We start from the raw sequence: 57,671 nt of genomic DNA on the forward strand, positions 1-57,671 counted from the left end.
CAGGGCAAGATCGCGAACGTTTTTTAAGCAGGGCACGAGGATTTGACCGACCGAACAGGGTGTGATCTTATACTCTCTTTTACGGGAGTTTCGTCATGAACCATCAAGCGGCATTTACCCAATTCTTCTCCGAACTTGAAGACCCTCGTCAGACAACCAAAATCGCGTACCCCTTCTTCGATGTGGTTTTTCTCACCGTCTGTGCTGCTATTGGTGGAGCTCAAGGTTGGGAAGATATCGAGCTTTTCGGCGAGGCACATCTGGAATGGTTTCAGCGTAATGGATTGTTTCATAACGGATTACCTGTTCACGACACCATAGCCAGGATCATCTCCCGTATTCAACCGGAGCAATTCCAGAACGCCTTCGTCCGCTGGATGCAAGCAACATCAGAACGTACCGATGGTGAGCTGATTGCCATTGACGGCAAGACCTTACGCAGCTCTTACGACCGAGACAGTCGTCAGTCTACCATTCATATGGTCAGTGCCTTTGCCGCTGAGAATCGTCTGGTGCTCGGGCAAGTCAAAACAGATGAGAAATCTAACGAAATCACCGCCATTCCTGAATTACTGGCACTCCTCGATATAAAAGGCTGCCTGGTATCCATCGATGCCATGGGCTGCCAGACTGGAATAGCCTCAACCATAGTCAAGGGCGGTGGCGACTACTTGCTGGCGGTAAAAGGTAACCAGCCCACACTGCATAATGCAGTACGCGCAGCTCTGGCCGAGTCGACCAAGAAGCCGCTGAGTGAAGAAACGCTCAGTGTCGAGAAAGAGCACGGTCGCATCGATGGCCGCGAGTACCATGTGTTACCAGCCGGAGCACTATCAGAGCAATTTCCAGAGTGGAAATCGCTGAAGACTGTCGGTGTCGCAATATCCTATCGAATTGAAAATATGGAAAAATTTTCGATGGAGTATCGCTACTACATCAGCTCGGCTGAACTGACACCAGAGCAGTTTGCTTCAGCGGTACGAGGGCACTGGGCAATTGAAAATAGCCTGCACTGGGTTCTGGATGTCGTGATGAATGAGGATGCCTGCCAGATATATCGAGGTGATGCCCCTCAAATATTGGCCTGTGCACGACACATGGCGCAAAACATGCTGCGAGCCGAAACCAGCCGTAAGGCAAGCTTGCGGAAGAAGCAGCAATTTGCGGGCATGAGCAGCCCATATCTGGAAAAGGTATTGGATTCAGGGCTGGCTGAATTGAAGTCAATTTAACAATATGTTCACGCTCTCGCCCTGGGTTCGATTGAGATCTTTACCATCTATCAAGTCAGAGATAATTATGACTTTAAATTTTGGGCAATCTGTATACGTTCTTGAAAAGAATCGTAGTTGGATAAAGGTTGCAATACCTCAAAAACAAGGTGAGCCGTTAGAAGGCTGGGTGTTTACTGAATATACAGAGCGCTTTAATAAATAGCTCTAGCTAGTTGTGCAAAACATAGCCAATACATTGATGGTCAAGTGTTCCTTTGCCGAGGTTGCTACAGAAATATATGTTATTGATGAATGAAAATAGAATGATGTGACAGCGAGAGAGATTTAGTGAAATTGCCGCAGAACAGATACAAATATTACCAGCTCAACAGCATTTATCTATCTGCAGGCCAAAGCTTTCTTTTTATGCCAAGGCAGGTAAGCTGCGGGGCAAAACGCGTCAAGCAGGAGAAGGGATGATGACAGAACAAGATATCGCCGGGACGATCGGCATTCTGGGGGCGGGGTGGCTGGGGCTGCCGCTGGCGCGGGCCCTATTGGCGGCTGGCAAGCAGGTGACGGTGACGGTCAGCAGCGCCGAAAAAGCGGCCCGTTTGCAGGGGGAGGGGATCAACGCCCATCCGCTGACGATTTCTGCCCATATGTCGGATGCGTGGCCCATCCCCTGCGAATCGCTGGTTATCTGCGTACCGCCCAGCAAGACCGATGACTATCTGCAGGCGGTGGCAAGGGCCTGCGCGTTGGCCAAAGCGAATGGCACCCGGCGGGTGCTGTTTGTCAGCGCCACCTCGGTATGGGGCGCGGGGCAGCAGGAGGGGGAAGAACCCCAACCCCGCCATGCCCGTGGTGAGCGGATGCTGGCAGCGGAGCGGGCGGTGCTGGCGGCCGGTTTCGAGACGGTGATGATAGTGCGCCCCTCAGGCCTTTATGGCCCGGATCGCCATCCCGGCCGTTTTCTGGCGGGCAAGACTCTGGATGGCGGCGCCCAGTCGGTCAATCTGGTCCATCTGGACGATGTGGTGGCAGCGTGTATGTTGCTGCTGGAGCGGGGCAAGGATGGGGATGTTTTCAACCTGAGCGCGCCTGTGCATCCGCGCCGCGAGCAGTTTTACCCCTTTGCGGCGCGCCAGCAGGGGCTGCCCGTGCCGGTCTTTATCGAGCCTGCCGGTGAATTTCAGCCCATCGACGGTCAGCTGATTTGCCAGCAGATGGGATTCAACTATCGCTGGCCCGATCCGGCCCACTGGTTTGCCGAGCTCGCCGCCTCGGGCAATTGAGGTTTGCCAAGGGGGTGATCGCCCCCTATCATGCCGCCATCCATGAGAGAGAGGCGGTAATGATGGTAGATACAAAACGTCACCCCGATGGGGAGTTGTTGCTGAGAACCCTGGCAATGCCAGCCGATACCAACCCCAATGGCGACATCTTTGGTGGCTGGATCATGTCCCAGATGGATATAGGTGGGGGCATTATGGCCAAGGAGCTGGCAAAAGGACGTATTTGTACCGTATCCGTCGAAGGCATGACCTTTCACAGTCCGGTCAAGGTGGGCGATGTGGTCTGCTGCTACGGCCGCTGCATGAAGATCGGCCGCAGCTCCATGAAGCTCAAGCTGGAGGTGTGGGTCAAGCCGGTACTGCGGGAAAACGATGCCCAGCGTTACTGTGTGACCGAGGGGATCTTCACCTATGTCGCCATCGACGAACAGGGCAAATCCCGCCCGGTTCCGGTGAGTGCCTGATTAAATCAGCCGGGCATTGATGATGGATATTTCCTGCTCAAGCCCGGTTTTTTGCCGTATCATGCGTTCCAGCATCTCTTCCGAGCCCACATATTGCAGGGTGTCAAACAGGCAGAGATCGCATTGAGGGTCCCGTCTTATCTGATAGACGGTGGCCAGCTCCACTTGATGACAATTTCCTTGTTGATCATAAAACGTCACGTTGTACCGAAGTTCTTTCGCCATGAGACAAGGTCCTTCTGGTTGGGTGGAACAGGGACTATCAGCTTAGTCGGCGTGGATGACGTTTGTGATGGTCGCAACAAAAAGCAAAGGCGGGCGGTTGTTAGCCAATGAAAAATAGTTATCGCATTCTTGGCACCTCCCTGCTGACCCTGGGGTTGGTAGGCTGTTTTGAGGTGCCGGATCAGAACCATCTGGTCACAGCTCAAGGGATTGTGCCGGGACTCGACTGCCAGCGTCCGCCGCTGGTAGCGTTGGCGACCACGGCGCTGCCTCGTGAATTCGGGGTGACGGTGTGGAATCTCTACAAGGGCCAGCGCAAAAACTGGCGCGAAGGGATGGACAGTTATGCCAAGGGGCAGGATCTGGTGCTGCTGCAAGAGTCGGCCACCCGTCCCGATATGCTCGACTGGCTGCGCGCCGGTGATTTCCAGTGGCAACAGCTGCAAGCTTTCACCCAGGGCGGCGTCTCGTTCGGGGTAATGACGGTGGCCAAGACCCCGCAGGCGTTCGTCTGTGGCGTGCGCTCCCCCGAGCCATTGCTGCGTATCCCCAAATCCGGGCTGGTGAGCCTCTATCCGCTGCAGGGCGATCCTGATGGCGTCATGGTCATCAATATCCATGCGGTCAATTTCGAGCTTGGGATGGCCACCTTCCGCGAGCAGCTCAACGATTTGACTGCCTTGGTGCGTCGTCATCAGGGGCCGGTGATCCTGGCCGGTGATTTCAACACCTGGAGTGACAAGCGCCAGTTCTGGTTAAGCAAATTGGTGGACGAGCTGGGTCTGCAAGAGGCCGTGCCGGTGCCTGATCTGCGCCGCACCGCCTTCGGTCGCCCGCTGGATCACCTCTACTACCGCAATCTGGATTTGGTCGAGGTGAGTTCACCGGCGACCGACAGTTCGGATCACAACCCCATCATTGCGCGTTTTGCCGCCCAGTCTGTGACTCCCTGACCCCAGTCTGTGACTTCCTGACAAAGGATGGTGCGAGTTCCGCTCATAAAAAAATCCGGCGCCTGATGGCGCCGGATTTTTTTATACGCTCTGGCGGTCAACCCGCTCGGGATGACCCGCAGGCATTACTGGTAGAGACCCAGATTCGCTTTGGCGTAGGCTTCGAAATCGGTGCAGCCACCGATGTGCTGCTCATCCAGGAAGATCTGCGGCACGGTATTGACCGGCTTGCCGGCGCTCTTGGCCAGATCTTCTTTGGTGATGCCTTCGGCATGGATATCCACGTAGCGGAATTTGAAGTCATCGCGCTGTTCGGTCAGCTGCTCGGCGATCTGTACGGCACGGACACAGTAGGGGCAACCCGGGCGACCAAAAATCACTGCAAACATATTTTCTCTCCGTTTTTTAAGCCGTTTTTGTATGGCCGTTGATATGAGGCAGGCAACAGCATAGCCCTGCCTCGTGGCGACTTGAAGCCGAAATTATCGATACCCTGATTCGAGTGGGCCTATTGGCTCAGCTCTCATCGGCGATCTGGATCGGCTGCTGCTGATAGATGCTCTCCAGCACCCCCTTCTCGAATACGGTCCAGGGCCACGGCGCCTTGCTGGCACGATAGCGCTCATGGGTGGCCGGATCTTGGGACAGGCCACGCTGGAACATCACGAACGCCTTGCGCTGGCCGCCCGCCGTATCGATAAAGCCCACCAGATTGGAGGTGCCGGTGATGGTACCTGTCTTGGCATGGACCTTGTTCTTCATCATGGGGGCGGTGACGCTGCGGCGCCACGCCAGGGTGCCATCCACCTGAGAGCTTGGCAGCAGCTTGATCAGGCCAAGTTCGGCATCATTTTTCTGGATGAAGTTCAGCACCGACATCATCTGACGGGCGCTGATGAGATTGTGAGCGGAGAGACCGGAGCCGTCAGCCAGAGTGGCGTTGCCCAGATCGATCCCGTTCTTGGTCAGGATGGCGCGCACCGCCATGGTGCCACTGCGATAGCTGCCCGGCTTGTTGTAGTAGTGACGGCCCACGGTTTTGAGGAAGGTATCGGCGTAGAGGTTGTCCGATTTCTTCAGCATCTTGGCGAGCATTACCGGCAGGGAGACCGAGTAGTGGGTGCCGAGGGTCTCTGCTCCTTCAGGGGCCTTGTGGGTGACCCGCAGCAGGCCATCATGCTTGATACCGGCACGGTTCATCGCCCAGCGGATGTTGTCCCAGCCCCAAGCCTCCACGTCGTGAATGGCGAAACGAAGACCCTGCGGCTCTTTATTCGGGGTGATGCAGCCCTTGAGCTCGTAGAAGTTGCCCTTGGCCATGTCCACTTCCAGTGCGCAGAACTGGCGCGCCATATCGCCATAGCTCATCACTTCCACGTTGTCGGCACCGATGCCGATGGGGACGCCGGTAGCTACATTGCCGACCGCCGGTTTGCCAATCTGGGTGGCAGTGATGGTGCCGTAGGCGCAGTTCTTGTCGATGATGACCGAGGAGACAGGAGCGGCGAAGCAGAGGGTCTGATCCCCCCACGACCAGCCGTTGCCGCGCTCGTAGCCGTTGTAGGCGCCGGTGTTGACGTAGACATTGCCCTTGATGCTGGTGACGCCGAGCTGTTTGAACAGGGCCAGCAGATCCATGCGGGAGAGGGTGGGGTCGCCGACGAAGTTGATCCAGATATCGCCGTTGATGGTGTCACCCTGTTTGGCACCGGGCTGGGCCTGAATGTCAGTGGCGAAGCGGAAGTCGGCACCCAGCTCGAGGCGGGCCGCCAGCGCGGTGAGCACCTTCATGGTGGAGGCGGGGGCGATCATCTGATCCGCATGGCGGGCGAACTCGACGCCGTTATTGCCCTGCACCATGATGGCGTACTGGCCACCCTGAGGGGGCGTCAGCGGGGCGGCATGAGCCGCCAGAGAAGAAAAGAGAGCACAAAAACCAATCAACAACCGCTGCATAACATCCTCTAACGTGACGAAGGGCCCGGCAGTGGTGCCGACCCTGATAATTCAACCCGCCGATGCGGGATCTACGGGATAACGCAATTCATGCCATGTATGCCGGTCGCCATCATGTCATCGAGTTGGCGGTACGATAGCGACCCTCATAATCAAAAATTTTCTCTTTTATCTGCCAGAAGCGACCCGATTTGCGGGCGATGACAAAATCCGGATGACGGAACTGGCTTTGCGCGGCCAGCACGCTCGCCAGGGTGGTAAATTCGGGCTCCAGCCCCGAGGCGGGCCAATGATGACGCACAAAGTGCTGTTGAAACAAGCGCCGTGCGCCCGGGGAGTGAAATCCGAAGTATTCACTGAGGGTCAGCCCATCCTCATCGTGGTAGGTCACCTCCAGCCGCTCCCCCTGTTTGCCGCGCCCGGCTGTGAGGGTTAGCCCGGCGCAGCGGATCACCATGCAATCCTTGAGATTGAGCGCCTCTTTAAGCTTGTCGTCAGGGTCCACCAGCAGCTGATCGCAGCTCTGGCAGCGGCGGGCGGCGATGTCGTTCTCCGCACCACAGCCGGGGCAGATCTTGGCGCGAAAGCGGTAGTCACACTCCTCGCGGTTGCCCTCGTCATCTTCAAACAGCCCCTGACAGCGGCGGCCGTAGTGCTCGATCACCTTGCCATCCTCGTCGGTCTTGCCCCAGAAGGTGTTGGCAAAACCGCAGGCGGGGCAGGGCACCTGTACCGGCTCGGTACCGGCGTGGGGGCGAGGCTCCCCCACTTCGGGGGCAAACAGGTTGAAGTTGTTGCCCGCATAGTCGAGCACCAGACAATCCTCCTTGCCCGGCGAGAGGCGCAGGCCCCGCCCGACGATCTGCTGATAGAGGGAGACCGACTCGGTGGGGCGCAGCATCACGATAAGATCGACATGAGGGGCATCGAAGCCGGTGGTGAGCACCGCCACGTTGACCAGAAACTTGAGCTCGCGCGCCTTGAAGGCGCTGATGAGGGCATCGCGCTCTGGCCCCGGCGTCTCGCCGGTGATAAGAGCCGCCAGCTGGCCTCGGGCGCCAAGCAGGCCGTGAATTTCCCGTGCATGCTCGACGGTGGCGGCGAAGATCATCACCCCCTGCCGGTCGGCGGCATACTCCAGCACCTGACTCAGGATATGGGGAGTGACCCGCTGCTGGCGCTTTAGCTCGCCGTTAAGATCCGCCTCGCTGAAGAGGCCGTTCTCCCGCACCACCAACTTGCTGAAGTCGTAGTGGACTATGGGGGCATCCACCATGCGCGGTGGCGTCAGGTAGCCGTTTTTCACCATAAAACGCAAGGGCAGCTCGAACACGCAGTCGCCAAACAGCCGCTCGCCGTGGCTCTTGACCATGCCGTGGTAGTGGCGCCGGTAGATCCAGCCCAGCCCGAGCCGATAAGGGGTGGCGGTGAGACCGAGGATCTTGAGGGCCGGATTGGCGGCCTTGAGGTGGCCTAACACCTGATGGTACTGGCTGTCATCATCGAGCGAGACCCGATGGCACTCGTCGATGATGAGCAGCGAAAACGCCCCGTCGAAGGCCGCCAGATTGCGGGCGACCGACTGCACCGAGCCGAACACCACCTGGGCGCTCGCCTCCTTGCGATCCAGGCCGGCAGCGAAAATATCGGCCTTGAGCCCCCACGCCTCGTACTTGGCGTGGTTCTGCTCCACCAGCTCCTTGACGTGGGCCAGCACCAGCACCCGACCGCGTGCCTTGCGGGCCAGCTCGGCGATCACCAGACTCTTGCCGGCCCCGGTGGGCAGCACCACCACGGCGGGATCCGGGTGTTTGCGAAAGTGGCTGATCACGGCGTTGACGGCGTCGGTCTGATAGGGTCTGAGAACGAACATGAGGGCGTGGCGTTTGGGCATGGTGCGGCGCAGGGTGGCGCCATTATAGGGTGCTTGCCGCCACAAAAACAGCGGGCCGGCATGATGCCGACCCGCAGGGTGCTTGGTTGCTGATCAATGGAACGGGAAGATGTAGTTCATCCAGCTTGCCATGCGCAGCAGTATCTTGCGCATCACAGATACATGGTGGAAGTACTGGGTGTAGACCGCAGCCTGCCCGCTGGCACCTGCAATCATCTGATACTTGGCCCACTCGGGGTCGGTAATGGAGATGACTACCGGCAGGCGACCCGGACGCACCGCCGTGGTCTGATCCAGCAGACCGGCGTTGGCCTGCACGTTACCGGCGGCAATGGCCGGAACCACGGCTGTCACCTTGCCTTTGAAGATTTTGCCGGGGACGCCATCGATCACCACTTCGGCCTCATCACCCACCGCCAGTCGCTGCATGCTGTTCTGCCAGAACCAGCCGACGTAGGCGGTGTCATCCTTGTGGATGAAGGTCATCACCGGACGATACATGAAGGGAGTGGCGATCATGCCGGGGCGCAGGGCCAACTGCACTACATGACCATCGCTCGGGGCATAGACCACAGTTTGGGACTGTTGGTACTTGGCTTCCATCAGCTGGGCCTGCAGATCGTTCAGGGTAGCTTTCTGCTGGTCAATCTGGGCCACGATGTCGTCCACGTTGGCCTGGGTGACGTCGAGGTCACGCTGCTTGCCCACGCCACGGCGCATCAGGTCACTGGCGCGATCTCTGTCCAGTTTGGCTGAGCGCAGTCTCGCCTCAATGGACCTGAGGTGCTCGCGGTTGGATTCGACCCGTGCGGTGAGGCTCTCCACTTTCAGGCGGAACGGCTCATCATCAAGGCGAAACAGCACATCCCCTTTTTTCACCGGCTGGTTGGCCTGCACCGGAACCTCAACGACCCGGCCCTTGACCAGCGGCACTATGGGGGTGGAGACGTAGTAGTTGCGCGCCATCTCGGAGTAGGGGTGGTTGTAGTTCATCAGCATGATCAGGGTGCCGATGAGCAGCACGCCGCCCAGTGCTGCGGTGGGGACGGTCCACTTGTTGAGCGGGATGCGGAAGATTTTGAATATGGCGACACACAGCGCCGTGTAGGTCAGGATCAGTAGCAGGTCCATGGTTTATCCCTGTTGCTCACTCTGTTCGATAGTGTTGATACGGCTCTTCAGATCCGCCAACTCCTGCTTGAGGGCCGCCAGCTCCTCTTCATCTTTTTGTAGCCGCTGGCTAAAGCCCCAGCCGCGATCCGGGCGATAGATGGTTGCCCAGATCCAGAGGAAGGGCCACAGCACATGCAGGGTAAACAGGCTGACCCAACCTGCCACGTGAATGGCATCCTGATGAGGGTGATTCCGATGTTTGGCTATCTCGTAAGGAATATCGTGGATAACGATAACTCCATAAAAAATGACCAGCCCGACAAAGACGAGCAGACCAAGTGCAAAATAATCAAGGGCCATTTATAACCTCCACTGGCATGACGCACAGCTTAATCATTGGTTCCAACAAGCACTAAAGCAATTAAGAATCACACATTTATCGTCAGTTCGCCCGGAATCTTAAAGCTATTCGCTGTATTGAAGCTGAAGCCATTCAACAGTTGCATTATTAGTCTTTTTGTCATTAAAAAAGGCGCCATCAGGCGCCTTTTTTGTGCTGCTTTCGCTGCATTTTTTGCTGTTTTTACCCTTCGCTGGTACTGCTGACCAGCGGCTGGCGGAACTTCATCAGGAAGGCCACGGTAATGGCCGCCGTTGCAGTCAGGCCGATGATGGTGGAGGTCCCCATCTCCAGCCCGAACCCGATGGGGGCGTTGGCCAGATAGGTGATCACCACAACGGTCATGAACATGGCGGGAATGGTGCAGATCCAGTGCAGCTTGCCCTCTTTGATGAGGTAGGCAGCCGCAGCCCACAACATGATGACGGCGGTGGTCTGGTTGGCCCAGCCGAAGTAGCGCCAGATCACCCCGAATTCAGCCTTGGAAATGATGAAGCCAAGGATAAACATGGGGATGGCGATCAGCAGACGCTTGGCCAGCGGCTTCTGGGTCATCTTCAGGAAGTCCGCCACGATCAGGCGAGCACTGCGAAACGCGGTGTCACCAGAGGTGATGGGCAGGATCACCACGCCGAGGATGGCCAGAATGCCGCCCACGGTGCCGAGCAGGCTGGTGGAGACTTCGTGTACCACGGCTGCCGGGCCGCCGTTGGCCATGGTAGCGTTGAGCGCTTCGGTGCTGTCGTAGAAGGAGAGACCCAGGGTGCACCAGATCAGGGCGATGATCCCTTCACCGATCATTGCACCGTAGAAGATGAAGCGGCCGGATTTCTCGTTTTGCATGCAGCGCGCCATCAGTGGTGACTGGGTGGCGTGGAAGCCTGATACCGCGCCACAGGCGATGGTGATGAAGAGCAGCGGCCAGAGCGGCAGTTCGGTCGGGTGCAGGTTGGAGAAGTCCATCCCGGTGTTGTAGAAGCCTTTGCCGGAGGCGATCAGGCCAACGATGAGGCCGACCGACATGAAGACCAGCAGGGCGCCGAAGATGGGGTAGAAGCGGCCGATGATCTTGTCGATGGGGACTATGGTCGCGAGGATGTAGTAGGCAAAGATTGCCACAATCCAGTAGACCAGATCGGTGGAGGTGAGGTTGGCGAGCAGCCCTGCCGGGCTCAGCACGAATACCACGCCCACCAGCATCAGCAGCACCACGGCAAACAGGTTCATGAAGTGCTTGGCGGCGGTGCCCAGATGCTCACCGACCACGGTTGGCACCGAGGCCCCCTTGGCGCGCACCGACAGCATGCCGGAGAAGTAGTCATGTACCGCACCTGCGAAGATGCAGCCAAAGACGATCCAGAGCATGGCGACCGGGCCGTAGAGGGCACCCAGGATGGGGCCGAAGATGGGGCCGACACCTGCGATGTTGAGCAGTTGAACCAGGTAGACTTTCTTGTCCGACATCGGGACATAGTCCACCCCGTCAGCCATGGTGATGGCGGGGGTTTTCAGCTCGGGTTTCGGGCTGAATATCCGTTCGATGAATTTGCCGTATATGAAGTAGCCGGCCACAAGTAAGCCGACACAGAGGAAGAACCAGATCATTGCTACGCTCCTGCATTGTTATTTTTTAGTGTGCAGAGCGAGTCTAAAACGGTTGCGCCTGACTGGCAGGTGAAACTCCCCGAGCGGCGCTTTGACGCGCCGAGCGGTCGGCGGCTGTGATCAGGCGCACACTCCGCGGCTCAGTCCAGCCCCAGCTGATCTTTGAGCTCCTTGAGATAGCGACGACTGACCGGCACCCGGGCGCCACTCGGGGTGACAATCTCTGCCAGCTGGTTATCCAGCAGCCGGATCTCGAAGATGGCGTTGGGGGAGACCAGATACTGGCGGTGGCAGCGCAGCAGCAGGCTCTTTTCTTCCAAGGATTTGAGGGTGAGCTGGGTGTGGAACAGCTCGCCCTGACAGGCCACATGGACCCCGCCCAGATCGGAGAAGGCATACTCCACCTGCGCGATGGGCAGCAGCCTGACCCGATTGTGCAGATAGCCCGGAATATGTTCGATGGTGGGGGCCAGCCGCTCGATGGGCTGCGGGGAGATATCCAGCTTGAGGCGAGCGAGGGTCTTGGCGAGCCGAGCGGGCTCCACCGGTTTGAGCAGGTAGTCGAAGGCGTTCTCTTCAAAGGCCTGAATGGCATATTCGTCAAAGGCGGTGACAAAGACGATGCGGGGCAAGGGGTCGAGCATGGCGACCAGCTCCATGCCGCTCAGCTTGGGCATCTGGATATCGAGGAACACCACGTCGGGCTTGAGGCGCTGAATAAGCGGCAGCGCCTCGATGGCGTTGGCCGCTTCCCCCACGATCTCGATGGCAGGATCGCAAGCCAGCTGCTGCCTCAGCTCTTCGCGGGCGTAGTGTTCGTCATCGACTATAAGGGTGCGGATCATGGTAGCTCCTTGGGGATGGTGAACGAGACCCGGGTCCACTGCTCAGGCTCGCACGCAATAGTCACGCCATAGCGCTCGCCAAAGGCGCTTTTCAGTCGCCGATCGACAATGGTCATGCCCAGACCGTCGCCCGCGGGGTGCGCTTGCCAGGTGCCTGCATTATCTTCCACATGGATAGTGACGCTGGCGGGTTGCTCATCGGTCCAGAGGCGAATGCGCCCCTGCTCCAGCAGGGTCGAGATGCCGTGCTTGATGGCATTCTCGATCAACGGTTGCAGGGTGAAGCTGGGCAGTCGCAGTGTGGCCAGATGGGGCGGGATCTCGTTTATCACCGTCAGCCGATCGCCAAAGCGGGCCAGCTCGATCTCCAGATAGGATTGGCAGTGCTCCTGCTCCTCCTGCAGGGTCGCAAGGCCGCTCTGTCGCTTGAGGTTCTTGCGAAAGAACAGCGAAAGATGCAGCAGAAGGTCTCGCGCCTTGTCCGGATCACGCCGGGTGATGGCACTGATGGTGTTGAGGGTGTTGAACAGAAAGTGGGGGTTGATCTGGGCCTGGATAAGTTTCAACTCGGACTGCACCAGCAGCCGCTGATGCTGCTCCAGCCGACCGGCCAGCAACTGTTGTGACAGCAGGTTGGCAATCCCTTCCCCCAGGGTGTGGTTGATCTTGAGAAACAGCCGCTTCTTCGGCTCGTAGAGCTTGATGGTGCCGATCACTCCTTTATCCCCCTGCAGCGGGATCACCAGCACCGAACCCAGCTGGCATGCGGAGGAGAGGCTGCAGCGATAGGGTTGACTGTTGCCATCGGCAAACAGCACCTTGTTCTGGGCGATGGCCTGCATGGTGATGGCTGACGCAATGGGGGTGCCCGGCAGATGGTGATCTTCGCCGGTGCCGATAAAGGCGAGGATCTGCTCGGTGTCCGTGATGGCGACAGCCCCCACGCCGGTCTCCTCCTGAATGATGCGGGCAATCTTGTTGCTCGCCTCCGGGGTAAAGCCCTGACTCATGATCCCCACTGTACGGTTGGCGATATTGAGCGCCTTGGCGGAGAAGACCCGGGAGAACTTCTCATACATCCGCTGCTGGTCGCGGATCATGCTGATAAAGAGCGCCGCGCCGCAGGAGTTGGCCAGAATCATCGGGGTGGCGATGGTGCGCACCAGCAGCAGGGATTTGTCGAACGGGGTCGCCACCAGCAGGATGATCACCATCTGCATGATCTCGGCGTAGAGGGTGGTAAAGAAGGCTATACGTGGTTCAAACAGGGCATCCGTTCGCCCCGAGCGCATCAGTCGCCAGTGCACAATGCCCCCGAGCAGCCCTTCACAGGTGGTGGAGATGGCGCAGGCGAGATCGGTAAATCCCCCTAGCGTATAGCGGTGCAGGCCGCCGGTCAGCCCCACCAGAAAGCCCACCAGCGGTCCCCCCAATAATCCCCCCAAGACGGCGCCGACCGCCCGGGTGTTGGCGATGGCATCGTCGATATCGAGGCCTACATAGGTGCCGAGGATACAAAAGCTGGAAAAGATGATGTATATCAGTATCTTGTGAGGTAGTCTCACGGAATAGTTGGCAAGCGGGCGCAGCAGCGGGCTTTTCGAGAAGAGATAGGCGATCACCAGGCTGACGCTCATCTGTTGCAGCAAGGAGAGGACCAACTGCATAAAAAACGCTCCTCATAAGCCAGCTGAAAAAATGTTCAGCCCGTGAATAAGTGTGATCAGGATCTTGTTCTGTTGGCCCAACTGGGCGCAGCGGGACGCCAGTTTGCCAGAACAAGTTGATAAAACCATATTAAATCAGCATGTTAAATTGATATTTGTGTAAGCGGCAGCGGGTTGATATTGATGGATGGAGCATGAATGTATCCGCTGGATACGCCACACGGAGGTGGCATGCTCCGCCCGGCCCCTTGGCTGGGCGTTTTTTATACATGGTCAGTTGGCAACCTTCTGATGGGGGTTTGAGCAATTATTCCGGTTTGTCCAATGAGTTATCCCCAGCTTCTGGGGATAACTCAGAATGCAAAGTAGTAGCAGAAGCGGCGGGTCAGGTTGAAGAACTGCCGTTGTCCCTCATCCAGCTCTTCCTGTTTGATAAAAGCAGTGATGGTGCGTTCATCTTCTCGCAGATCGATCATGGCGACGGCTTCCGGCCGCTGGGCCTTGATATAGGGCAGGATCTTCGGCTTGAGAGGCATGGTGGGTTCGGTAGAGAGCACCAGCGCGATGCTCTCGTCGGAGAGTTTCACCAGTGAACCCGGCGGATAGACCCCCAGCACCTTGACCAGCAACTTGACCAGATTCTGGTCGAACTTTTTCTGGGATAACTTGTAGAGCTGGCTGATGGCCTGACTCGGCGCCGCCGGGTTGCCGCTGTTGCGGGGATGGAGCAGCTCGTCGTAGAAGTCGACCAGTCCGATCAATCGCGCCAGCGGCGGGATCTCCCCGCCCTTGATCCCGAGCGGATAACCGCTGCCGTCGAGCCGCTCGTGGTGCAGATGGGCGACCTGACGGATTTTCGGTTCAAAGGCGTTGAGCTGGGTCAGCATGTCAAATCCGTACTGGGGATGCATATTGAGGAAGTTCTGCTCGGCCTTGTTGAGATCCCCCCGTTTTTGGGTGATCTGGCTCGGGATTTTCAGTTCGCCGATGTCGTGGATAAGTCCCGCAAGTCCCGTCTCCTCAATCTCGATGGGGTTCATGCCGAGTTCGCGGGCCATCAGCATGGCGATAAAGGCGACGTTGAGGCTGTGCTGCAACAGGATATCGGTGTGGGGGCTGCGAATTAGGTGGAGCCCGAGAGGTCCTTCATGCTGACTGAGGGTGAAGGCGGCATTGCGGACGATCTGGGCGGTATTGGCCAGCCCCTCATCCGGTTTGAGGTTCAGCGCCCCGAGTGCATCGCGCAGCTCGCTCATGGATTGGCCAAAGGCTTTGTCAGCGGCGCGCATGGAGCGGCGAAAGGCTTTCTCGTCAAAGGGGGGCGGGCCCGAGGCAATCAGCTCTTCCAACTCGTCAAGGTCAGGCCCGGCATCCGGGATATCGCCGCGCAGCAGAGGCTCGATGGGCAGCTCGCTCTTGTCGGGGTCTACCATCAGCAGGGTGAGATCAAGATGACGGAGAATGTCGAGTTGCTGCTGATCCTTGATCTTGAAGGTATTGAACATAAACGGGTGGTTGGTCCATCCCGTGGGGAGATGGATATAGTGGCCTATTCTCAATTGCTCTATCGAGGCTTGGATCAGTGCCATCGGTTAACCTGCATTTCGTGAATGCCTACTCAACAAGCTAGCAAAATCCGATGGATAGACAACTAAAAATCCATTTCGGTGCTGCGGAGCACTCCGTGCTGTGATGGGGCGCACGAGCGCCGTGCTTCTCCTCTTAATTCGCGCTTAAGTTTTACTTCCTACGCTGGCCCTGTCCGTTTTTGTTGGCTTGGCCGGCCCGCTGCACTGCAGGCCGGTATGTAGGAGTTGTTTATGCGTGTAACTCTCGGTGTACTGCAGACCAATCTGTTGCTGGTGCTCTTTTTCGCCCTGGTACTGAACTGGCCAGTCTTTTTGCATTTCTATACGGTGCTCAGCGCCCTGACCCATGTCAAAGCCGGATTTGCCATCTCGATCCCGCTGGTGCTGATCGCGGCGCTCAATGCCGTGTTTATTCCCTTCACGTTCCGGTTTGTGCTCAAGCCCTTTTTTACCGTGCTCATTTTGACTGGCTCCATCGTCAGCTACGCCATGCTCAAATACGGCGTCATCTTTGATGCTGGCATGATCCAGAACATCGTGGAGACCAACAGTGGTGAGGCGGGGGCCTATTTGAATGGCTCGGTTGCGCTCTGGTTTCTGCTGACCGGGCTGCTGCCTGTTCTGGTGCTCTGGTCACTGCGGATCCGCTATCCGGCTCGCTGGTATCAGGGGTTGGCGTGGCGGGCAGGTGTATTGGCTATCTCTCTGCTGTTTATCGGGGGCGTCGCGGCACTTTACTATCAGGATTACGCCTCGGTCGGTCGCAACAACAAGTCGCTGGCCAAAGAGATTGTGCCTGCCAACTATGTGCACGGCCTCTACAAATATGGGCGGGATGTGCTGTTTGCCACGCCGATCCCCTACCAACACTTGGGGACCGATGCCAGGGTGGTGGCCCGGGGAAGCAAGCCGACTTTGATGTTCCTGGTGGTGGGGGAGACGGCGCGCAGCCAGAACTACTCCCTTAACGGGTATGGCAAGGCGACCAACAGCTTTACAGCCAAAGAGCAGGGGGTGGTGTCGTTCAGGAATGTGCGCTCCTGCGGTACGGCCACTGCGGTTTCGGTGCCCTGCATGTTCTCCAACCTCACGCGCCGTGGCTACGATGACCAGCTTGCCAGCTCCCGTGACGGCCTGCTCGATGTGCTGCAACATGCCGGAGTCTCGGTATTGTGGAAAGAGAACGATGGCGGCTGCAAAGGGGTGTGCCGCAATGTGCCGACCATCGAGATCCTTCCCAAATCCTATCCGGCGCTCTGTCAGGGGGAGTCTTGCTATGACGAGGTGCTGCTGGAGGGGCTGGATCAGCAGATTGCCGGCATGAAGGGCAACAAGCTGGTGGCTTTTCACCTGATGGGCAGCCATGGCCCGACCTATTTCCGTCGTTACCCTGCCAGCGAGCGCGTCTTTATGCCGGACTGCCCGCGCAGCGACATTGAAAACTGCAGCAACGAAGAGCTGGTCAACACTTATGACAACACCATCCGCTACACCGATAAGGTGATGGGACTGCTGATAGACAAGCTCAAGTCGCTGGAGAGCCAGTACGATGTGGGGCTGGTCTATCTCTCCGATCACGGTGAATCCCTTGGGGCTATGGGGCTCTATCTGCACGGCACGCCCTACAAGTTTGCGCCGGATGATCAGACCCGGGTGCCGCTGCTGACCTGGTTCTCGCCTCAGTTACAGGCTGATCGCCAGCTTGATATGGGTTGCCTGGCAGCGGAGGCGAGCAGTCAGCGCTTCTCCCATGACAACCTCTTTCACTCCATGCTGGGGATCATGGATGTGCAGACGAGTGTTTACGACAACAAGCTGGATCTGTTCAAGCCATGTCGGGCGGGGTGAGACGTTCACTGGCGTTGTTGCCCAAATCGATGCAGCTTGAAGTGAACTTACTGAGGGCTCGGTGAGCTGATCACCACCATCCCCTTTAAAGTCTGCATCATGGGCACATCCCTTCATCCCATCACCAACTGGCCTAAATACAACAAGTCTTTGATTAACCGTGGTTCACCCACCTTCTGGATTGATGCCGAGGCCATGAACAACTGGTTCAGCCACGGCCATCATGGGCGCCGGGGCCATAGCCAGCTCTACACTGACCAGACCTTCTCTACCGTCCTGATGCTCAAGGGCATTTTCAACCTCTCCCTGCGGGCGACACAGGGCCTGCTCGACTCGCTGTTTGAGCTGATGAATGTGCCGCTGTGTGCCCCCGACTACAGCTGTGTCAGCAAGCGCGCCAGTACCGTGGAGGTGGCATACCGCCAGCCACCCAAGGGTAAGGTGACCGATTTGGTTATAGATTCCACCGCCTTGAAAGTGTTTGGCGAGTGTGAATGGAAATTCAGACAACATGGCCATGACAAGTGCCGGGGCTGGCGCAAATTGGATCTGGCGAACCACGACATCGTGGCAGCTAGGGCATGTATTTCCGCCGCGCAAGAATGCCGGTTTATGGGAAGAGGGGCATCCACGTAATGAAGCGGTTCTGGTGATGCGTAAGGAGGGGCTGGCTCACTGGAAGCAGCAGTCCGGGTATCATCAGCGCTCATTGGCCGAGACGGCGATGTATAGGTTCAAACAATTGATGACGGGAAAATCAGTCTACGTAACTACAACGGACAAGTGGGAGAGATCATGGCCTACGTGTGTGCGATGAACAAACTGAATGCCCTTGGTCTGCTGGTTAGATAGCCCCAAGTGTAGCTATCACCTAGGGCTGGGGAAGTTGTTACCTAATGGTTGATTTGGGCAACAACGCCTCTGTGGTCATCGGCCCGGATGAATGCCGTTGGATGCTCGCCGTGCCCGCCAGGCCTGAATGCGCGCCTGGGTGCCGATGACGAAGACGAAGAAGACCGGTACGAAGAAGATGGCCAGCAGGGTGCCGCTGATCATGCCGCCAAACACGCCGGTGCCGATGGCGTGCTGGGTCTCCGCGCTTGCGCCACTGGCGAGCATCAAGGGCACCACCCCGAGGGTGAAGGCCAGCGACGTCATCAGAATGGGGCGCAGGCGCAGGCGGGCAGCAGTGATAGCCGCATCAAGCAGTGAGCGCCCTTCGCTGTGCAACTGGCGCGCAAACTCCACGATGAGGATGGCATTCTTGGCCGACAGACCGATGATGGTGATCATGCCTACTTTAAAGAAGACGTCGTTAGGCATACCGCGCAGCATCACGGCCGCGACAGCACCGAGCAGGCCCAGCGGCACCACCAGCATCACCGAGAGCGGGATCGACCAGCTTTCATAGAGTGCCGCCAGCACCAGGAAGACCACCAGCGCCGACAACAGCATCAGCAGGGGGGCCTGCTCGGCCGACTGGCGCTCTTGCAACGACTGTCCCGTCCAGGCCAATGCGAAGCCTGGCGGCAATTGCGCCACCAGGCGCTCCATCTCCGCCATCGCCGCTCCGCTGGAGAGGCCGGGCGCTGTCTCTCCGGCAATACGCACGGCAGGGAAGCCATCGAAGCGCATCATCTGTTGCGGCGATTCGCGCCATTCCGGTGTCACCACCTCCCGCAAGGGGACCATGCCGCCGCTGGCATTGCGTACCCGCAGGCCGAGCACGTCATCGAGCTGCATGCGCGCCGACGCGTCGGCCTGCAGAATGACCTGCTGCATGTGCCCGCCGTTGGGGAAGTCGTTGACGTAGAGCGACCCCATTGCGGCCGACAGGGTACTGCTTACGCTGGCGAACGAGAGTCCCATGGCTTCGGCCTTCTGTCGGTTGATCTCGAGGTGAATGCTCTCGCCGGGAGGCAGATTGTCGGGATACACATCACTGACTACCTGGCTTTTGGCGGCCAGTTCCAGCAGTTGGGCCTGAGCGGCCAGCAGCGCGGCATCTCCCCGGTTGGCTCTGTCTTGCAGGAACAGGGTGAAGCCGGAGGCGGTGCCCAGCTCGTCGATGGCGGGCGGCAGCAGACTCATTACCGTGCCTTCAGGAATGTTCGCCATGGCTGTTTGTGCCAGCTCTGCCTCTTCGGCTGCCGTGGCACCATGACGCTGATCCCAATCTTTGAGCATGGTGAAGGCCATGGCGGCATTGGGGCCTGCACCGGAGAAGCTGAAGCCCTGCACCACCAGGTTGGTGTCCAGCGCCTTGCGAGAGGCGACGTGAGCCTCGAAGGCCTTGACCACCTCAAGGGTACGCTCGCTGGTGGCGCCGGTCGGCAGCTGGATGGAGGTCATGAAGTAGCCCTGATCCTCGTCCGGCAGGAAAGAGGAGGGCAGCTGGGCGGCGCCGATGGCCAGCACGGCGCAGAGGGCGGCAAAGGTTGCCATCATCCGTCCGCTGCGCCCGACCAGCCGGGTTACCCGCGCACCGTAGCCTGCTGTGAACCGCTCGAAACCCCGGTTGAAGGCACCGAAGAAGCCGCGCTTCTCATGATGATCCGGACTGACCGGACGCAGCAGGGTGGCGCAGAGCGCAGGCGTCAGGGTCAGGGCGAGGAAGGCCGAAATCAGGATCGACACCGCCATCGACAGGGTGAACTGCTGGTAGATGACCCCCACCGAGCCGCTGCCAAACGCCATGGGGAGGAACACCGCCGTGAGCACCAGGGTGATGCCGATCACCGCCCCGGTGATCTCCTTCATGGCCTGCGACGTCGCCTCCCTGGGCGAGAGCCCTCGGGTGGCCATCAGGCGCTCGACGTTCTCCACCACCACGATGGCGTCGTCGACTATGATGCCGATGGCCAGCACCATGCCGAACATGGTGAGAGAGTTGATCGAAAAACCGGCCAGCAGCATCACCGCGAAGGTGCCAAGCAGGGCGATAGGGGCGACGATGGCCGGGATCAGGGTGTAGCGCAGGTTCTGCAGGAAGAGAAACATCACCAGAAACACCAGCATCATGGCTTCCAGCAGGGTGTGGATCACCTTTTCGATGGAGACCTTGACGAAGGGGGCCGAGTCAAACGGGATCGAATAGGCCATGCCCGCTGGCAGGGTGGGGGCGAGCTGGGCGAGACGGGTGCGCACCGCATCGGCGGTACGCACGGCGTTGGCGCCGGGGGAGAGCTGGATGGCGGCGCTGGTGGCGGCCACGCCGTTCTCCCGGTTGGAGAAGGCGTAGGATTGCGCCCCCAGCTCGACCCGGGCGACATCACCCAGCACCAGTTTGGCGCCATCACCACCGGCTCGCAGCACGATGGCGGCGAACGCCTCGGGGGTTGTCAGCTGCCCTTGAACCGTGAGGGGAACCGTCAGGCGTTGCCCCGGCAGGGCGGGTTCGTCGCCGAGGCGCCCCGGTGCAATCTGGATGTTCTGCTGCTCGATGGCCTGCGCCACCTCGCTGATGGTCAGCCCGTAGGCGGCGAGTTTGGTCGGATCTACCCAGATGCGCATGGCCTGTTCGGCGCCGAACAGTTGCACCCGCCCCACACCGTCGATGCGGCGCAACTCCTGCACAATATTGCGTGCCATGTAGTCGTTGAGGGCAACCTCATCGAAGCGGCCATCCGGTGAGGTCATGCCGACCATCATCAGAAAGCCGGATGAGGCGGACTCCACCTGCAGGCCGGTTTGCCGCACCGCTTGTGGCAAGCGAGGCTCGACCGCCTTGATGCGGTTTTGCACGTCCATCTGGGCCAGCTCCGGATCGGTGCCCGGCTTGAAGGTGGCAGTGATCTGCGCGCTGCCCGAGGCGTCCACCGACGACTCGAAGTAGAGCAGGTTCTTCACTCCCGACAGCTCGCGCTCGATAAGGCTCACTACCGCATCGTTCAGGGTCTGCGGCGTGGCGCCCGGATAGGCGGCATAGAGGGTCACCGACACCGGCGCCACCGAGGGATAGCGGGAGATGGGGAGCTTGGGGATGGCGATGACCCCTGCCAGCACGATGAACAGGGCGATCACCCAGGCAAACACCGGGCGATGGATAAAAAACTGCGGCATGGATAGCTCTCCGATTCAGCGAATGCCTCTGTCAGCCGGTTGGCTGACGGCGGGTGGTTGCCAGGGGGAGGCAATGACCTGAACCCCCGGGGTCAGACGGTCGATCCCTTCGATCACCACCTGTTGCCCGGCACTGAGCCCGGACGCGATGCGGTACTGGCTATTCACCAGTTCAGCGGTGTTGACCGGAACCAGCTGTGCCTGCCCCTGGTCATCCAACACCCACACGCTGGTCTGACCCGAGGTGCGAACTACCGCCTGCTGGGGCACGGTCAGGGCGTTGGCATAGCGGGCACGGGGGATGCGCGCCTGCACATAGAGGCCGGGCAACAGGCGCCGCTCAGGGTTATCCACCAGCACCCGCAGCAGCACGTCGCCGGTCCCGGCATCGACCTCGATGCCGGAGAAGAGGATGCGCCCCTGCATCCCCAGCGGCGTGCCATTGCTGCCGAGGATCTCCACCGCCAGTTCCGGTGCCGTTGAGCCAGCCTGCTGGCGCAGGGATTCCAGCACCGAGGCCGGTTGACGCACATCGACGTAGACCTGATCAATCTGCTGGATCCTGGCCATGGGGGTGGCATCGGTGGGCGACACCAGAGCCCCTTCACTCACCAGCGCCTGATCGATGCGCCCGGCGATGGGGGCCTCCACGCTGGCAAATTGCAGGTTCAGCTGGTGCCGGGCCAGGGTCGCCCTGGCCTGGGCCACATCGGCGGCCGCCTGATCCCGCTGGGAGACCGCATCGTCATAGGTCTGGCGGCTGATGGCGTCGGTGCGCAGCAGCGGCTGCAGGCGGTCAATCTGGATGCGGGCGCGGGCCAGCACGGCCTCGGCCCGTTGCAATGCGGCGGCGGCGCTGTCGACATCGGCCTTGAAGGGGGCCGGGTTTATCTGGAACAGCATTGTGCCTGCGCTGATCTCGGCGCCCTGCTCGAACAGGCGGCGCTGTACGATGCCGCTGATCTGGGCGCGAATGTCGGCGCTGCGCAGTGCCGCCACCCGGGCGGGCAGATCCTCGCTGATGACAAGCTCCCGACCAGTCAATGTCAGCACCGACACCTGAGGAGGGGCGGGAGCCTCCTGCTCTTGCGGCGCGACATCGCAACCCGCCAACCCGAATGCGGCAATGACGGCGAGCAGGGCGCCCGCATACCGCTGTTTTACAAACCTCATCCACTCACCTCGTTAAACCGTCTCTCCGGTGTGATGTGACCGAAGAGTGCATCGAGCGGCCATTATGGCGAGGGGCTATTGCGAATGATTCGAGGCTTTGTGGAGAATCCATGGAGGCGATGATAAAGTTCAACGCCACCTTTTTTCGAGTCCGACTATGTCCCATCTCAATGCTCCCGCCAGCCCGGCGGGCCAGTCACTGGTACTGATTGCAGAGGATGAAGCCGAGATCGCCGACATCCTCGCCGCTTACCTGCAACGTCATGGCTTGCGCTCCCTGCACGCCGCCGATGGCCGTGAAGCGCTGGCCATGCATCAGGCATTCAAACCCGATCTCCTGCTGCTGGATGTGCAGATGCCGCAACTGGATGGCTGGCAGGTGCTCAGCGAGATCCGGGCGCGCGGCGATACGCCGGTGATCATGCTGACCGCCCTCGATCAGGATCTCGACAAGCTGATGGGGCTGCGCATGGGGGCGGATGACTATGTGGTCAAACCCTTCAATCCGGCCGAAGTGGTGGCGCGAGTGCAGGCCGTGCTCAGGCGCACCCGGGCCGTAAAGCCTGCCACGGCGAACGTGTTGCGGGTCGGCCAGTTTCAGATCGATCTGGAGAGCCACGAGGCCAGCATTTTCCGCGATGACCAGCAGCAGGTGCTGGAGCTGACACTGACCGAGTTCAAGTTGCTCGCCTCTTTGATGCGGGCGCCGAAACGGGCGTTCAGCCGCGCCGAACTGCTGACTCACTGCTTGCCGGAGGGGGATACCCAGGAGCGTACGGTGGATAGCCACATCAGCAAGTTGCGCAAAAAACTGGAGACACACGGCATTCAGGGGGTCCCCGCCAGTGTCTGGGGCGTTGGCTATCGCTTCGGGGGCGATGCATGAAATCGGCGCCCGGCCTTCGCAGGCAGATCATCCGCTCTCTGGGCTTGATGACGCTTGGTATCATCTCCCTCGCGGTGATCGGCACCTATGTGTTTTATGGCATCGCCGTGGCGTTTGTGCCGGGCAGCATCTCCGAGACCTGGGTGCCCTCCAGAGTCGAGATGTTATGGATCGGCTCCACCATTCTCATTGCATTGGGGATGGCGCTGTACGTGGCGGTGCGCCTATCTCGCCGCATCCTGACTCCCCTCAACTCGGTGGCAACCAGCCTGCGCGAGGTGGCCGAGGGCAAACTCGATGCCCGTGTGCCGGAGGATGAGCAGGCGATCGGGGAGACGGCGCAACTGGTGCGCGACTTCAACGCCATGGCCGAGCGGCTGCAGAGCATGACCCGCGAGCGGGAGTTCTGGAATGCCGCCATCGCCCACGAGTTGCGCACTCCCGTCACCATTTTGCGCGGCCGTTTGCAGGGGCTGGCCGAAGGGGTATTTCCTCCCAGCAGCGAACTCTTCGAGGGGTTGCTGCGTCAGGTGGAGGGGCTCAATCACCTGATCGAGGATTTGCGGGTATTGAGCCTCAACGACAGCGGCCATCTGGAGTTGCAGCGGACCGAGGTCAGGCTGGCCGACGAGCTTGCCGTGGTGCTTGAGGCGTTTGCCAGCCCTCTGGCGGCGAGCGGATTTGTGTTGCAGCGGGAGCTCGATAGCGAACTTCATGTTTGCTGCGATCTGTTTCGCATCCGTCAGGCCCTGATGGCGCTGTTGGAAAATGCCCAGAAGCACGCGCTGCCGGGCCTGCTCACCGTGCGGCTGCATCGCTCGGAGAGTGTGTGTGTCCTGAGTGTGGAAGATGAGGGGCCAGGCATCAGCGAGGAGATCGCCGCCTGTATCTTCGATGCGTTTCGTCGCGGAGATCCGTCACGCTCGCGCAAGAGCGGCGGCAGCGGACTCGGACTCGCCGTGGTCAAGGCGATTGCAGAGGCCCACGGCGGCAGCGCGGTTTGCCAATCGACCGGACGGGGAGGGAGCAGATTCGTGCTCTCCTGGCCCATCTCAGCCATGTCCGGTGGCCCTGAAACCTAGCCTGCGGGCGGCGGGGTATGGTGAAGCTATACAGCTGCCCGCACAGGGGGGCGACAAGCGATGTCATAGGGTTTTCTACCGCTTGTGCCGGGTGAGCAGGAGTGGTTGGGACATGGCTCATTTGGCGCGAAACCATGGTTTTTTGCCGTCAAAAATTGAAACCGTTTTCAGAAATCCTTTTCAACTGTGATCCGCTTCAAAGCTTTTTCGGGCGCCAACCTCTAGCATTGGCTCCACGAATTAGGGGCTAGCGCTCCCGATTTTCCCGCTGTGGGAGGTAACCGGATGATCCGGCTATTTCCTTCGTTACTTTCGACGGTCATCATGGATGGCCGTTTTTTTTTGAGTTATTTCACGGTAAAGGGTCGAGCCGCTGGCGCTTTACCGTTAAAATTCCGCTTTTGCACTTGCCCGTGAGTCTTGATGTCTGCGTCCACCCTCTCTTCGGATAGTTATGCCCTGCTCGCCACCCTGCAATTGCAGCGCGTTGCCAGTACCCGTTTGCTGCAAGAACAACTGGCGATAGGCCATGCCCTGATCGATAAACTGACCCGACTGCAGGATGCGGGACTGGTCAGATTGCGCGGGGAGCAGCAGTGGAGCCTGACCGCCGAGGGAACGCTGGCGCTGATCCTGGGGGTGCGTGCCGGTCTCTGCCCGGCGCCGGACTGGAGCCGGGTGCCCTCATTGACCGGGCAGGATCTTACCCATGCGGTGGTGCGCGAGCTCTGCCGCGGCAAGGCGGGGGAGATCCCGACCTATTTCTCGGCCAGCGATCTGCTGACCCTGCTCGATACCCCGGACGCTCACCAGTTGCTGGCGGGCTCCAGCCCCGCCTGGCAGCAAATGTTGCTGGAGCACTTCTCGCTGCAACTCTTGCTCGATGCCCCCTATGAAGAGCGCTGGCCGCTGGCCAATGCGCTGGTGCGCTGCGCCCCCGAGGTGCAGGCCCGGGCCAAAGCGTTCGAGGCGGAGTGGCGCTGGCTCTGCGGGGATGGCGAGAGCACATCGCCAACCGGCGAGGACAAGGATGCCGCCCCCGGCTGGTCAGCCCTGCAGGCGCTGGCCCAGCAGAGCCAGAGCGGCCCGCTTGGCGAGCGACTGCTCACCGCGCTGGGCCAGTGGCAGGCAACCGATGAGGGCGAGGCGGGCCAGTGGCCCCGTTCATTCAGCGCCCTGCTCTGGCTTGGCTGGTTGCAGCAGGCCGATCCCGTCATCGCCAGCGAACAGCGCAAGAAGTGGCAGCGCAGTTTGACTGGCCAGTTCCCCCTGCTTGCCGATCTGCTCAGCCAGTGGGCGGGCGATCGCCACGGTCAGGCGGTCGGCCTGTTTGATACCCTGCAACTGCCGGTGGAGGAGCTCCACTGGGGCTATCTCTGGCTCGATCTCTGCGCGCTGGCCCGTCACGGTGCCCAGAGCCCGCAGGTGGCCATGTTGCACAAGTGGGATCTCTCCCATCTGCTCGATGCCGAGCCCCATCATCGCCTGATGGCCTTTTGTCAGGATCTGCTGCGCATCTTGTTGGGCGAGGCGGCCAAAGGGGCGCCCTTGTGCCAACAGCGCGGCAGTGAGGAGAGTACGCAAGAGGGCAGTGACGGGCAGGATGATGACGAGGACGAGGATAAAACCGCGGCCTCTGCCAGCTGGCTCAACTGGTTGCAGGGGCTGGGACGCTCCAGTGGCGTACGCAAGCCGCAGGAGCGGTTGGTGTGGCTGCTCCATGCCGACGGCCCCGAGCTGGAGTGCAAGATCCAGAAGCTCAGTACCAAGGGGGAGTGGACCGCCGGTCGCCGGGTCGATCCGGCCTTGCTCTCCACCCAGTATGCCGCCATGCTCGACGAGCATGACTGGGCACTGGTTCGCACCCTGCCACGGGTGATGGGACGACTGCCGCGGGATGTCTGGGCGCCGCTGGCCGATCACCCCCGCTTGTTCAACGCCAAGGGGCAGAAGCTGCAACTGGCCATCAGTGCCCCCCTGCTGCAGGTGGTGGCCACCGAACAGGGGATGAGCGCGCAGCTCTGCCCCGATGCGGCCGCCCGCGGGGCCCATATCATGCCGCTGGCGCAGGATCTGTGGCAGCTCATCCTCACCCCGCAGCCGCTGCTCGACCGCTTGCCAGCGCTCGAATCCATCCCGCTGCTGCCCGCCGAGGGGCTGGCCGAGCTGCAACGCACCCTGGACGCCATTCCCGAGCTGCCCTGGCACAGTCAGGTTGCGGGGCTTAGCGGCAACGCCGAACTGGCTCCCTGGCCGGGCATTCCTTCGGTGCAACTGGATTGGCAGGATGGTCAGCTGTCGGTCAAGCTGGTGACTCGCTTTGAGGATCTGCCGCCCCAGCCCCTTGGCAAGGGGGAGGCGATCGTGCGGCAGGGGATCAAGGCGTACCACTACTGGCAGCGGGATCTCGGGGCCGAGAAGCTGCAGGCCCAGTTGCTGCGCAATCAATTGCCCATCGGCCTGCCCGGCAGCGAGTGGCTGCTGCAGGGGGAACAGGCGCTGGCGCTGGTCAATGCCCTGCCCGAGCTGGTGGATGCCGGTGTGGTCATTCACTGGCATCAGGACAGCGCTCGCCTCAAGAGCCTTGATGAAGCGGCTCTGAGCCTGCGCATCGAGCGGCGGCAGGACTGGTTCCAGGTCGAAGGGGCACTGGCCCTCGATGAGCACCAGATCCTCGATCTGCGCCTTATTCTGCGCCAAATGACCCCGGGGCAGCGCACCGTTCAGCTCGACGAGAAGACCAGCCTGATGCTGAGCGACAAGCTGGTGGAGCGGCTCACCATGCTGGGGGCCATGCTCGATGAAGAGCAGCGCATCAACAACAAGCTGGCCTATCCGCTCACTCGTCTGCTCTCGGTCATTACCACCGAAGGGGATGCAGCGTGGCAATCCCTTCAGCAGGAGTGGCAGCAGGAGGTCGAGTGCCCGGACGAGCTGCTTACCTCCCTGCGGGACTATCAGAAAGAGGGGGTGCGCTGGATGGCGACCCTGGCCCATCACGGTTTTGGTGCCTGTCTGGCCGATGACATGGGTCTGGGCAAGACGTTGCAGGCGCTGATTGTGTTGCGCATGCGCCAGCATCTTGGCCCAGCGCTGGTGGTGGTGCCCAAGTCAGTGGTCACCAACTGGCAGGAGGAGGTGACCCGTTTCGCCCCCGAACTGGATGTGGTTGTGTTCGAGAACCCGGCCGAGCGGGAGGGGATGATTCGCGAGGCCAAGGCCGGTCAGGTGATCCTCATCAACTACGGCATGCTTGGCAGCCTGGCGGAGGCGCTCAAGTCCCGCCGCTGGTCTTCCATGGTGCTTGATGAGGCCCAGCAGATCAAAAACGCCGGCACCCAGCGCGCCAAGCTGTTGTTCCAGCTCGACGGCGATTTTCGCCTCGCCCTCTCCGGCACCCCCATCGAGAACCATCTGGGGGAGCTGTGGAGCCTCTTCACCTTTATCAACCCGGGGTTGCTCGGCAGCCTCGGCGAGTTCAAGCGTCGCTTTGGCAAGGCGGTCAAGGATCCCCAGCACATGGCACTGCTGCGTGCGGTGATCAGCCCCTTTATCCTGCGTCGTCTCAAGCAGCAGGTGCTGACCGAGCTGCCGGACAAGACCGAGATCATTCACCACATCAGCCTCTCCCCCGAAGAGCGCCAGCTCTACGAGGCGACCCGGCGGGAAGTGGTGCAGCAGGTGCAAAGCGCCGATGGCCGCGCCCTGATGCATGTGCTGAGTGGCCTGACCCGGCTGCGCCGTCTCTGCTGCTCACCGGAGCTGGTGATGCCCGAGTGGTCGCAAACCAGCAGCAAGCTGGACGAGGCGATGGCCCTGCTGGAAGAGGCGATCGACGGTGGTCATCGGGTGCTGGTGTTCAGCCAGTTCGTCGATCTGCTGAGTCTGTTGCGGGCCCGCATCGAGCAGAAGTCCTGGGACTACTGCTATCTGGATGGGGGCTGCTCCGCCAAGTCCCGTCAGGACTCCATCCTGCGTTTTCGTCATGAGGAGGTGCCGCTGTTCCTCATCAGCCTCAAGGCGGGGGGGACCGGCCTCAACCTCACCCAGGCCGATACCGTACTACACCTCGATCCCTGGTGGAACCCGGCGGTGGAAGATCAGGCGAGCGATCGGGCCCACCGGATGGGCCAGACCCAGCCGGTGACCGTCTATCGACTGGTATGCGAGCAGACGGTGGAGGAGAAGATCGTCGCCCTGCACGACGAGAAGCGGGCGCTGGCCGATGGCCTGCTGAGCGGCCAGTCCGAGGTGCGCGGGCTGGATGTGGAGAGCCTGCGGGCCCTGCTGATGGGTTGATTGGCGACGCCACCTTTCATACCGCCTATCGATACAGAAAAGGGGAGAACATCCAGAGATGTTCTCCCCTTTCTTATTTGGGGTGCTGATGCGGGATACTTCGTTTATCGCGGCAAGGCGGCCCAGCTATTCCTGATCCAGTCACCCCTGATAGAGATAGAGGTGCAGCCGCTCGATGATGGGCTCGCCGCCAATCTTGCGATCCCGCCGCGCCTGTCGGCTCTTGGGGGGATAGTTGCCCAGATGGGTGACTGCAGGCGGGGTATCCGAGCAGAGCAGCAGAGGCAGGCTCGCCTTGATCTGCTGCTTGCGCGGGGTGCGCTCCAGCCAGAGCAGGTTGATCATCGGGTGAGTCTTGACCGGGCGGCGGATCCGCAGCTCGGCATCGGCGGGCAGACGGCGAATGTCGTACACCTCCTGATCCACCATCTTGCTCCACTCCTCGTTGTTGGAGAGGGCCGGTATATAGCGGCGGCTGCGCTCCAGCATCTCAAGCACCTGCTCGCGACTGAGGCGATTGATGGTCTGCTTGTCAGCCCAGGTAAAGCCAAGGGATTGCAGCTCTCCCGCCAGCAGGGTCAGTTTGCGGTAGACCTGCAAGGTGATCACGCCGGGCAGAGCGGTATGTACCAGCTCGAACTTCTCGTCCCGTCCCCCCGCCTGCTGCACCAGCGCCTTGAAATCGAGCTTGTGCTGGTTGATTTGGTCGATCAGCGGTTGCAGCAAGGGGGCTGCGGCGGCAGGAAAGCGCAACCAGCCGGGCAGCCGATGAGTCGCCTTGGTGGAGCAGCCGGGGCGGGCGCAGTGATCCCGATAGGCTGCGAGGGTGGCCGCCAGCGCGGCTTCACCGTTGAGATAGCCCACCTCAATTTGCTCGATCGGGTCGTGCTCTTCTCCCTGCGCAACCGGAGGGAGGGGATAGACATGGGCCTCCTGCAGCTCGAGCTGGCCAAGCAGATCGGCCAGCTGGTTGAGAGCGGCTTCAATGGCGGCCATCTGTTGACGCAGGGCGGCGGTCGGGGTAAAGGTATCCATCGATGATCCTGTGGTTTCATCCGCCTCTGACGGCATAAACGATGGCGTCAGGGCAGGGGAATAAACTACTGTATAAATAACCATACCAGTATGCCGGTTGCGCGCCAAGAGGGGTGTTTTCGGGTCTTCATCGAGGGAGCTGCGCGGGAGGAAAAGTAAGTTTGTTATATGTTTCATTGTGTTAATTTAAGATCGCCAAGAGATCACGGAATTAACAATCGAATGTAATGACGGGGTTGCCACCCATGGCGAATCCATTGGCAAGTGCATAGGCAATGCGGTAAATTGCATATGTAAGGTGGTGCCATGCAGCACAATATGCTGCGGGCCGTTGATGGTCGAATAGTGACTTAATTATTCTTTATAAATCAAAGCATTAAATTTATATCAGTCAGTTTTTTACTATTAGTTTTCCTAATGTAACGTATCAAAATTCGTCAATTGAGTCGGCCCTGCTCCCTGACTAAGCTTTGCGCATCAAATAAAGCCCAGTGCGTAAACAAATATTCAGAGGAGCCACATCATGGCCAACATGACTTATACCGAAACCGGTTACCAGCATTCCAGCCAATTGAATCTGGTTGCTCGCGTTAAAATGACCGTTCTGACCTGGCTGGAGCGCAGCCGCAGCCGTCGCCAGCTCTCCGAGCTGCCCGAGTACCTGCTCAAAGATATCGGCCTGAACGAAGCTGACCGTTATCAAGAGACCACCAAGCCGTTCTGGCGTGGTTGATCAGCCGGGCATGGATGCCTTGTTTTTCTGCTGAGTCGTTTGCTGTTCTGCCCCTGTGGGGACCAGCCGCCAAGTCTGCCATTGTCTGTTTTATCTCCCCCCGTTTTACGTTGATCCTTTTTCCTATCCTCTTTATTCCATATCGCTACCGTCATTGCTGTCATCGTTCGATTGTTATCACACTTGTATCGTTAATGTTTGAATTTGTTTAAAAAACGATTTTAAGCCGCGATGCCTTGCGTATAATCCGGCCATAGTATTCCAGAGCGAGAGGGTGAGACGGATGATTCCCCAGCACGATTTTTTGGCCATGACCCGCAGCCATGAGTGGCAGCTTGAGCCCTTTGAATTTGCCCTGCCCGATGGTGCGCGGGTCAGCGTCTGGGATACGGGCGTGCTCTGTCTGGAGCCTGCCAGTGGCACGGACGACCAGCCGGGAGGACGCAAGGATATCGTCCTCTCCTGCGGCATCCACGGCAACGAGACCGCTCCCATCGAGATCTGCAACCAGCTGTTGAGCCGTCTGCTCTCAGGTGAGCTGATCGCCCGTCATCGGGTGTTGTTCCTGTTTGGCAATCCGGCTGCGATGAATCTGGGGCTGCGAGAGGTGGAGGAGAACATGAACCGGCTCTTCTCTGGTGCACACAGCAAGGGAGAGGGGCTCTGCAATCGGGAGCGGATCCGCGCCATGCGCCTCGAGCAGTATGTGAGCCGCTTCTTTGCCGATCCGGCTCGTCCCCGTTACCACTACGACCTGCACACCGCCATTCGCGGTTCGCGCCACGAGAAGTTTGCCGTCTACCCCTTCCCCCACGAGCGGCCTCACTGCCGCGAGCAGGTGCAGTTCCTCGGCGCTTGCGGGGTGCGTACCATACTGCTCTCCGCCAGCCCGACCACGACCTTCAGCTACTACAGTTCCCGCCAGCATGGTGCCCACGCCTTTACGGTGGAGTTGGGCAAGGTGCGCCCGTTTGGCGAGAACGATATGACCCGCTTTATCGAAACCCGCCAAGCGCTGCAGGAGCTGATCACTCAGGATGAGGTGGCGCTGGAGCCGTGGCGGGCGGATGATTTCACCCTGTTTGCCATCGATCGGGTGATCACCAAGAAATCGGCGGACTTTCGCTTCCTGTTCGCCAGCGATGTGGACAACTTCACCGAATTCCCCCAAGGGTTCGTGCTGGCCGAGGATGGTGAGCTGCGTTACACAGTCGAGAAGCCACGTGAGGCGGTGGTCTTCCCCAATGCCAATGTGGCGATCGGTCAGCGCACCGTGCTGATGGTGGTGCCGACAAGGCTCTGGGAATAGCGGTGGTAGTTTTGCCTGCAGAGCGGTGATGCATCCGCAGGCGACGCCAAGCCACTGTTTTAGTCGGTGGCTCAGACACAGCAGCGGTTAGCCGCAGTAATAAAAAACGGGGCCAGTCAGATGACTGGCCCCGTTTTTTATCGGGTTCAAGTGGTGTGGCTTAGCTGTTGTTCTTCACAAACAGGGTCAGCTCCTGACCGGGCTTGAGGTAATCCCCTTTATCCAGCTGATTCCAGCGCATCACATCGTTGATGGCCACCTGGAAGCGAGCCGCGATGGAGGAGATGGAGTCACCACGGCGAACCTGATACACCATCGATTTGTCGCTCTTCTTCCCTTGCTTGGGATAGACCACCAGCTTCATGCCTGGTTTGAGCGCCGACTTGGCATTCAGACCGTTCCACTTGGCGAGCTCTTCGTGGGAGACGCCGTGTGCCTGGCTGATGCTCCACAGGTTGTCACCCGAGCGCACCTTGTAACTGACTTTGGCCTTCTGGCTGCTGCCACGGCTTGCCAGCTGTTGCGGTTTGCTGGCGGAGCTGGCCTTGCTGCTGACCTGACCGTGGGTCGGGATCACCAGTTGCTGACCGCGACGCAGGTTGTTGCTGCGCAGATTGTTGGCCAGCTTCAGCTCGTTCACGCTGACGCCATGATTCTGGGCGATACGCGACAGGGTATCGCCACTGGTGACCTGATAGGAGCGGGTACGAATACGCTCGCTCTTGGGCAGATCGGCCAGTGCCAGCTCCAGGGTATCGGCATATTCTACCGGTACCAGCAGGCGGTAAGGGCCACGGGGCGACATCACGCCACGGCTCAGGGCCGGATTGACCTCCTTGAGCTGTGACGTGCGCAGACCGGCCAGTTGGGCGGCCACATTCAGATCGATCTGGCTGCCGGTCTCCACCACTCGCAGCTTCGGCTCGTTGGCGAGCACCGGCAACTGGATATTGTACTTGTCCGCATTGCTGATCATGTCAGCCATGGCGAGGATCTTGGGCACATACATCCGAGTTTCGCGGGGCAGATCGAGCGACCAGTAGTCGGTCGGTTTGCCTGCGCGCTGGTTACGCTGGATGGCGTTGCGCACCCGTCCTTCACCGGCATTGTAGGCGGCCAGCGTTTGCAGCCAGTCACCGTCAAAGAAGCGGTTCAGGTATTCCAGATAGTCGAGCGCCGCATTGGTGGAGGCCAGCACATCGCGCCGTCCGTCATACCAGTTGTCGTGGCGCAGACCGAAGTTTCTGCCTGTCGCTGGCACAAACTGCCACAGACCGACGGCATTGCTGCGGGATCGGGCATGGGGATCAAACATGCTCTCGATCATCGGGACAGTAATAAGCTCCATTGGCAGCTCACGCCGTTCAATCTCCTCTACCATCAGATAGAGGTAGGGTTCAGCCCGGCTGGCAATGGTCGCCAGATGCTTATCATTGCGCAACAGCCACTCACGTTGCTGGCGGATGCGCGGGTTGTCCGGAGTTTCCAGTTGCATATCATCGCTGATACGCACCCACAGATTGTCCGTATCTTCCATTTCGTCCAGCTGTTCATCGCCAAACAGGAAATGGGAAGAGTGTTTTTTATGCGCTTTTTTCTTGACCTGGGGGGACTTGATCGGCTCGATTGCCGTTAGCGCCCGGTCATCCTGATGGCTCAGGTTTTGGCAGCCGCTGAGCAACAGCGCTGCCAATAAGGCCGTTCGTACCTTCATCTCGTTCCGGTCATTTTTAGGAAAAACAGCTCGCATCATAAGGGGCAATGGCCCCCTGATCAAGGTTTGTTCAAAAAACGTCCTTCCACTGACGCAGGATGGTGAAGGTATCTACCGGATTTTCCACGCATTTTAGCCCATGTTTTTCAGCAGAAAATTTCACTGAATCCTGTTCGCCGCGCAGAAAAATGTTGAAAGTGCGTTCGTCACCCAGCCGGGTTGGCAGACTTGGCAGCCCTTGTTGCCGCAATTTGCTGATCAGCCCGATCTGGCGGCGGATCGCCGGGTTGTCCGGTTCGACCGCATAGGCAAAACGCAGGTTGGAGAGGGTGTACTCGTGGGCACAATAAATGAGTGTCTCATCGGGCAGGGCGGCGAGTCGTTGCAGCGAGTGGTACATCTGCTCCGGCGTCCCTTCAAAGAGACGACCACAACCGGCCGAGAAGAGGGTATCGCCACAAAAGAGCATGCCGTTGCCGTGGTAGGCGATGTGGCCGCGAGTGTGCCCGGGCACATGGATCACCTCGAGGGCGAGGCCGTGCCAGTTGATCTGATCGCCATCTTCCAGCCACTGACCGTGGTGATCCGGCATCGGGTCAAGTTTGGGGCCATAGAGCCGGGCGTGGGGGAAGTGGGCAAGCAGGTCGGTGACGCCCCCCACATGGTCGTGATGGTGATGGGTCAGCAGGATGGCATCGAGCACCAGCCCCAATGCCTCAAGCCGCTCCAGCACGGGGGCCGCATCGCCCGGATCGACCACCAGACAGTGATTTTCGTGGCGGATCAACCAGATGTAGTTGTCATTAAAGGCTGGAACTGTGATCACTGGATACATTGAGTCTGCTTCTCTTTAGGGAGGGTATCTTATATAACAGGATGGCGTTCGAAACCCCGAGTTGAGCCCTATTATGCAGGTGGCACGTACCGAACAACAAATCGAGATCCCGACCAGCTGGTCTGCATTGCCTATGGGAGACTGGGTGGCGGCCGAGATCCAGGATCGGCTCGACAACTGGTGCCCCAATCTGTTTGGGTATCATCTGCTGAAAATTGGCGCCCTGAGCGCTGAACTCTCCTGCAAACGCTCCTCCATTCGTCACCAGATCGGGGTCGCCCCCGGCGGACGGCTGCTCGACATGTATGGCGATCCCCTCGATCTGCCGGTGCGGACCGGCAGCATCGATGCCTGCCTGCTGGCTCACTGCCTCGATTTTTCCGCCGATCCCCACCAAGTGTTGCGCGAAGCCGAAAGAGTGTTGACCGACGATGGCTGGCTGATCATCAGTGGTTATAACCCCATGAGTCTGGTCGGGATCGGTCACTGTGTGCCGTTCTTGCGGCGCAGAATGCCCTGGTCGGCACGGATGTTCACCCCGGGGCGGGTGACGGACTGGCTGCATCTGCTGGGATGCGAGGTGATGTTCGACGAGCGCTTTGGTTATTCGTTTATGGGAAAACAGAGCTGGCACAGTTGGTGGCGAGAGAGTATCGGGCGGGATTATTGCAGGGCATTTGCATCGGTATACGTGATTGCGGCCCGTAAACGGCGCTTTCCACTGATCCCGGTGCGGCGGCGCTGGCAACTGCCAAAGTCCCTCGCCACACCGGGAATGGCCCGTCAGGGCTGGTAGCCGGTATCTTCGGCCAGATCCTTGCCGCAGGCGGCCTCTCTGGCCAGCTCGTCGCACCGTTCGTTCTCCGGGTGGCCGGAGTGACCCTTCACCCAGAGCCACTCAATCTGGTGGCGACCCACTTCCGCATCCAGCTCCTTCCAGAGATCGACGTTTTTGACCGGTTGCCGGTTGGCGGTCATCCACCCTTTCTTCTTCCAGCCGATGATCCACTGGGTGATCCCCTGGCGGACATACTGGCTGTCGGTAGTGAGGCGCACCTTGCACGGTTCGTTGAGGGTACGCAGCCCCATGATGGCGGCCATCAGCTCCATCCGGTTATTGGTGGTCAACTTGAATCCGGCGGAAATCTCTTTGCGGTGCTTGCCGTAGACCATCACGGCCCCGTAACCACCCGGGCCCGGATTGCCGAGGCAGGAGCCGTCGGTATAGACATCAATCTGTTTTAACATGAGCAATCAATCTGTTTTAACATGAGGCTTGGGGTAAACTAGCGAGTAAGTAAAGCCGAAGTTTGACATAGATTGGATCATGAACACACCCCAACTGAATCGCCAGATCATTCTGGATACTGAAACCACAGGTATGAATACGGCGGGCGGCCCTGTCTATCTGGGGCACCGCATTATCGAAATCGGCTGTGTGGAGGTGATCAACCGCAAGCTGACCGGTAACCACTATCACGTCTATATCAAGCCTGATCGTCTGGTCGACCCGGAAGCGATCCAGGTGCATGGTATTACCGACGAGTTCCTGCGTGACAAACCGTCGTTCAGCCAGATTGCCGACGAATTCCTCGAGTTCATCCGCGGCGCCGAACTGATCGCTCACAACGCACCGTTTGACGTGAGCTTCATGGACTACGAGTTCAGCAAGCTCGGACTCAACTTCAAGACGGCGGATATCTGCACCATCACAGATACCCTGGCGATGGCGCGGGATCTCTTCCCCGGCAAGCGCAACAACCTGGATGTGCTGTGCGATCGTTACGGTATCGACAACTCCCACCGTACCCTGCACGGGGCTTTGCTCGATGCGGAGATCCTGGCGGACGTCTATCTGTTGATGACCGGTGGTCAGACCAAACTCAATCTGGCCACCGAAAGCAATGAAAACGAGAGCAATCAGGACACCAGCATTCGCAGGTTGGAGAGCAACCGACCCGCCCTCAAGGTGGTGCGTGCCACTGCCGAGGTTCAGGCCCTGCACGAAGCGAGACTGGATCTGGTACAGAAAAAGGGAGGAAGTTGTCTGTGGCGGCAATGAGCAAGTGGTGTGCAGGTCTGCTGCTATTGCTCTCGCTGGGGGCGATGGCGACCGAGGTATTTGCCCCTTCCGATATTCCGCTGCTGGATAACCGCTTTCGCATCGATTACGGCGTGAAGGAGATCACCTTCATCATCAAGCGCAAGCCGGGCACCCCGTCCGTGATCCTGGTTCGCCCCGATGGCAGCAAGCTTTACGTGGGCAAGGTCAAACCCGCAGATGTGGGTTGGCTGGCGCTGCTGGAGCATGATCTCATTACCCTGCGCAATCCCATGCCGGGCCCCTGGCAGGCGATTGGCGAGGTGGATCCCGACAACCGGGTGCGCATTCTCTCCGATATCCGGCTCGATATCGCCGCCCTGCCGATGCAGCTCTATCAGGGGGAGGTGGTCAAGCTCAAGGCGTGGTTGCTGATCAATGGTCAGCCGCCGAAAGATAAATACTATCTCTCTGACCTTGGCATGACCGTCAAGCTGCAATCGTTCAGCGATGCCGATAAGAAAGAGGTCGTGCTGGATCAAGTACTTGGTCACTATCGCGATGATGGCAAGGGGCTCGACGAAGTGCCGGGCGATGGCATCATGACGGCGGAAGTGACGCTGCAGGATATTCCCGGTGGCAAGTACCGCGCCATGTTCAGCACGGGCAATCAGGTGTTTGTCCGTGCCCGTTATCAGGATGTACTGCTTTACCCCTATCCGTTCAGCTATAACTTGTCGCCGCCTTCGGATGAGCTGGGTGCCAAGCTCTCACTGCTAATCGACCGTGATGAGCTGGATCCCGCTTCCGTGGTGGTCAAGGGGAGTGTGACCAGCAATGTGGGCGGCCTCTACGAGTTCAGCGAGACCGCCAGCGACCCCAAGCTTGATATCGATCTCTCCAACATCAAGGAGGTCGGTCAGCATGAGGTGAAAGCAACCCTCTATGGCACCACTCGCCTCGGCCGTGAGCTGAAAATCGAGTTGCCGGTGAAAACCTTCAATGTCTTCCCGCCACCGCCGCCTCCTGTAGAGGTGGTGTCGGCCGCCGCACCGGCCTCCAGTGCCGAGGCGACCCATGAAGCTCCGGCAGAGGAGGAAATGGGCTGGCTGATCTGGGCATTGGCGGGTGGTGGTGTGCTGCTGGCGGTATTAGGTGGGGTCGGGTTTGTGGTGATACAAAAACGGCGTGCCCTGAAGCGTGCTCTGGCCGCTGCGCAGGCCGAGAATCAGCAAGCCGGACAACCTGCCGCCAAGCTGGATCTCAATCTGCCAGAGCAGTAACCCTCGTACTTCTCGCTCTGAAGTGGCGTGATGCCAGATATAGAAAACCGCCCTGATAAGCAGGGCGGTTTTTTTGAGTTCATAAACAGAACAAGCTGGCTATCAGTGTTCGCCGATATAGACATCCTTGTTCTGCTCGCGGATCTCGAGGAACTTGTCCAGATTGGCCATCATCAGCTCGACCAGCTGGGGGTCGAAATGCTGCCCTTTCTCCTCTTCAATCAGGGCCAGCACCTTGTCCAGCGGCCACGCCTTCTTGTAGCAGCGATCCGAACCCAGGGCATCGAACACGTCAGCCAGCGCCACAATTCGCCCCTCCAGCGGAATATCGGCCCCCTTCAGACCGCGGGGATAGCCACTGCCATTCCATTTCTCATGGTGATTGCCAGCGATGGTGGCACCAATCTGAAACAGCGCCAAATCGCTGCCGGAGAGCATATCCTGCCCGAGCTGGGCGTGGGTTTTCATGATCTCCCACTCCTCCGGTGTCAGCTTGCCCGGCTTGTGCAAGATGGCATCAGGAATTCCCACCTTGCCAATGTCATGGAGCGGCGAGGCTCGTTTCACCAGCTCGCTCTGCTCTTCGCTCATGCCCATCAGGTGGCAGAATTGTTCGGTATAGAGCGCGACCCGTTTGACGTGCAGCCCTGACTCTTTTGAACGGGTTTCGACCAGTTCGCCGATGCGATAGATGATCTCCCGCTGGTTGTCGGCGATCACCTCATTGAGCCGGATATTCTCCAGCGCCACTATGATGTTTTCAGTAAACAGGGTCAGCAGACTGGTATCGATCTGGCTGAGCTGGCGGGTGGTCTCGATGTGGAACAGCAGGTGGTGGCGCGGATTCTGGCAGTAGAGCACCATCTGGGTGGCGTTATAGACATTGCTGCGCTTGCTCATAGCCTGGCGCAGGATCTCCGGCGCGTCCGTGAGGAGCATGGCGGGATGGCCGGGGAGCAGGGGCTCCAATACTTGATCCTTCACCTCATAGGCGTATTGCTTGACGTCGTATATCTGGGTTTCCCCCAGATGGAGCAAGGCGCTGAGCTGCTCCTGGGCGCCTTCGACAAACTGGCGCAAGGCCCGTTTCTCAAAGATCCCCTTGGAGGCTTCGATGACTTTTTCCAGCCCCTGGCGGTTACTCTCCAGGGTGCGGATATCCCGATAGGATCGCAGGCTGGCCCGCAGCAGGGTGCGCAGCTTCTGGGAGGTGAGCTCGGTTTTATCCTTGTAGTCGTTGATGTCGTAGTTGGTGACCACGTCATCTTCCGGCGCCTGGCCTGGCTGGCCGGTACGCAGCACGATGCGTACCATCTTGTTTTGCAGGTCTTCACGGACGTATTTGACGACATCGAGGCCGGCGTGGTCGACCTCCATCACCACGTCCAGCAGCAACAGAGCAACGTCCGGGGTGGTGGCCAGCAACTCTTTGGCCTGCGCCGCGGAATAGGCATGCAGAAAATCGATGGGGCGATTGTCAAACTCGAATTTGTTCAAGGTGATTTTGGTGATGCGATGCACTTCAGGCTCATCGTCAACAATCATCACCTTCCAGCCCGCTTGCTGTGCGTCGGGGAGGGAGAGATCGTCATCATCAATAATCAGGATCTGGTCATCCATCATACAATCCTGTTTGGCATCCTGTGCTTACATTAACTGCTTCACTAAGGATAGGAAACTTATTGGGAAATAAAATTTGATCTCGAAAAACTATGGTCGAAATAAGCAAATGGAACCCTTTGTAATTGTGGCGTTGTCCGGCTGCTTTCTTTGCCCAATCATGGAGCTAGCGTGCATAAAGCCTATGTCTGGATTGGGGTGTGGACGCGAGTGGTTGGGGATGTTTGAATCCAGCTTGTAGCTATTAGACGAGAAATAATCTTATTTGATAGTAATTCCTATTTGCGTGTAGCATGGGCGACACACTCAACGAGGAGCCCCATCGTGTCCCCATCTCTGCCTCCCAATCGCCCCCGTCTGCTGACTGTCAAAGCCATTACCCAGATCACCCCCCATTTGCGTCGCATCACCTTTGGTGGCAGCGAACTGGCTGACTATCCCTTTACCTGCGGTGGGGCCCATATCAAGGTGATGCTGGCCCAGCCCCATCAGGTAGAGCCGGTGCTGCCTGCAATGACCCCGAGCGGCCCGCGCTGGAGTGACCCGGCGGACAAGCCGGTGATCCGCACCTACACCATCCGCGCGTTTCGCCGTGATGAGCAGGAAATTGATATCGACTTCGTGCTGCATGGTGAAGGTGGGCCCGCCAGCGCCTTTGCCACCCATGCCAAGCCGGGAGAGAAGGTGATCCTCTCCGGGCCGGGTGGCCCCAACCCCATGCTGCAACCGGCCGATCACTACTGCCTGGTGGGGGATCTCACCGCCTTGCCCGCCATCATGGCGATGTGTGAGGTGATGCCTGCCGATGCCAGAGGGGAAATTGCGATTCTGGTGCCGGATCAGGCCGATGCTCAGCCGTTGACACTACCGGTCGGGGTGCGCTGTCACTGGTTTGTCGGCGAGCCCGAGTCCAGCGGCCTGCTGGAGCATGTGATTGCTCTGCCGCTGGTGCGCGATGGTGGCTTCTTCTGGCTGGGTGGGGAAGAGGCGCTGGTGCTGCCGCTGCGCCGCCATTTTCGCTCCGTGCTCGAGGTGGATCGCCAGTCGCTCTACGCCGTGCCGTACTGGCGCCGGGGCAAGAATGAAGAGGCCTATCACCAGACCCGTCACGATGTGATGGATAATTAAGCGGATGCGAAAGAATACCTGATTCACTCTTGCAAATAAAAATGATTTGCATTTAGTATTGCGCCGTCTGGGTATTCGTCCGGGCGGCGTTTTTATTTCCGTTGACACAAGAGCGCCCTGTTTTCACGTCGGTTTGGCTGCATGTTGTCAGACCCAACGCAAGGAGTCGTAAAGGGTGGTTAAGTACCAGACCTCTCTGTTCTGGCTGGCATTGTTCCTTCTCTGCACGCTGTTTTGCCTCTCGTTCGCCACCGGTGCGGGCGTTTATGGTGCCCGCGAGGTGCTCGGCTACCTGATGGGGGATGCTCGCTGGGCTGGCGACGAGAAGCTCGCCATGGTGCTCAATACCTTGCGACTGCCGCGCACCCTCTGCGCCATGGTGGTCGGCGCCTCTTTATCTCTGGCGGCCTCCTTGTTGCAGAGTGCGACCCGCAATCCGCTGGCGGAGCCCGGTCTGCTCGGGGTCAACGCCGGGGCCGTCTTTGCGCTGGTGGTGGGGCTCACCTGGTTCGGGGTGGAGTCCGCCTACGGCTATCTGCTCTGGGCAGGACTTGGTGCGCTGCTTGGCAACGTGATTGTACTGGGGCTCGGCATGATGATTGGCCGCTCCAACCCCCTCAAGCTCATTCTGGTCGGGGTGGCGCTCTCCGCCACCTTCGGCGGTCTATCCAGCTTTCTGCTGCTCTCCAACAAGATGGTGCTGGAGCAGTACCGCTTCTGGAACCTCGGCTCCCTGTCGGCGGCCAATCTCGATGCCATCATCGCCGTGCTGCCCTTCGTGCTGGCGGCGTTTGTCATCACCTTGCTGCTCTGTCGCCAGCTGACCCTGATGCAGATGGGGGACAGTCAGGCCCAGGCTCTCGGGATCCGCCCAAACCGGGTGCGAATTGGCGTGCTGCTGGCCGCCACCCTGTTTACCGCCAGTGCCATCGCCATCGCCGGCCCTATCGGCTTTGTCGGCTTTCTGGCCGCCTACTGTGGCCGATTGGTGGAGCCGGTGAAGCTGTCGGTGCAGGTCTGTTTCTCCGCCCTGTTCGGCATGCTGTTTCTGCTGTTGGCCGACATTCTGGCGCGCTGGCTGATCCAGCCGTTCGAGCTGCCCAACGGGGTCATTCTGGCCCTGATCGGTGCACCTGTGCTGATCGCCATCGTCCACCGCGGGGGCTTTCGTACCCTGCTGACCGTCAAGTGAGGGGCTGATGCGCACACCTACCGATATGCTCTGCCTGCGAGCCGGCAACCGCTCTTTGCTGCTCCATCTGCCAAGCTGGCGCTGGCTGGTACTGCTTGCCGTGGCGCTGCTGGCGCTTGCTCTGCTGGCCCTGAGCGTTGGCGGCGGCAAACTCGGCTTTGCCGGGGTGGTCAACACTCTGCTGGGGGAGGGGACGCGGCTTGAGCAGCTCACCCTGTTCAAGATCCGGCTGCCGCGCATCCTTGGGGTGGTGGTGGCGGGGGCGGCCATGGGGCTCTCCGGCTGTCTGGTGCAGACTCTGGTGCGCAACCGGCTGGCCACACCCGACATGGTGGGAGTCAACAACGGCGCCTCTCTGGCCATCATCGTCTTCTCCCTCTACTTGACGGTAGGCAGCTGGCCCTGGTGGGCTGCCCCCATCGGCGCTATCTTCGCGGCGCTGGTGCTCTATGCCCTCTGCCGCAAACCGGGTGAGCAGGGCTATCTGTTCGTGGTGATCGGCATTGGCCTCTCCGAGCTGTTCGAGGCGCTCGGCCAGTTTGTGATGTCCACTCAGGCCCTGCTGCACCTGAGCTCCCTCTATCTGTGGAATATGGGCAGCTTTATCGCCGTGGGTTACAGCACCGTCACCCCCATCGCCATCCTGTTGCTGCTGCTCTGCCCCTGGATCGTCTATCTCTCCCGCTCGCTGGCGGTGCTGCGCTTTGGTCCCGAGATGGCCAGAGGGCTTGGCGTCAACGGCGATCGGGTGCAACTGGGCATTCTGGCGCAGGCCATTCTGGTGGCGGCGCTCGGCACCGCCATCGGCGGGCCCGTGGTCTTTATCGCCATGGCGGCCCCCATTCTTGCTTCCTGGCTGGTAAAAGACCGGGTGGTGCCGCTCTGGCTGGCGGCGCTTAGCGGCGCCCTGCTGTTGCTTGCCAGCGATACCCTGGTCCGGGTGCTGGCCAGCCCCCACGAGGTGGCGACCGGCATCATGACCCGCATTCTCGGCGGCCTGTTGCTGCTGTTTCTTCTTGTTAACGATCGCCAGAGGGCTGACTGATGACGCTCACCGTAAATCGCCTCCATTTCGCCTATCAGCAGACCCCCATCCTGCGGGACATCTCTTTCAGCGTGCCGAGGGGCAAGTTGGTGGGGATCGTCGGCCCCAACGGCTGCGGCAAATCGACCCTGCTCAAGTTGCTATCCGGCCAGATGAAAGCCCAACGCGGCGAGATCCTGCTCAAGGGCAAGCCGCTTTCCAGTTACCCCATGAAGGGGCTGGCGCGGGATCTCGCCTATCTGCCCCAGCGGCCGACCCTGCCTGCCGGCATTCTGGTGGAGCAGCTGGTGCAGTATGGCCGTCACCCTCATCAGGGCTGGTTCAATCAGTGGGGTGAGGAGGATGCCCGTATGGTGCGTATTGCATGCGAGCGGATGCAGCTTGAAAGCATCTGGCAGCAGAGCGCAGCGTCCCTCTCCGGCGGGCAGGCACAGCGGGCCTGGCTGGCGATGATCCTGGCGCAGGACAGCGACATGGTGCTGCTCGACGAGCCCACCAGCGCCCTCGATATCGGTCACCAGACCGAGGTGATGGAGGCGATCCATCGCATCACCGCCGAGGGCAAAACCGTGCTGCTGGTGATCCACGATCTGGCGATGGCGGCCCGCTACTGTGACGAGCTGATCGCCATCGGCGAGGGGACCATTGCTGCCATGGGCCCGGCCCGGGAGGTGGTGACCAAGGATCTAATCGACCGGCTCTACCAGACCAGTGTCGACATTCTGCATGCCCCCGGCGACGGGGCGCCCATTATCGTGCCCCGTCGCCACGAACATGGCCGCGCCCTGCGTTCGGCGAGTTGAGTCATATGGGCCTGCTCTGTGGGCCCACCGAGTGTATCCTCGCGGCCGATTATCCGGGCCGTGCAACGAGAAGGAGTGAGATGATGAAGCGTTTTGCCGCCCTGGCAGCAGCCATCCTGATGCTGGCCGCGCCGCTGGTTCAGGCGCAGGAGATGCGTGAAGTGACCGATGCGTTTGGCCAGAAGGTGCAGGTGCCAGCCCAGCCAACGCGGGTGGTGGTGCTGAGCGAGCTGGAACTCGACAGTACCCTGACCCTGGGGCTGACCCCCATCGGCGCCGTCAATGGCCGTGGTCAACCCACCTTGCCCCGCTACTTGCTGAACAAGGCGGATATGGGTATCCAGGTGATCGGCGATCTCGACAGCCCCAATCTGGAGTCGCTGATTGCGCTGGAGCCCGACCTTATCCTGACCGGCCAGACCCGTCCCGAGCTGCTGACCTTGCTGGGGGAGATCGCGCCGACCGTGGTGACCAGCAAGTGGGGTGAGCCTTGGCAGGATAGCTTCCGCCGCACTGCCCACACCCTCAACCGCGACCAGCAAGGGGATACTTTCTTGCTGCAGTATGCCGAGCGGCTGACTCAGGCTCGCAGCAAGCTGGCAAAGCATCAGGGGGAGAGCATCAGCATAGTGCGCTGGAACCCCAAGGGGCCGAGCTTCATGTATCAGGGCACCTTTGCCAGCAGCGTAGTGGAGTCGATGGGGCTGGTGCGCCCAAGCAAGCAGCAGGGTACTGGCGCACCCCACTCACCGGCGCTCAGTCTGGAGTCCCTCAATCTGCTGGATGCTGACTGGCTGGTGGTCGGTACCCTGAGCGCCACCGGTGATGCGGTGGATGCCATGCGTCAGGCGGAGCAGACCCCGGCGTTCCAGCAGCTGCCGGTGATCAAGGCCAAGCGCTTTGGCGCCGTGGACGGGTCGCTCTGGACCTCCAGCGGTGGCCCGCAGGCAGCTCTCAAGGTGATCGAGGATGTGGAGCAGTTGCTGGCAACCCGCAGCTGAGTGCCATGCGCACCAGAGGTTGACCCAACGAACAGGTTGATCAAAGAAGAGGGAGGCTGATGCCTCCCTCTTGCGTTGTCACTGTCTATCGTGACCTTTTCGGCGAGCCAGAGCCGTTTATTGCGGCTGGATGGCTGTCACTGTGAGCTTGCCGCTCTGGGTTTCGGCATGAAAGTGGATGGCATCCCCCACCTTGAGCCCTTTGAGCTGGGCCGGATCTGCCACTCGAAAGAGCATGGTCATGGCGGGCATCTTGAGATTCTCGATCGCCTCGTGCTTGATGCCGACTTTGCCGCTCCCCTCATCGAGGCGGGTAATGACCCCCTTGGTCATCACCATTGCGCCCTGTTCGCTCATCTCACCCGTCTGACTCATATCGTGCCCTTCATGGTGCATCATCTCTTCGGCCTGCAGGTTGGTCTGGGTGGCAAGGCCAAGCAGCAGGGTCAGGGTCAGCGTTTTGTAGTTCATGATGGTTTCCTTATCGTTCAGTCAATATGGATCGTGAAATCGGGTTATTCGGATTGCGGGTTCGCGCTCTTGCCAAGGCTGCGACTGCGCCACAGGTAATAGGCCGCTGGCAGCACCAAGAGGGTCAGCACCAGCGCGCTCACCATGCCGCCGATCATGGGGGCGGCGATGCGCTGCATCACCTCGGATCCGGTACCGTGGCTCCACATGATGGGCAACAGGCCAGCGATGATGGTCACCACCGTCATCATCTTGGGGCGCAGGCGCAGGGCGGCGCCCTGGATCACCGCACGATGCAGCCCCGCCTTGTCCGGCTTGCCGCTGGCCACCAGGTCATCCCAGGCATGGTTGAGGTAGACCAGCATCAAGACGCCGGTCTCTACCGCCACCCCCGCCAGAGCGATAAAGCCCACCCCGACCGCCACCGAGAGGTTGAAGTCGAGCAGCCAGAGGGTCCAGATCCCGCCCACCACCGCCAGCGGCAAGGTGGTGAGAATGAGCAGCACCTCCTGAACGCGGCGAAACGCCAGATAGAGCAGCAGCACGATAATGGCGACCGTGAGCGGCACCACGTAGGCGAGGCGCGCCTTGGCTCGTTCCATGTACTCGTATTGGCCAGACCAGGTGAGGGCGTAGCCCGCCGGCAGCACCAGCTGCTTGCCCACCTCGGTCTTGGCCTCTGCCACAAAAGAGCCGATGTCGCGGCCGCGAACGTCGACGTAGACCCAGCCGTTGAGGCGCGCATTCTCGCTGCGCAGCATGGGGGCTTCATCGCTGATGTAGACCCGGGCCACGTCCGCCAGCGCGATACGCGCGCCGATCGGGGTGACCACCGGCAGCAGCTCGAGGCTGGCCACCGAATCCCGATAGCTCTGGGGATAGCGTAGGTTGATGGGGTAGCGCTCGCGCCCCTCGATGGTTTGGCCCACCTCCATGCCGCCCACTGCGGTGGCGAGCACCGCCTGCACATCGGCGATATTGAGGCCGTAACGGGCCGCTTTGAGCCGGTCGATATCCACCTTGACGTAGCGGCCACCCGCCACCCGCTCGGCGTAGACCGATGAGGCGCCCTCCACCTTGCCGACGATCTGTTCCAGCTGCTGGCCGAGCTGCTGGATCACCTTGAGATCCGGCCCCGCTATCTTGATGCCGACCGGGGTCTTGATACCGGTGGCCAGCATGTCGATGCGGGTCTTGATAGGGGGCACCCAGGCGTTGGTGAGGCCGGGGAAACGGATGAGGGAGTCGAGCTCCTCTTTGAGCTTCTCCGGGGTCATACCGGGGCGCCACTGATCGCGGGGCTTGAGCTGGATGCTGGTCTCCATCATCACCAGATCAGCAGGGTCGGTGGCCGATTCGGCGCGCCCCGCCTTGCCGAACACATTCTGCACCTCGGGCACGGTACGAATGAGCTTGTCGGTCTGCTGCAAAATCTCCCGCGCCTTGCCCACCGAGATATTGGCTGCTGTGGTGGGCATATACATGATGTCCCCCTCATCAAGCGGTGGAATGAACTCGGAGCCCAAGTACTTGAGCGGCCAGAAGCCCGCCATCGTCACTACGGCGGCGACAGCCAGAGTGGTTTTCGGATGGGCCAGCACGGCTTTGAGCAGCGGCACATATGCCTGGCTTAAGCCACGGTTCAGCGGGTTGGCCTGCTCCGCCAGCACCTTGCCACGGATGAAGTAACCCATGATCACCGGCACCAGCGTGATGGCGAGCGCGGCAGCGGCGGCCATGGCGTAGGTCTTGGTGTAGGCCAGCGGATGGAACATCCGCCCCTCCTGCGCCTCCAGCGCGAACACCGGCAGGAAGCTGATGGTGATGATCAGCAGGGAGAAGAAGATGGCGGGCCCCACTTCTATGCTCGCCTCGGTGATGATGCGCCAGCGGTTCTTGTCGGTGAGCGCCTCCCGCTCCATGTGTTTGTGGACGTTCTCGATCATCACGATGGCGCCATCCACCATGGCGCCGATGGCGATGGCGATGCCCCCGAGCGACATGATGTTGGCGTTGATCCCCTGCAGGTGCATGACGATAAAGGCCACCAGAATGGCGATGGGCAGGGTGATGACCACTACCAGTGACGAGCGCAGGTGGAACAGGAAGGCGAGGCAGACCAGCACCACCACCGCGAACTCCTCGAGCAGCTTGCCGGAGAGGTTGTCGATGGCGCGCTGGATAAGGTCGGAGCGATCGTAGACGGTGACGATCTCTACTCCTTCCGGCAGGCTGCTTTTCAGCTCATCCAGCCGAGCCTTGACCCCATCGATGGTGTGCTGGGCATTCTCGCCGTAGCGCATGACGATAATGCCGCCCACCACTTCCCCTTCGCCGTTGAGCTCGGCAATGCCGCGCCGCATCTGGGGACCGGTGACCACATCTGCCACATCCCCCAGCAGCAGCGGGGCGCCGCGCACATTGGTACCGAGCGGGATCTGCTTCAGATCCTCGACGCTTTTCAGATAGCCGTTGGAGCGCACCATGTACTCCGCTTCCGCCATCTCGATGACGGAGGCGCCTGTCTCCTGATTGCCCTGTTTGATGGCGGTCTCGATCAGGGAGAGCGGGATGCCGTAGGCGCGCAGCTTGTCCGGGTCGACCCGCACCTGATACTGGCGCACCATGCCGCCGACGGTGGCAACCTCGGAGACCCCCTCCACCGTCTGCAACTCGTACTTGAGGAACCAGTTTTGCAGCGAGGTGAGCTCGCTGAGGTCATGCTTGCCGGTCTTGTCCACCAGCGCGTACTGGTAGACCCAACCCACCCCGGTGGCATCGGGGCCGAGCTGGGGGCGGGCGGAGGCGGGCAGATTGGGCGCAACCTGGCTCAAATACTCCAGCACCCGGGCGCGGGCCCAGTAGAGGTCGGTGTTGTCGTCAAACAGCACATAGACGAAGGAGTCGCCGAAGAAGGAGTAGCCGCGCACAGTGGTCGCCCCCGGCACCGCCAGCATGGCGGTGGTGAGCGGGTAGGTCACCTGATCCTCCACCACCTGGGGCGCCTGGCCCGGATAGGAGGTCTTGATGATCACCTGTACGTCGGAGAGATCCGGCAGGGCGTCCACCGGGGTTTGCTTGACCGACCAGAGCCCCCAGGCGGTGAGTATGAGGGTCAATAACAGCACCAGAAAGCGGTTGCCCACCGACCAGCGAATAATCGAGGGGATCATGGCTTGGCTCCCATATTGTGCTGGCTATGGTCCATTCCTTCCATCTTCTCCATCTCATCCGTTCCACGCTTGGCGTCGCCGTCAGTAGCGGTTGCCTTCTCCTGATGGATGGTGGTGATGCGGTACTCATCCCCCTCCTGCATCACTTGCAGGTGCAAGGTCTGCCCTTCGCCCAGCTTGCTGATATCGACCCCGTCGGCGACGGTGAACTCCATCTCCATGGCGGGCCACTGCCACTCGGGGATGGGCTGGTGGGAGACCATCAGGGTACGGTTGGCCAGATCGATGCTTTCAACCTCGCCCTGGGTCCATACCTGTGCAGGGCGCACCGCCGTCATACGCTGGAAGTCCGAATCGATGGCCGACTCGGAGTCGAGCAGGAACTGGGCCGAGCTGACGATGTTATCCCCAGCCTCTACCCCTGCCTTGATGGCAACCTTGTCGCCAAACTGGGGGCCGAGAGTGACGGCGACCGACTTGAAGTTGCCATCCCCCAGTGCCAGCACCAGCCGATCCTGACTGCCGGTGCGGATCACCGCTTCGCTCGGCACCACCAATTGCGGCTCTCCCTGCCCGGTGCGAATGCTCACCTTGGCAAACATATTGGGTTTCAAAAACTCGTCCGGGTTGTCAAAGCGCAGCCGCACCTTGAGGGTGCGAGTAGCGGCATCCAGTGTCGGGTAGAGGTAATCCACCTTACCTTGCCAACTGCGACCGGGGGCATAGTCGAGGGTCATGGTGACCGGGTCCCCCACCTTCAGCTGGGCGGCTTGACGCTCGAACACCTCGGCACTGACCCACACCTGCTTGAGGGTGCTGATGTTAAAGAGCGCCGCAGCGGGCTCCACATACTGGCCCTCGCGCACCTTGAGCTCGGAGACATAACCGTTGCTGGGGGCGTAAATGCTGATGGTTTCGCGCACCTGACGGGTGCGCTTGAGGGCTGAGATTTGATCTGCCGGTACCTGCAGGGACTTGAGCTTGCCCTCGGCAGAGCGCAGCAGCAGTGGGTTGGCCGTGTTGAGTGCCAGCAGGTATTCGTGCTGGGCGTTAACCAGATCCGGGGCGTAAAGCTCGTAAATAAGGCTCCCCTTGCTCACCTGCTGCCCCTCGCTTTTGATGGCGAGGGTGCGGATCCAGCCCGCCATGCGGGCGTTGATCGCCTCCAGCCTGTCCTCGTCATACCCGACATAGCCCACCGTCTCGATCTGCTGGTGGATAGGCAGCTTCTCCACTTTAGCCAGCCGCACCCCCAGGTTTTGCTGGATCTCGGGGCTGATGGTGACTGTGCCAGGTGAGCCGTTTTTTTGTTCCTCATAGACGGGGATAAAGTCCATCCCCATGTTGTCTTTGGCCGGGCCGTCGCGCTTGTCGCGGGGATCCATGGGGTTGACCCAATAAAGGGGTATCTTCTCTTTGGCGCTGGCGCCATCGGAGGTCTGTTTGGCGGCCCAGTAGCCGCCACCAGCGCCAAGGGCAAGTAGCAGGGCCGACATCAGGACGGTCTTGTTCATGACTGGCCTCCGGCGCGGATCTGCATGCAGAAAGTGCAGGAGGGTAAGGCGCCCGTAAAGGCAGCAACCTTGGACGGTGAAAAGTGGGCTGGTGACATAATACGTCTTCTCTTTTGCAGGCCGCCGGTCGGGTGAGGTGCAAGGCATCACCAAAGGGGCTGGCGGCAAACGGGGCGCAGCTGTATCAGTGCGCACGGCTCCCTGTGAGCGGGCCGGTTTGGCTGGGGCACAGGGTCAGGCAAGGCGGCAGAAAACGGACAAGCCGAGGCTTGTCGCTGCCGCAAGAGAAGGACTTTCTAGTGGCGTAACACCGACAGCATCAGATGTCGGCGCGGCCAGGAGGGAGGGTGAGTACCGCGCGAGCGCAGGAAGGGATCCCGCAACCAGTTATCAAGCAGTGACGCTGCGACGTTGTTGCCAAGTAGCAAGGGAAAGAGCAGCAGAGCGACCAGTACCCCAAGCAGAGTCATCGCGCCGAAGGAGGGGGCATTGATGCCTGTCTGCATCTGGCACTCATCGCCCATGGCCGACCCCTCGTCTCCCTGATGGCAGGAGAGGGGCATGACATCGCCCGGGTGATCCATCGCGGGCATTACATGAGAGATATCGCCATCCGCCATCGCCATGGATGAATCGAACATCACCATCGATTGGGCGCTGCTTGGGGTCGGCTCGGAGGAGAGGGGAGAACCATGCCAGCTGATGCAGAGAGTCAGATTGCAGACGAGCAGCAGCGCCAGCAATAGCCGGGCCAGAGCAACTGAGGGCAATCTTGCAGCAAGCTGGGTGAGTGACAATCCGGGCATCCTTAGGGGGCAAGTTGCCAAACTCTAAACCTTGCTCGCAGGAGAAGGTCAAGGCTTCTGCTGGCGCTGCTGTTGCAGGTAGAGGTCACTGTATTTTTCCAGCAACTGGTCTATCCATTGACTCATGCCGGGCGCTTGCAACATGGGCTCCAGTTGTTCGAGGGTGCCAAGATGCGGAGATTGCAGTGAAACAGAAATATAGAGTTCACCACGCTGCAGTGGCCACTGCAGATCAGCCAGCCCGCTGTCCGGGTAATTTTCGCTCAGAAACAGGCGACCGGAAGAGCGGCCGTAAGGAACGAAGTCGACCCGGTCACTGGCCAGCAGGCCAAATACCTGCTTGAGGGAGTTGACCCTGTAGATGCGGGTATTCTCTTGCAAAAAATCATCCATTTCGCTGCCAAGGCTGACGCCTATCATCATGGCGCCCCGCAATCCGGTCAGGTCCTCCCGTCGTTGCAGCAAGCGGCTTCCGGGTTGGCGCACGAACACCGCCATGTCATTGATGGCCATAGGCGTTCGGGTAAAGCGGGAGTAGTGCGCTCTCTCTTCGTTGCGCAGCGCACAGATATTGATGTCGACCTCTCCTTTCGCCACTTTCTGCTGACAGCGGGCCCAGGGGCCCACATAGGAGAGATCCACGTTGAAACCCAACCGTTGATAGAGGCTACTGACTACTTCGGCACAAACGCCGATGATCTTGCCATCGCTCAGCCAGTTCCAGGGGGGATAATCGTGATGACCACAGGCGGAGAGGGTCGTGGTCGTCAAGGTCGTCGCGAGCCAGAGCTGAGCCAGCATATCCGGATCCTGTGCAAAAAAGTCTCGATGTGTGTCATTGAAGCACACCGCAGACAAAAAAATACCCCCGCACGGGCGGGGGTAGTTTGTTATCGGTGGAACGCCCGTGGAGAGCGTTACGGCTTGGCGCGCTTCTCCGACCCTTTCATGATGAGCCGGAAGAAGAGCGGGATAAAGAAGATGGCGATAAAGGTGGCCGCCAGCATGCCGCCGATGACCGGCCAGCCGAGGGCGTGACGGCTTGCCGCACCGGCCCCGCTGGAGGTGACTAACGGCACACAGCCGAGGATGAAGGCGAGCGAGGTCATCACGATAGGACGGAAACGCAGGCGCGCCGCCTCCAGTGCCGACTCGATGAGGCTCATCCCCTCTTCGTGCTTCATCACCGCGAACTCCACGATCAGGATAGCGTTCTTGGCGGCAAGGCCGACCAGGGTCACCAGCCCGATCTGGAAGTAGACGTTGTTGGTCAGCCCCACCAGCCAGGTGGCGAGCAGGGCACCGAACAGGGCGAACGGTACGGCGGTGATCACCGCAAACGGCAGGCTCCAGCGTTCATACTGGGCGGCCAGAATGAGGAAGATCATCACGATACCGAAACCAAAGGCCATACCAGCGCTGCCTGCGGCCGCTTTCTCCTGATAGGCGGAGCCGGTCCACTCCAGCTTGGCGTCGTTGCCAAGAGCCTCATTGGAGACCTCTTCCAGCGCGGCGATGGCTTGACCCGAACTGTAGCCTGGGGCGGGCTGGGCCATGATCTTGGCGGCCTGGAAGATGTTGAAGCGTTCGACCAGTTCGGGGCCGGTGGCATCCCGCACCGTCACCAGACTGCTGAGCGGGATCATCTCCCCCTTGTCGGAGCGGACATAGACATTGCGGATATCGCTCTTCTTGGCGCGATAGTCTGCCTCGGATTGCAACTGCACCCGGTAGGTACGGCCGAACTGGTTGAAGTCGTTGACATAGACCTGTCCGAAGGTGGCTTGCATGGTGTCGAACACCGCGTTGATGGGCAGCCCAAGCGCCTTGGCTTTTTCGCGATCCAGGTCGAGATAGACCTGCGGCACGTTGGCGCGGTAGGTGCTGGTGACGCTGGCAAACTCCGGGCGCGCCTTGGCCGCTTCGAGGAAGCGCTGCACTTCGCCGGAGAAGGCCTGTGCGTTGCCTGTGCCACGGTTTTGCAGATAGGCCTCAAGGCCACCTGTGGTGGACATCCCCTGAATGGGAGGCGGGTTGAAGGAGGCGACAAAGCCATCCGCCAGCCCCATCAGGCTCAAGCCCTGGAAGGTCTTGGCCAGCGAGAAGGAGTCCTGCCCGGCCCCCTGACGCTCACTCCAGTCCTTCAGGGTAATGAAGGTCATGCCGCTGTTGCTGATGATGGCATTGGAGAGAATGTCAAAGCCCGAGAAGGTGATCACATCCTTCACATGGGGGTTGGCCATGGCGATCTTGTCGAACTGATCCGCCACCGCCTGGGTCCGGCTCATCGCGGCGGCATCCGGCAGCATGACGGCGGAGATGAGGTAGCCCTGATCTTCGTTCGGTACCAGTTCGCCCGGCACTTTCAGGAAGAGGCCGTAGATGGAGAGGATCAGCACGGCGATGATGGCAAAGGCGACCCCCACCCGACGGTTCAGGAAGGCCACACCCCGTACATAGCCGCGGGTCAGCTGGTCAAATTTTTCGTTGAACCAGACGAAGAAGCGGGCCGGTTTGTGGTGTCCCTCTTTGAGCAACACGGCACAGAGGGCCGGAGAGAGAGTCAGTGCCACCAGACCGGAGATGGCGACCGAGACCGCGACCGTGATGGCGAACTGTTTGTACATCACCCCGGTCATGCCGCCCATAAAGGCGACCGGCAGGAACACGGCGCAGAGCACCAGCACGATGGCGACCACCGGACCGGAGACCTCCTGCATGGCGAGGATGGCAGCCTCCTTGGCGGAGCACTTCTTCTCGCTCATGATCCGCTCGACGTTCTCGAGCACCACGATGGCGTCATCCACCACGATGCCGATGGCAAGCACCATGCCAAACAGGGTCAGCAGGTTGATGGAGAAACCGAGCACCAGCATGCCGGCGAAGGTCCCGATGAGCGACACCGGCACCGCGATACAGGGGATCAGGGTGGCGCGGAAGTTTTGCAGGAACAGATAGACCACCACGAACACCAGTACGATCGCCTCGAACAGGGTGTGTACCACCTCTTCGATGGAGATCTTCACGAACTCGGTAGTGTCGTAGGGGATCTGGTACTCGATATCCTGCGGGAAGCGCTCCTTGAGTCGCTCCATGGTGGCGTGTACCGCATCGGCAACCGCGACGGCGTTGGCGCCCGGTTGCAGATAGGTGGCGATACCGATGGCCGGTTTGCCGTTGGCGCGGGCGACCAGATCATAATCCTTGCCCCCCAGCTCGACCCGGGCGACATCGCGGACCCGGATCTTGGAGCCATCGGGCATGGAGCGGACGATGATGTTCTGGAACTCCTTCACATCCTCAAGGCGCCCCTTGGTCTGCACCGTGTAGGTGAAGTCGATGGGGGCCGTGGTGGGTTGGGCACCGATCTTGCCCGCCGCGAACTGGGTGTTCTGTTCGCGAATGGCGCCGATCACGTCGCTCGGGGTGAGCTCGAGCTGGGCCAGTCGATCCGGCCGCAGCCAGATACGCATCGCATAGTCGGTACCGCCAAACAAGGTGGTATCACCGATGCCGGGAATCCGCTTGAGCTCGTCGATGATGTTGAGCAGGGCGTAGTTCGACAGATAGGTGGTATCAAACGAGCCGTTCGGTGACTGGAGGGTGACCACCTGCAGGATGGAGGTCGATTTCTTCTTGACCGTCACCCCCTGCTTTTTCACCTCTTCCGGCAGCTGGGCCATGGCGGCCGAGACCCGGTTGTTGACGTTGATGGTGGCCTGATCCGGATCGGTGCCGATCTCGAAGTAGACGTTGAGGTTCATCTGGCCGTTGGAGGCCGACCCCGACTGCATGTAGATCATCCGCTCGACGCCGTTGATCTGCTGCTCCAGCGGCGCTGCCACGGTCTGGGAGATCACCTCCGGGGTTGCGCCCGGATAAAACGCCGTGACCGAGACCACCGGCGGGGTGATCTGGGGATATTGCTCGATGGGGAGCGCCCGCATCGCCGCCAACCCGCCCAGCACGATAATGATCGAAATCACGCTGGCGAAGATGGGGCGTTCTATGAAGAACTTGGAAAACATACGGGCTCCTTACTTGGCCGCAGACTGGCTGACCACCTTGCCGGTGATCGCCTTCATCTCGTCGGCAGAGACAGGTTTTACCACGGCGCCGGGGCGAGCCTTCATCAAGCCTTCGACGATATAGCGCTCACCTGCCTGCAGGCCGCTCTCGATCAGCACGCCGGAGTCGACTGCCGCGCCCAGGGTCACCGGACGGGGCACTACCTTGTTGTCGGCATCGACCACCATCACCATGCGGTCAGCCTGGGACTGGACGATGGCGCGCGGCGGCACCACGATGGCGTTTTTGCGGGTGCCCAGATCGATGGTCATGCGGACAAACTGGCCCGGCAGCAGTACGCCGTCCTTGTTGTCGAAGATGGCCCGGGCACGGATGGTGCCGGTCTGCGGATCGACCCGGTTGTCGGAGAAGTTGAGCTTGCCCGCCTCCGGGTAGAGGGAGCCATCGGCCAGACGGATATGGGTGCGCCAGGTGGTGGCATCCTTCGCCTCAATCACCCCTTTCTTTACCGAGTTTTCGAAGTTGAGGCGATCCTGCTCCGAGTAGGAGAAGTTGACGTAGAGCGGATCAAACTGGGTGATGGTAGTGAGCAGGCCGTTGTCGCCGCTGGTGGAGATAAGGCTCCCCTCGGACTGGGAGCTCTTGCTCGCCATGCCGTTGATGGGGGCGGTCACCTGGGTGTAGCTGAGGTTGAGCTCCGCCTCTTTCACCTTGGCCTGAGCGGCCTGATGGCTGGCGATGGCCGCTTCGTAGTTGGCGATGGTGTCGTCATAGTCCTTGCGACTGACCACCTGACGCTTGAAGAGGGGAATGATGCGATCCCGATCGGCACGGGCCTTGTTGAGACGGGCCTGCTCCTGAGCCAGGGTGCCCTTGGCCTGCTCCAGCGCCACCTTGTAGGGCTCAGGGTCAATCAAAAACAGCTCCTGACCGGCGGTAACCGGCTGGCCTTCCACATAAGTGCGCTTGAGCAGGATGCCACTGACCCGGGAGCGCACATCGATCTCGCGAAAACCGGCGGTCTCTCCCACCATCTCGGTGGTGAGCGGCACATCGGTCAGCTTGACCTCGGCGACCACCACAGGGACGGCGGGCATGGTCTGGGCCGTTTGGGTCGTCTCGCCGCCACAGGCGCTCAGACCACTGATCAGCGCCAGGGTCAGCAAGCTGCGTTTGTAAACCTCTCTTCCGGCATTGGGCACCTTCATCATCACACTCCTGTTGGATCGATTTCGGCTGCTGCGTTCAGCATGTTTCTCCATACACATCATTAACTTCATGATTAAAAAAACAACTTCTTTATGATTGGAATGGGAGATGATAGGGCGGCAACCTTGAACACAACCTTCTCAAAGTGGCAATTAGGGTTGCCGATTGACGAAAAATGTCTGACTTTTCCGATATGGGCGGGGGGCTTCGGGGATGTTCATCCCGGGCCAGGGCTCTTCGCAACCGTATCACGCCAGCCACTCCTTGCTGCAAAAAATAAGGTGCCATAAGGCACCTTTTCTGGATGGGTTTTTTACGCCCTTTTATCGCGGGCAACCGCGAGCCGCTTCACAGTTTACGAATTCGTCGCGGCTCATCGGTTAATCTTGCGCCGCATCAGGCAAAGCAGGCCCAGATGGGGGCGTGGTCGGAGGGTTTCTCGATGCCGCGCAGCTCGTAGTCGATACCGGTCTCGGTCACCTTGTCCTTGAGGGCGTCGGAGGCCATGATGAGATCGATGCGCAGGCCGCGGTTCTCGTCAAAGCCCTTGGAGCGGTAGTCAAACCAGGAGAAACGCTCGCACTCGGTGGGGTTGGCGGCGCGGAAGGTGTCGGTCAGGCCGAACCCTTTCAGTCGCTCCATCCATTCGCGCTCGATGGGCAGGAAGGAGCATTTGCCATCCCGCAGCCAGCGTTTGCGGTTTGCCTCGCCGATGCCGATGTCGAGATCGGTGGGGGAGATATTCATATCCCCGATCAGCACCAGCTGGTCGTCCGAGGTGTGGTTGGTCTCGAGGTAGTGCTGCAGATCCTCGTAGAACTTCTGCTTGGCCGGGAACTTGGTCTCGTGATCCTGGCTTTCACCCTGCGGGAAGTAGCCGTTCATCACCTTGATGAGGGAGCCGTCTTCGCGCTCGAAGGTGGCCATGATCATCCGGCGCTGGGCCTCTTCGTCATCGGTGGGGAAGCCTTTCTCCACCTTGACCGGCTTCTGCTTGCTCATGATGGCAACCCCGTAGTGGGCCTTCTGGCCGTGAAACTCCACGTGATAGCCCATGGCCTCCACATCGGCCAGCGGGAATGCTTCATCGTGCACCTTGATCTCCTGCAGGCCGATCACATCGGGCTGGTGCTTGTCGATGATGGCTTGCAGCTGGTGCAGACGGGCGCGCAGGCCGTTGATATTGAAAGAGATGATCTTCATGTCCGGGATGCTCATGTCATTTTTATAAGTGGCTATTGGACTAGGAATCGGCGGTGGATGCAAGTTTGGCCGCGGGCCTGCGTCAGTGGCAGGCACCGCGGGGTGGGCAGAGGTGTCAGCGGGTCATCTTTTTGACGAATACCACCACAAACAGCGCCAGCGTGAAGCTGCCGGTAAAGGCTTCAAAGGCGGCGAAGATCCTGGAGAGCCCGACCGGAGTGAAGTCGCCGTACCCCAATGTGGTGAAGGTGACCACGCTGTAGTAGAGGCATTCGAGCAGGAAGATGGCATTTTGCTCGAGCGGGGCACCGGGCTGGTAGATGAGGTGCTCGCCCTGAAAATGCAGTCCGCAGAAGAAGTAAAAAATGCTGCAGATAAAGATGAGCAGCAACGAGAAGAGCACCACCCGCATCGGAGCCTCGCCATAGCCGCAGAAGAGATCGACCACCCAGGAGGTGAAGCGCTGGGTCGACCAGAACGGCAGTTGCAGGCGGCGCATGGTGAGCTCCTGCTGGATATAGTTGCCGGACATGGTGAAAATCCCCTGTGCCTCGGAGGCTTTGCGCAGATCCCGGTAGGTCTCTTCCGCCTCCTTGAACCAGATGCGCGCCTGTTTGGGATCCCGTTCGCGGCGCCCCTTGCGATCCTGCATCACCCGTTTGCCGGTCTGCATGTTGTCGAGCCGGGTGTTGTGCCAGCGGATGCCGAGCAGGTTGACGTCATCGAGGGTGGCGCACTGGAGGTTGGCATCACTGAGATCGGCCTTCATCAGGCTGCCGCCCTTCATGCGCAGGCCGTAGAGGTGACCACCGCGCAGGTTGGCGCGATAGAGGTTGCACTGCTCCAGCAAAAATCCCTGATCGGACTCCTTGTTGACCAGATTGAGACCCGCCAGATTGGCCCGTGACAGCTGCAGGCCGTGGCAGAGTCCGCCTGCGCGAACGTACTGTTCAA

Annotated in this window: 45 protein-coding genes and 1 pseudogene (1 of these 46 running past the window's edge); 20 read left to right on the forward strand and 26 right to left on the reverse strand. The window is 60.0% G+C overall.

The genetic code is table 11. From position 1 onward, the window contains the following. Positions 1-95 precede the first annotated feature (95 nt). From AB5Y84_RS12345 to yciA, 4 genes are all read left to right on the forward strand, one after another. Positions 96-1,232 (forward strand): ISAs1 family transposase, encoded by a 1,137-nt coding sequence (locus tag AB5Y84_RS12345; protein WP_024943479.1) that lies wholly within the window; start codon positions 96-98, stop codon positions 1,230-1,232. Between the two features lie 4 nt (positions 1,233-1,236). After that, positions 1,237-1,437, forward strand: a complete 201-nt coding sequence (locus tag AB5Y84_RS12350) for an SH3 domain-containing protein (protein WP_368177040.1) — start codon at positions 1,237-1,239, stop codon at positions 1,435-1,437. A gap of 253 nt (positions 1,438-1,690) precedes the next feature. Next, positions 1,691-2,512, forward strand: a complete 822-nt coding sequence (locus tag AB5Y84_RS12355; protein WP_368177041.1) for an NAD-dependent epimerase/dehydratase family protein — start codon at positions 1,691-1,693, stop codon at positions 2,510-2,512. Between the two features lie 59 nt (positions 2,513-2,571). Further along, positions 2,572-2,976, forward strand: coding sequence for an acyl-CoA thioester hydrolase YciA (gene yciA / locus AB5Y84_RS12360; protein WP_005337875.1), 405 nt, complete (start codon positions 2,572-2,574; stop codon positions 2,974-2,976). Here the strand turns inward: yciA and AB5Y84_RS12365 are convergent, their stop codons facing one another. Then, positions 2,977-3,201 carry a hypothetical protein gene (locus tag AB5Y84_RS12365; RefSeq protein WP_005337874.1) on the reverse strand — a complete coding sequence of 75 codons (225 nt, stop codon included), beginning with the start codon at positions 3,199-3,201 and terminating at the stop codon, positions 2,977-2,979. It abuts the gene before it with no gap. 107 nt (positions 3,202-3,308) lie between these two features. Here AB5Y84_RS12365 and AB5Y84_RS12370 point away from each other — a divergent pair, with 107 nt between their 5' ends. Further along, positions 3,309-4,154, forward strand: coding sequence for an endonuclease/exonuclease/phosphatase family protein (locus tag AB5Y84_RS12370; RefSeq protein WP_005350508.1), 846 nt, complete (start codon positions 3,309-3,311; stop codon positions 4,152-4,154). Positions 4,155-4,279: 125 nt separating this feature from the next. On the opposite strand, the gene AB5Y84_RS12375 is transcribed toward AB5Y84_RS12370, so the two are convergent. From AB5Y84_RS12375 to AB5Y84_RS12415, 9 genes are all read right to left on the reverse strand, one after another. Further along, entirely contained in the window at positions 4,280-4,576 is a 297-nt protein-coding gene (locus tag AB5Y84_RS12375) for a GrxA family glutaredoxin (protein ID WP_224970215.1), read from the reverse strand. Between the two features lie 94 nt (positions 4,577-4,670). After that, positions 4,671-6,110 carry a D-alanyl-D-alanine carboxypeptidase/D-alanyl-D-alanine-endopeptidase gene (dacB, locus tag AB5Y84_RS12380; protein ID WP_005350510.1) on the reverse strand — a complete coding sequence of 480 codons (1,440 nt, stop codon included), beginning with the start codon at positions 6,108-6,110 and terminating at the stop codon, positions 4,671-4,673. Between the two features lie 112 nt (positions 6,111-6,222). After that, positions 6,223-7,983, reverse strand: coding sequence for a DEAD/DEAH box helicase (locus tag AB5Y84_RS12385; protein ID WP_368177098.1), 1,761 nt, complete (start codon positions 7,981-7,983; stop codon positions 6,223-6,225). Positions 7,984-8,097: 114 nt separating this feature from the next. Then, positions 8,098-9,135, reverse strand: a complete 1,038-nt coding sequence (locus tag AB5Y84_RS12390) for an HlyD family secretion protein (RefSeq protein ID WP_368177042.1) — start codon at positions 9,133-9,135, stop codon at positions 8,098-8,100. A gap of 3 nt (positions 9,136-9,138) precedes the next feature. Next, positions 9,139-9,477 (reverse strand): DUF3302 domain-containing protein, encoded by a 339-nt coding sequence (locus tag AB5Y84_RS12395; protein ID WP_005337862.1) that lies wholly within the window; start codon positions 9,475-9,477, stop codon positions 9,139-9,141. 223 nt (positions 9,478-9,700) lie between these two features. Next, positions 9,701-11,122 carry a carbon starvation protein A gene (locus tag AB5Y84_RS12400; RefSeq protein WP_368177043.1) on the reverse strand — a complete coding sequence of 474 codons (1,422 nt, stop codon included), beginning with the start codon at positions 11,120-11,122 and terminating at the stop codon, positions 9,701-9,703. 140 nt (positions 11,123-11,262) lie between these two features. Beyond that, complete coding sequence (btsR, locus tag AB5Y84_RS12405; RefSeq protein WP_368177044.1) at positions 11,263-11,967, reverse strand: two-component system response regulator BtsR; 705 nt, start codon at positions 11,965-11,967, stop codon at positions 11,263-11,265. Beyond that, a complete protein-coding gene (locus tag AB5Y84_RS12410; protein ID WP_368177045.1) occupies positions 11,964-13,634 on the reverse strand; it encodes a LytS/YhcK type 5TM receptor domain-containing protein in 1,671 nt (556 codons plus the stop codon). Before AB5Y84_RS12410 ends, btsR begins: the two co-directional genes overlap by 4 nt. Positions 13,635-13,987: 353 nt before the next feature. Continuing rightward, positions 13,988-15,223, reverse strand: a complete 1,236-nt coding sequence (locus AB5Y84_RS12415; protein WP_368177046.1) for an HD-GYP domain-containing protein — start codon at positions 15,221-15,223, stop codon at positions 13,988-13,990. Positions 15,224-15,454: 231 nt separating this feature from the next. On the opposite strand from AB5Y84_RS12415, the gene AB5Y84_RS12420 reads away from it, so the two are divergent. Both AB5Y84_RS12420 and AB5Y84_RS12425 read left to right on the forward strand, forming a co-directional pair. Then, on the forward strand, positions 15,455-17,071 hold the full coding sequence (locus AB5Y84_RS12420) for a phosphoethanolamine transferase (protein WP_368177047.1): 1,617 nt from the start codon (positions 15,455-15,457) through the stop codon (positions 17,069-17,071). A 99-nt stretch (positions 17,072-17,170) separates the two neighbouring features. After that, positions 17,171-17,923, forward strand: a pseudogene (locus AB5Y84_RS12425) (IS5 family transposase). Between the two features lie 75 nt (positions 17,924-17,998). Here AB5Y84_RS12425 and AB5Y84_RS12430 read toward each other — a convergent pair. Continuing rightward, positions 17,999-21,133, reverse strand: coding sequence for a multidrug efflux RND transporter permease subunit (locus AB5Y84_RS12430; RefSeq protein ID WP_368177048.1), 3,135 nt, complete (start codon positions 21,131-21,133; stop codon positions 17,999-18,001). 15 nt (positions 21,134-21,148) lie between these two features. Next, entirely contained in the window at positions 21,149-22,306 is a 1,158-nt protein-coding gene (locus AB5Y84_RS12435) for an efflux RND transporter periplasmic adaptor subunit (protein ID WP_368177049.1), read from the reverse strand. A 157-nt stretch (positions 22,307-22,463) separates the two neighbouring features. Here AB5Y84_RS12435 and AB5Y84_RS12440 point away from each other — a divergent pair, with 157 nt between their 5' ends. The 3 genes from AB5Y84_RS12440 (at position 22,464) to AB5Y84_RS12450 (ending at position 28,573) form a co-directional block, all read left to right on the forward strand. Then, positions 22,464-23,192, forward strand: a complete 729-nt coding sequence (locus AB5Y84_RS12440) for a response regulator (RefSeq protein WP_058055860.1) — start codon at positions 22,464-22,466, stop codon at positions 23,190-23,192. Further along, a complete protein-coding gene (locus AB5Y84_RS12445; protein ID WP_368177050.1) occupies positions 23,189-24,274 on the forward strand; it encodes an ATP-binding protein in 1,086 nt (361 codons plus the stop codon). The genes AB5Y84_RS12440 and AB5Y84_RS12445 overlap by 4 nt, the downstream gene beginning before the upstream one ends. A 423-nt stretch (positions 24,275-24,697) precedes the next feature. Then, positions 24,698-28,573 (forward strand): SNF2-related protein, encoded by a 3,876-nt coding sequence (locus tag AB5Y84_RS12450; protein ID WP_368177051.1) that lies wholly within the window; start codon positions 24,698-24,700, stop codon positions 28,571-28,573. 141 nt (positions 28,574-28,714) lie between these two features. Here the strand turns inward: AB5Y84_RS12450 and AB5Y84_RS12455 are convergent, their stop codons facing one another. Continuing rightward, positions 28,715-29,608 carry a DNA replication terminus site-binding protein gene (locus AB5Y84_RS12455; protein ID WP_368177052.1) on the reverse strand — a complete coding sequence of 298 codons (894 nt, stop codon included), beginning with the start codon at positions 29,606-29,608 and terminating at the stop codon, positions 28,715-28,717. Positions 29,609-30,131: 523 nt separating this feature from the next. Between AB5Y84_RS12455 and AB5Y84_RS12460 the strand changes: the two genes are divergently transcribed. Both AB5Y84_RS12460 and astE read left to right on the forward strand, forming a co-directional pair. After that, entirely contained in the window at positions 30,132-30,341 is a 210-nt protein-coding gene (locus AB5Y84_RS12460; RefSeq protein WP_005337823.1) for a DUF1127 domain-containing protein, read from the forward strand. Positions 30,342-30,624: 283 nt separating this feature from the next. Next, positions 30,625-31,650: a succinylglutamate desuccinylase gene (gene astE, locus AB5Y84_RS12465; protein WP_368177053.1), complete on the forward strand. Its 1,026-nt coding sequence runs from the start codon at positions 30,625-30,627 to the stop codon at positions 31,648-31,650. Positions 31,651-31,810: 160 nt separating this feature from the next. Here astE and AB5Y84_RS12470 read toward each other — a convergent pair whose 3' ends face one another. Together AB5Y84_RS12470 and gloB are read right to left on the reverse strand one after the other, a co-directional pair. Beyond that, positions 31,811-33,364 carry a LysM peptidoglycan-binding domain-containing protein gene (locus AB5Y84_RS12470; RefSeq protein WP_005361719.1) on the reverse strand — a complete coding sequence of 518 codons (1,554 nt, stop codon included), beginning with the start codon at positions 33,362-33,364 and terminating at the stop codon, positions 31,811-31,813. Between the two features lie 70 nt (positions 33,365-33,434). Next, positions 33,435-34,199 carry a hydroxyacylglutathione hydrolase gene (gene gloB, locus AB5Y84_RS12475; RefSeq protein WP_368177054.1) on the reverse strand — a complete coding sequence of 255 codons (765 nt, stop codon included), beginning with the start codon at positions 34,197-34,199 and terminating at the stop codon, positions 33,435-33,437. Between the two features lie 73 nt (positions 34,200-34,272). Between gloB and AB5Y84_RS12480 the strand changes: the two genes are divergently transcribed. Beyond that, a complete protein-coding gene (locus tag AB5Y84_RS12480) occupies positions 34,273-34,995 on the forward strand; it encodes a methyltransferase domain-containing protein (protein WP_368177055.1) in 723 nt (240 codons plus the stop codon). Here AB5Y84_RS12480 and rnhA read toward each other — a convergent pair. Next, positions 34,983-35,447, reverse strand: coding sequence for a ribonuclease HI (gene rnhA, locus AB5Y84_RS12485; protein WP_005353268.1), 465 nt, complete (start codon positions 35,445-35,447; stop codon positions 34,983-34,985). The two genes, AB5Y84_RS12480 and rnhA, sit on opposite strands and share 13 nt — an antisense overlap. Positions 35,448-35,526: 79 nt before the next feature. On the opposite strand from rnhA, the gene dnaQ reads away from it, so the two are divergent. Beyond that, positions 35,527-36,261, forward strand: coding sequence for a DNA polymerase III subunit epsilon (gene dnaQ / locus AB5Y84_RS12490; protein WP_088869726.1), 735 nt, complete (start codon positions 35,527-35,529; stop codon positions 36,259-36,261). Beyond that, the gene (locus tag AB5Y84_RS12495; protein ID WP_107682286.1) at positions 36,258-37,523 is read left to right on the forward strand and encodes a TIGR03503 family protein; all 1,266 of its coding nucleotides are present in this window, start codon (positions 36,258-36,260) and stop codon (positions 37,521-37,523) included. Before dnaQ ends, AB5Y84_RS12495 begins: the two co-directional genes overlap by 4 nt. 102 nt (positions 37,524-37,625) lie before the next feature. Here the strand turns inward: AB5Y84_RS12495 and AB5Y84_RS12500 are convergent, their stop codons facing one another. Beyond that, on the reverse strand, positions 37,626-39,143 hold the full coding sequence (locus AB5Y84_RS12500; RefSeq protein ID WP_005361714.1) for an HD domain-containing phosphohydrolase: 1,518 nt from the start codon (positions 39,141-39,143) through the stop codon (positions 37,626-37,628). Positions 39,144-39,467: 324 nt separating this feature from the next. On the opposite strand from AB5Y84_RS12500, the gene AB5Y84_RS12505 reads away from it, so the two are divergent. The 5 genes from AB5Y84_RS12505 to AB5Y84_RS12525 all read left to right on the forward strand — a co-directional run bounded on the left by AB5Y84_RS12505 (position 39,468) and on the right by AB5Y84_RS12525 (position 44,312). Further along, a complete protein-coding gene (locus AB5Y84_RS12505; protein WP_107682287.1) occupies positions 39,468-40,271 on the forward strand; it encodes a siderophore-interacting protein in 804 nt (267 codons plus the stop codon). A 175-nt stretch (positions 40,272-40,446) separates the two neighbouring features. Further along, positions 40,447-41,463 (forward strand): FecCD family ABC transporter permease, encoded by a 1,017-nt coding sequence (locus AB5Y84_RS12510; RefSeq protein ID WP_368177056.1) that lies wholly within the window; start codon positions 40,447-40,449, stop codon positions 41,461-41,463. Between the two features lie 7 nt (positions 41,464-41,470). Then, entirely contained in the window at positions 41,471-42,508 is a 1,038-nt protein-coding gene (locus AB5Y84_RS12515; protein ID WP_368177057.1) for a FecCD family ABC transporter permease, read from the forward strand. Further along, positions 42,508-43,311, forward strand: coding sequence for an ABC transporter ATP-binding protein (locus AB5Y84_RS12520; RefSeq protein ID WP_368177058.1), 804 nt, complete (start codon positions 42,508-42,510; stop codon positions 43,309-43,311). The genes AB5Y84_RS12515 and AB5Y84_RS12520 overlap by 1 nt, the downstream gene beginning before the upstream one ends. An 83-nt stretch (positions 43,312-43,394) precedes the next feature. Then, positions 43,395-44,312, forward strand: a complete 918-nt coding sequence (locus AB5Y84_RS12525) for an ABC transporter substrate-binding protein (RefSeq protein WP_368177099.1) — start codon at positions 43,395-43,397, stop codon at positions 44,310-44,312. A 117-nt stretch (positions 44,313-44,429) separates the two neighbouring features. Here the strand turns inward: AB5Y84_RS12525 and AB5Y84_RS12530 are convergent, their stop codons facing one another. From AB5Y84_RS12530 to AB5Y84_RS12570, 9 genes are all read right to left on the reverse strand, one after another. Further along, the gene (locus AB5Y84_RS12530) at positions 44,430-44,783 is read right to left on the reverse strand and encodes a copper-binding protein (protein ID WP_368177059.1); all 354 of its coding nucleotides are present in this window, start codon (positions 44,781-44,783) and stop codon (positions 44,430-44,432) included. A gap of 44 nt (positions 44,784-44,827) precedes the next feature. Next, a complete protein-coding gene (locus AB5Y84_RS12535; protein WP_368177060.1) occupies positions 44,828-47,956 on the reverse strand; it encodes an efflux RND transporter permease subunit in 3,129 nt (1,042 codons plus the stop codon). Next, entirely contained in the window at positions 47,953-49,470 is a 1,518-nt protein-coding gene (locus AB5Y84_RS12540) for an efflux RND transporter periplasmic adaptor subunit (protein WP_368177061.1), read from the reverse strand. The genes AB5Y84_RS12535 and AB5Y84_RS12540 overlap by 4 nt, the downstream gene beginning before the upstream one ends. Positions 49,471-49,766: 296 nt before the next feature. Further along, positions 49,767-50,267 carry a hypothetical protein gene (locus AB5Y84_RS12545; protein WP_368177062.1) on the reverse strand — a complete coding sequence of 167 codons (501 nt, stop codon included), beginning with the start codon at positions 50,265-50,267 and terminating at the stop codon, positions 49,767-49,769. 57 nt (positions 50,268-50,324) lie between these two features. Further along, positions 50,325-51,077: a substrate-binding periplasmic protein gene (locus AB5Y84_RS12550; RefSeq protein ID WP_368177063.1), complete on the reverse strand. Its 753-nt coding sequence runs from the start codon at positions 51,075-51,077 to the stop codon at positions 50,325-50,327. 116 nt (positions 51,078-51,193) lie between these two features. Then, positions 51,194-54,304, reverse strand: coding sequence for an efflux RND transporter permease subunit (locus AB5Y84_RS12555; protein ID WP_368177064.1), 3,111 nt, complete (start codon positions 54,302-54,304; stop codon positions 51,194-51,196). A gap of 9 nt (positions 54,305-54,313) precedes the next feature. Next, positions 54,314-55,513: an efflux RND transporter periplasmic adaptor subunit gene (locus AB5Y84_RS12560; RefSeq protein WP_005353223.1), complete on the reverse strand. Its 1,200-nt coding sequence runs from the start codon at positions 55,511-55,513 to the stop codon at positions 54,314-54,316. A 397-nt stretch (positions 55,514-55,910) separates the two neighbouring features. After that, positions 55,911-56,717, reverse strand: a complete 807-nt coding sequence (gene xthA, locus AB5Y84_RS12565; RefSeq protein WP_201907987.1) for an exodeoxyribonuclease III — start codon at positions 56,715-56,717, stop codon at positions 55,911-55,913. 115 nt (positions 56,718-56,832) lie between these two features. Further along, positions 56,833-57,671, reverse strand: the 3' portion of a protein-coding gene (locus tag AB5Y84_RS12570; RefSeq protein ID WP_005353221.1) for an ion channel. The gene runs 124 nt beyond the window's last position; the window shows 839 of its 963 coding nt (coding positions 125-963); the start codon falls outside the window, past its right edge — the gene reads right to left on this strand; it ends in the stop codon at positions 56,833-56,835.

This window comes from Aeromonas sp. s11, from assembly GCF_040907945.1.
Lineage (GTDB): Bacteria > Pseudomonadota > Gammaproteobacteria > Enterobacterales > Aeromonadaceae > Aeromonas > Aeromonas veronii.

Excerpts from the sequence above, each read along its gene's own strand:
- AB5Y84_RS12345 (WP_024943479.1), top strand. The coding sequence starts at position 96 with ATGAACCATCAAGCGGCATTTACCCAATTCTTCTCCGAACTTGAAGAC.
- AB5Y84_RS12350 (WP_368177040.1), top strand. The coding sequence starts at position 1,237 with ATGTTCACGCTCTCGCCCTGGGTTCGATTGAGATCTTTACCATCTATC.
- AB5Y84_RS12355 (WP_368177041.1), top strand. The coding sequence starts at position 1,691 with ATGATGACAGAACAAGATATCGCCGGGACGATCGGCATTCTGGGGGCG.
- yciA (WP_005337875.1), top strand. The coding sequence starts at position 2,572 with ATGATGGTAGATACAAAACGTCACCCCGATGGGGAGTTGTTGCTGAGA.
- AB5Y84_RS12365 (WP_005337874.1), bottom strand. The coding sequence starts at position 3,201 with ATGGCGAAAGAACTTCGGTACAACGTGACGTTTTATGATCAACAAGGA.
- AB5Y84_RS12370 (WP_005350508.1), top strand. The coding sequence starts at position 3,309 with ATGAAAAATAGTTATCGCATTCTTGGCACCTCCCTGCTGACCCTGGGG.
- dacB (WP_005350510.1), bottom strand. The coding sequence starts at position 6,110 with ATGCAGCGGTTGTTGATTGGTTTTTGTGCTCTCTTTTCTTCTCTGGCG.
- AB5Y84_RS12385 (WP_368177098.1), bottom strand. The coding sequence starts at position 7,983 with ATGTTCGTTCTCAGACCCTATCAGACCGACGCCGTCAACGCCGTGATC.
- AB5Y84_RS12390 (WP_368177042.1), bottom strand. The coding sequence starts at position 9,135 with ATGGACCTGCTACTGATCCTGACCTACACGGCGCTGTGTGTCGCCATA.
- AB5Y84_RS12395 (WP_005337862.1), bottom strand. The coding sequence starts at position 9,477 with ATGGCCCTTGATTATTTTGCACTTGGTCTGCTCGTCTTTGTCGGGCTG.
- AB5Y84_RS12400 (WP_368177043.1), bottom strand. The coding sequence starts at position 11,122 with ATGATCTGGTTCTTCCTCTGTGTCGGCTTACTTGTGGCCGGCTACTTC.
- btsR (WP_368177044.1), bottom strand. The coding sequence starts at position 11,967 with ATGATCCGCACCCTTATAGTCGATGACGAACACTACGCCCGCGAAGAG.
- AB5Y84_RS12410 (WP_368177045.1), bottom strand. The coding sequence starts at position 13,634 with ATGCAGTTGGTCCTCTCCTTGCTGCAACAGATGAGCGTCAGCCTGGTG.
- AB5Y84_RS12415 (WP_368177046.1), bottom strand. The coding sequence starts at position 15,223 with ATGGCACTGATCCAAGCCTCGATAGAGCAATTGAGAATAGGCCACTAT.
- AB5Y84_RS12420 (WP_368177047.1), top strand. The coding sequence starts at position 15,455 with ATGCGTGTAACTCTCGGTGTACTGCAGACCAATCTGTTGCTGGTGCTC.
- AB5Y84_RS12430 (WP_368177048.1), bottom strand. The coding sequence starts at position 21,133 with ATGCCGCAGTTTTTTATCCATCGCCCGGTGTTTGCCTGGGTGATCGCC.
- AB5Y84_RS12435 (WP_368177049.1), bottom strand. The coding sequence starts at position 22,306 with ATGAGGTTTGTAAAACAGCGGTATGCGGGCGCCCTGCTCGCCGTCATT.
- AB5Y84_RS12440 (WP_058055860.1), top strand. The coding sequence starts at position 22,464 with ATGTCCCATCTCAATGCTCCCGCCAGCCCGGCGGGCCAGTCACTGGTA.
- AB5Y84_RS12445 (WP_368177050.1), top strand. The coding sequence starts at position 23,189 with ATGAAATCGGCGCCCGGCCTTCGCAGGCAGATCATCCGCTCTCTGGGC.
- AB5Y84_RS12450 (WP_368177051.1), top strand. The coding sequence starts at position 24,698 with ATGTCTGCGTCCACCCTCTCTTCGGATAGTTATGCCCTGCTCGCCACC.
- AB5Y84_RS12455 (WP_368177052.1), bottom strand. The coding sequence starts at position 29,608 with ATGGATACCTTTACCCCGACCGCCGCCCTGCGTCAACAGATGGCCGCC.
- AB5Y84_RS12460 (WP_005337823.1), top strand. The coding sequence starts at position 30,132 with ATGGCCAACATGACTTATACCGAAACCGGTTACCAGCATTCCAGCCAA.
- astE (WP_368177053.1), top strand. The coding sequence starts at position 30,625 with ATGATTCCCCAGCACGATTTTTTGGCCATGACCCGCAGCCATGAGTGG.
- AB5Y84_RS12470 (WP_005361719.1), bottom strand. The coding sequence starts at position 33,364 with ATGAAGGTACGAACGGCCTTATTGGCAGCGCTGTTGCTCAGCGGCTGC.
- gloB (WP_368177054.1), bottom strand. The coding sequence starts at position 34,199 with ATGTATCCAGTGATCACAGTTCCAGCCTTTAATGACAACTACATCTGG.
- AB5Y84_RS12480 (WP_368177055.1), top strand. The coding sequence starts at position 34,273 with ATGCAGGTGGCACGTACCGAACAACAAATCGAGATCCCGACCAGCTGG.
- rnhA (WP_005353268.1), bottom strand. The coding sequence starts at position 35,447 with ATGTTAAAACAGATTGATGTCTATACCGACGGCTCCTGCCTCGGCAAT.
- dnaQ (WP_088869726.1), top strand. The coding sequence starts at position 35,527 with ATGAACACACCCCAACTGAATCGCCAGATCATTCTGGATACTGAAACC.
- AB5Y84_RS12495 (WP_107682286.1), top strand. The coding sequence starts at position 36,258 with ATGAGCAAGTGGTGTGCAGGTCTGCTGCTATTGCTCTCGCTGGGGGCG.
- AB5Y84_RS12500 (WP_005361714.1), bottom strand. The coding sequence starts at position 39,143 with ATGGATGACCAGATCCTGATTATTGATGATGACGATCTCTCCCTCCCC.
- AB5Y84_RS12515 (WP_368177057.1), top strand. The coding sequence starts at position 41,471 with ATGCGCACACCTACCGATATGCTCTGCCTGCGAGCCGGCAACCGCTCT.
- AB5Y84_RS12520 (WP_368177058.1), top strand. The coding sequence starts at position 42,508 with ATGACGCTCACCGTAAATCGCCTCCATTTCGCCTATCAGCAGACCCCC.
- AB5Y84_RS12525 (WP_368177099.1), top strand. The coding sequence starts at position 43,395 with ATGAAGCGTTTTGCCGCCCTGGCAGCAGCCATCCTGATGCTGGCCGCG.
- AB5Y84_RS12530 (WP_368177059.1), bottom strand. The coding sequence starts at position 44,783 with ATGAACTACAAAACGCTGACCCTGACCCTGCTGCTTGGCCTTGCCACC.
- AB5Y84_RS12535 (WP_368177060.1), bottom strand. The coding sequence starts at position 47,956 with ATGATCCCCTCGATTATTCGCTGGTCGGTGGGCAACCGCTTTCTGGTG.
- AB5Y84_RS12540 (WP_368177061.1), bottom strand. The coding sequence starts at position 49,470 with ATGAACAAGACCGTCCTGATGTCGGCCCTGCTACTTGCCCTTGGCGCT.
- AB5Y84_RS12550 (WP_368177063.1), bottom strand. The coding sequence starts at position 51,077 with ATGCTGGCTCAGCTCTGGCTCGCGACGACCTTGACGACCACGACCCTC.
- AB5Y84_RS12555 (WP_368177064.1), bottom strand. The coding sequence starts at position 54,304 with ATGTTTTCCAAGTTCTTCATAGAACGCCCCATCTTCGCCAGCGTGATT.
- AB5Y84_RS12560 (WP_005353223.1), bottom strand. The coding sequence starts at position 55,513 with ATGAAGGTGCCCAATGCCGGAAGAGAGGTTTACAAACGCAGCTTGCTG.
- xthA (WP_201907987.1), bottom strand. The coding sequence starts at position 56,717 with ATGAAGATCATCTCTTTCAATATCAACGGCCTGCGCGCCCGTCTGCAC.